This window comes from Gilliamella sp. CG35, assembly GCF_046635745.1.
In the GTDB taxonomy this organism is placed as follows: domain Bacteria; phylum Pseudomonadota; class Gammaproteobacteria; order Enterobacterales; family Orbaceae; genus Gilliamella; species Gilliamella apicola_I.
Genome location: NZ_JBIDFH010000008.1, coordinates 57,672 through 114,975 on the forward strand (window position 1 = coordinate 57,672; position 57,304 = coordinate 114,975).

A 57,304-nucleotide genomic window follows, 5' to 3' on the forward strand; every position below is an offset into this window, starting at 1 on the left:
TCATGCTGAACAGATCCAAGGCTTTTTTGATGTGCCAGTGGATAATGTATTTGGTAGCCCTGTGATTTTAGAAGATATGCTTCAACGTGATTTTGAACGCCCAATTGTTGTCTCTCCGGATATTGGTGGGGTGGTGCGAGCTCGTGCTATTGCAAAACTGTTAAATGACACCGATATGGCGATCATCGATAAACGTCGTCAACGAGCGAATGAAGCTGAAGTGATGAATATTATTGGTGATGTTGCTGATAGAGATTGTATTTTAGTCGATGATATGATTGATACAGCAGGAACGCTTTGCAAAGCCGCTGACGCATTAAAAGCACGTGGTGCTAAAAGAGTATTTGCCTACGCAACGCATCCGATTTTCTCGGGTAAAGCCGTCAGTAATATTAAAAACTCAGCCATTGATGAAATAGTCGTTTGTGATACTATTCCATTAACAGCGGAAGTTAAAGCATTGAAAAATGTACGTCAATTAACATTATCAGGAATGCTAGCAGAAGCAATTCGTCGCATAAGCAACGAAGAATCGATTTCTGCAATGTTCCATCAATAATTGATTTTTAATGATAAAGATGCCCCGTTTTTTGGGGCTTTTTAATTTAACATCTTCAAGTAACAACAGCTAACAATTAAAACATCATGACAACCATAAAACTTATTGTAGGACTGGCCAATCCTGGAAATGAATATGCCCAAACTCGACATAATGCAGGGGCATGGTATGTTGATTTGCTTGCACAACGTTATCAACAGCCGTTAAAAAATGATCCTAAATTTTTTGGTTATAGTTCACGTATCAATATCGCAGGACATGACATACGTTTATTAGTGCCTACCACGTTTATGAATTTAAGTGGTAAAGCTGTTCAAGCGATGGCTTCATTTTATCAGATAAAACCCGAAGAAATTTTAGTTGCTCATGATGAACTTGATTTAAATCCGGGTATTGCGAAATTTAAATTTGGCGGAAGTCATGGTGGTCACAATGGTTTGAAAGATATTGCTAGCAAATTAGGCAATAATCCAAATTTTTATCGATTAAGAATCGGTATCGGGCATCCGGGTGATAAAAATAAAGTGGTCGGTTTTGTGTTAAATAAACCTTCTAAGCCCGAGCAAGAACTAATAGATAAAGCGATTGATGAATCTGCACGTTGCACGGATATTTTATTATCACAAAGCTTTGAAGCCGCAATGAATCGATTACACTCGTTTAAAGCGTAATGCCGTTGATTGAGTCGAACGAATTACAATATGCTATATAAAAAATCCACCCGAAGACCAGGTGGATAACAAATCACGTAACAATCTTTGATTAAGAAAATAGATGGGTAATATTACCGCCTTTTTCGGCAATTCGTTTAAATACTTCTTTAATTAACCAAGTATTCATTGCAGCGGTATCATCTGTACTACCCGTGTAATTAAGTTCTTTTGCCAATCTTTTACGAGCATCTAGACTATTGTCTATTCCTAATAATTTTAAAAGATCAACAATCGATGTTTTCCAATTAAGTTTTTCAGGAAATTTGCTCGCTAAATTATTAAGAATTGACATAACATCCACGTCCGAAATGGGCGTTTGGTTGTCTGAATGTGGTTGAGTTTGATTTTGGTCTTGATTCTGATTATTTGACGCGGCATCTTTATCATGACCGGTAATGCTGTTGACTTGATTTTTAACGGCATCAGCGACATTACCGACAGCCGCTTGAGCACTTGGAAAGATTTTAGAAAAAATATTATTTAAGATACCCAAATTACACCCCCCTATGTTTAAACTGCTTTTGAAAAAAGTGCTTAACTATTCAGATGTACAAAATATCGTCTTTAGTATAACGTTTAACAAACAATAGTGTCAAAGAAGTTCTGGATTTATAGCATTTTTTGTTGTTAATTCAGAGAGTAAATAACTTAAAGCCACGAATAAAGTTTTTCAATAAAAAACTATCTTGGCGTTTTAAATTATGATAACCATGGATAAACTTAGATTGTTAACCATTCACTATTTGTAAAAATGACGCTATTAATTCTAGATTGTTCAGTTTGTTATCTGATATTGATTCCAAGTGTTGAACATGAAAAGATGATTGAGATGTTTTTATTTGTGTCCTATAAATTCCAGTTTATTTGAAGCTAAAGTGAATCACGTAAATGAGTAAATCGAAACGATAAAAGAGATGCCTGACAAATTCTAGTTTTAAAAAGTATTGCGATGACAACGTCGAACAAAAAAATTCGCAACATTCACGCAATAATTCGATATGCTAAAGGCAATACCTTATACGCAAAATGATAATATGTCAGAGCCAGTTTTATCAGAATAAAAAATTGTGTATGATAAAAGAAATAATGTCATTGTGGCTTTGTAACTGAAGCATGCTTTTTGCAAACAATATTGTGGATGTTTCAAAAAATTTAGCTTCATTTTTTACTGTACGCAATCTTTTTTGTTTCCCAAAAATTATGATGAAAACTACTGGGCTTGATTATTATCAAACGAGTAATAATGCGGGTCAATGGATCGAACACAATTATAAAGCCTACGCTAATTTGGGCGATCCGAATTCTGATAAGATTTAATTGAAAAGAGAGGTCAACTATGAAATTAATTGTCGATAATATGAGTTGTCAGCACTGTGTTAATACGATTACTAAAGCGATTAACGATATTGATCCAAAAGCGAAAGTAACCATTGATTTGGCTAAACATGAAGTTGATATCGAAGGCGGGACCATTTCACAAGAAGCCGCTATAGCGGCTATCAATGAAGCTGGGTATGAATTTGTAGGTATTTCATATTAATTAACCTATATTCAAGCAAACAAATTTGGACGTTAGTTTTTTTATTTATCTGTTTTCATTAACACGTTTAAAACGTCCAAAACCTACTTTACATCCTCTTTTAATCACTCATATTTTGAAAAATTTGAAGAGAGTGTTCGCAAATATGCGTCAATTGTGTTTTTGAATCACCACCAACGATAAAAGTGATGTGTTGGTCCAATCCCTTTACCAATATTTAAATCATCAGCATGGCGTATGGCGCCGTGAAGATATTCTTTCGCCTGTTTAACCGCGTGTTCTAAGCTGTTTTTAGGTAATAAAGCCGCAATAGCGGCTGATAAGGTACAACCTGTACCGTGCGTATTTTTTGTTTGAATTCTTTGCGATGTCATTCGGATTGTTTGGTCTGAGGTGATTAAATAATCGGGACTTTCTTGACTGGCTAAGTGCCCGCCCTTCATTAGTACCGCTTTACAACCTAGTTTAAGTAAATCTTGCCCTTGTTTTAGCATCTCATCTTCATTTTTCGCTTCATCACAATCTAAAAGCGCTGCGGCTTCGGGTAAGTTAGGTGTAATAATTGTTGCCAGTGGCAATAGTTGTTCTCGAATGGCGGTGATGGCATCAGGTTTTAAAAGAGCATGCCCCCCTTTAGCGATCATAACAGTATCAAGTACAATCGATGGTATAGGATGATTTTTTAATAACTGATAGACAGTTGTGACAATTTCTTTATTCATTAGCATACCAATTTTGACACTATCAATGTGGATATCTTGATATAAGGTGTTAAATTCTGCTTCGATAAATTCGGTGGGAATTGCCAATACCGCATCAACACCTTGGGTACTTTGTGCGGTTAACGCGGTAATGACAGACATGCCATACGCACCAAGTGCCGAAAACGTTTTGAGATCGGCTTGGATGCCAGCTCCCCCACTGGGATCTGAACCAGCAATAGTTAGGGCTGTAATTGTCATGATGTTGCTTCCTATCTAGCTTGATGTATTTTATTGATTAGTAAAGTGGTTGCTTGTTCAATATTGGATTGACCACAAATAGCCGATACGACTGCAACGCCTTCAATTCCTGTTTGCATCACTTCTGTTACTTTTGATATGTCGATACCGCCAATGGCAACAGCAGGGCAATGTTTGGTTTTGACTAATTGAGTTAACTGCTCAATACCAAGTGCCGAGGATGCATCTTTCTTGGTCGAGGTCGGATAGACAGGACCAATTCCAATATAATCGACGTTTTGCCAAGGCACGGTTTCAAGTTGTTGCTGATTCGAAACAGATAGCCCTAACCATTTATTATTACCGATCAATCGGCGAGCTACATCAACGGGCAAATCATTTTGACCAACATGCACACCATCTGCATCGACAGCTAAAGCAATATCAACATGATCATTAATCAATAGCGGTACCGATGTCTGACTGAGTGCTTCTTTCAAGGCTAAAGCAGCTTTATACCAATCTTTGCCTGTCAATTCTTGTTCTGATCGTAATTGTACGGCGGTTACACCGTTGGCAACGGCAATTTTGGTTGTGTCGACCATGCCACTGATTCCTCCACATAGTGTCGGATCGAGCACTAAATAGAGAGTAAGATCCAACTTTTTCTGCATGCTACGTCCCTATTAGTATGATGAATAAAATAGTGATAATTGATCTAATAACGATACGGCAAAACTGCCTAATCCAAGCTGTTTATTTGCCTTTTCTCCAGCTTTTTTCATCATAAAGCAAGCGGCTGCTGTGGCTAAAAGTGGATCGGTTGAATTTACAATAAACGCTGCAACCATAGCAGATAAGGAACAGCCTGTTCCGGTAATTTTGGTTAAAGCAATATCACCGCCTGCTATAGCGTAAGTCGTATGACCATCAGTAATATAATCAATGTCACCAGTCATGGCGATGATAGTCTGGTAGTCTTGTGCCAATTGTTTTGCATATTGTAAAGCGGATTTTGTCGAGTCTTGACTGTCCGGGCCTTTTGATGATGCAAATTGACCGCTTAGCGCTAAGATTTCCGAAGCATTGCCACGAATAACGGTGGGTTTAAATGATAATAATTGATACGCAATTTCGGTACGATAAACAAGTGCCGAACCAACGGCAACAGGATCAAGTACCCATGGAGTTTGGCTTTGTTGAGCTTGGCTTGCTGCAAGTAGCATACTTTTGGCGGTATTGTGATTAATTGTACCGATGTTGATCAGTAAACTATTAGCAATTTTAACAAATTCAGCCACTTCTTGTTCAGCAATAATCATTGCTGGTGAAGCTCCAATAGCAAGTAGGACATTAGCAGTAAAATTTTGTACAACATCATTTGTTATACAATGAACTAATGGGCGTTGCGTTTTGACAAGATTAATAAAAGGTGTAACTTGTGTGATTTGAAGCGATGTGGTTACTGACATGTTCATTCCTTATTTGATTTATCGGGAAGAATTTGCCTATTGTAAAGTTGAATGGCTAGACTTCCCTACGCTGGTGTTATCCAGATCAGGTTCAACGGGTAAACTCTCAGTTTTTTAATGAATAAAAAACACCCCGAGTCAAAATTATGCTTATATTATGAACTGCCTATTGGCTTTTAACAAGTTTGTATAATAGAAAATTTCGATTTAAATGTTATTGTAACAATTTTTCGATATCGGTAATAGCTCTTCTATCCGGCAAGAAAATAATTAGGTGATCATTCTCTTCAATCGTTAAATCCGTGTTGATAATAATAACATCTTCATCACGTACAACTGCGCCGATTGTTGCCCCAGACGGTAGCTTTAATCCATTGATGTTTTTTCCGACCAGTTTTGAATTTTCTTTATCACCATGCGCAACGATTTCCACAATTTCAGATTCGCCTTGTCGTAGTGATACAACTTTGACGATGCCTGTTTGTCTGACATGACTTAAAAGTTCAGAAATAGTGGCGTGTTGGGGTGAAATAGCAATATCAATCACACTGTCATTAATGAGTTCAAGATAAGCTTGTTTTTGAATTAAGACGATGACTTTTTTAGCGCCCATTCTTTTTGCTAGCATCGATGACATAATATTGGATTCATCATCGCCGGTTACCGCAATAAAAAGATCTGTCAGTTCAATCTGTTCTTGGGATAGCAATTCTTGGTCTGATGATTCGCCATGTAATACCGTGGTATTAAGTAACTGTTCAGCAATGAGTTCTGCTCGTTCAGCATTGCGTTCAATTAGTTTGACTTGATAATCATTTTCTAAGCGCTTAGCCAGTGCAAGTGCAATGCCGCCACCGCCACTAATGATAATTCGTTTATAAGGTTTTTCTAAACGTTGTAGCTCACTGGTCACGGCTTTGATATTGGTTGGCGGAGTAATAAAATACACCATATCGCCAGCTTCAATTAAGGTAGAACCTAGAGGACGAATAAAGCGATTTTTACGGTAGATAGCAACGACTCTGGCTTCAACATGCGGAAGATGTTCTTTAAGCTCTGATAGCTCACTGCCAACTAGCGCACCACCATAATACGCCATAACGGCGACTAAACACACACGGGTATCGTTGAATGAGGCAAATTGTAATGCGCCTGGATATTGAACAAGATGACTGATATGGTTAGTAATAAGGTTTTCTGGTGCAATGATATGGTCGATATTGATACACTCTTTATTAAAAAAAGGATATCTTTCATCATTGTATTCCGGTGCACGGATACGTGCCACTTTTTGCGGAATATTAAACATGACATGCCCAATTTGACACGCCATCATGTTGATTTCATCAGAGTTGGTAACGGCAACAAGCATATCAGCCGATTCCGCGCCAGCACTCTCTAATACTTGTGGATAAGATGATTTTCCACAAATAACTTGTAAATCAAAGCGTTCTTGCAAAGATTGCAATTTATCATGATCTTCATCGACAACAGTGACATCGTTTTGTTTTTCAGTAACAAGATATTCTGCAAGCGCACTGCCTGTCTGTCCTGCCCCAAGAATGATAATCTTCATAACTAACCTATTTTAATTAAATGGCTTTCATCGGATTGATTGTCATTAGGATAATCAATGCCTATATCAAAGCTAATTAATACTGTTTAGTGTTAATAATAATCATGTTTTTTTGATTTCAGACTATACAAAACCGATAGCGTCATAGACCTTTTTCAATGTGATATCCGCTTTAGCTCGAGCTTTTTCAGCGCCTTCTTTCATGATTGAATAGAGGTAATCTTCATCATCACGATATTGGTGATATTGTGCTTGTAAGTGACTTATCATATCAATCACTTGTGTCGCCACTTCCGTTTTAAGATGTCCATACATTTTACCCTCAAACTCTTTTTCAAGTTCGGTGACTGGTTTTCCTGTTACGCCAGTTAATATATCTAATAAATTTGATACACCAGCTTTATTTTTTAAATCATAACGTACAACAGGCGGTTCATCAGAATCGGTCATCGCTCGTTTGATTTTTTTCTCGATGTCTTTAGGATTTTCAAGTAAGCCAATCACATTGTTTCGATTTTCATCGGATTTAGACATTTTTTTCGTTGGGTCTTGTAAAGACATTACTCTTGCACCAACTTTAGGGATAAAGGGTTCAGGAACAGTAAAAATGTCACCATACAGGGCATTAAAGCGCATTGCAATATCACGTGATAGTTCGAGATGTTGTTTTTGATCGTCACCCACCGGTACTAAATTAGCTTGATATAATAAAATGTCAGCTGCCATTAATACAGGATAATCAAAAAGCCCTGCGTTAATATTTTCAGCGTGTCGTGATGATTTATCCTTGAATTGGGTCATGCGACTGAGTTCACCAAAATAAGTGTAACAGTTTAATGCCCACCCTAATTCAGCATGAGCAGGTACATGAGATTGTACAAATATAGTGCTTTTTTGAGGATCAATGCCACATGCTAAATAAAGCGCCATGGTATCGAGCGTTGCTTTGCGTAGCTTCTGTGGATCTTGGCGTACTGTGATGGCATGTTGATTTACAATACAATAAACGCAATCGTATTCTTGTTGTAAAGCGACCCAATTTTTTAAGGCTCCCAAATAGTTGCCAAGTGTTAATTCCCCTGATGGCTGAGCGCCACTAAATACAATCGGTTTACTCATATTTTATTCCTAATCTATTCATTCTTATTTTTTTGCCTCAGCTTTAGGCAGTGGTAACAAGGTTAATATATCTTTGAAATCGTCAAACAAAAAATCGGGGTCACTGGTCGCTATGGATACACCATAGTTGTAACCGTAACTTAACGCAACAGTAGGGCAGTTAGCATTCTTTGCTGCGGTGATATCATTTTTCGAGTCACCAACAAATAGTAATTGATCGCAAAAGAGCCCAAACGTTGCCATAACCTGATAAAGTGGGGCAGGATGAGGTTTTAGCTTGATAACATCACCGCCACCTAGCACCAGTTTGAAATATTCTTTAATGCCTAATGATTCTAATAAAGCAGGTAAAAATTGTGCAGGTTTATTGGTAACAAGTGCTAATGGATAATGATTATCATAAAGCACTTTTAAGGTCTCTTTAACATGTGGAAAGAGTTTTGTTTCTGCATCGATAACTTTATCATAATGCTGATTAAAGCAATTTTTAGCTTGACTAAACAATTCTGCTGTTGGGGTAATATCGATTGCTTTAAAGGTACGTTCTAACATAACATCGATGCCATTACCTACCCAATTTTTAACTTGATCTTTGCTAACAGTAGGTAATTGTAAGTCGGCAAGCATTTGCTGAATTGCTAATGCAAGTCCGGGTACACTATCAACGAGTGTGCCATCCAGATCAAATGCTATTGCTTGAATGTCATCCAGTTTAGGCATATTTTACTCCTGCTAATGCTTTTCGCATGGCATCAATAACTGATTTATAATCAGGCTGACCAAATATGGCAGACCCTGCAACAAACATATCAGCGCCTGCTTGGGCTATTTCTGCAATATTGTCGACTTTGACGCCCCCATCTATTTCAAGTCGTATATTTTGACCTGATTCAATAATACGTTGTTTAACTTGTCGTAATTTTTTTAATGTTGACGGGATAAAAGATTGCCCACCAAAACCAGGATTAACTCCCATTAATAACACAATATCAATTTTATCCATTACATAATCTAAATGATCTAACGGAGTAGCCGGATTAAAAACTAAACCAGCGGTACAACCATGATCTTTGATAAGTTGCAACGTTCGGTCAAGATGAATCGTTGCTTCGGGATGAATAGAGATATTGCTAGCTCCAGCTTTTGCAAAAGAGACAATAAGTTCTTCGACAGGGGATGCCATTAAATGGACATCGATTGGGACTTTTATTCCGTAGTCACGTAGTGCTTGGCAAAACATTGACCCCATTGTCAAATTAGGCACAAAGTGATTGTCCATGACATCAAAATGAATTACATCAGCCCCTGCTTCAATCACTTTTTGGGTTTCTTCACCTAAACAAGCAAAATTTGCTGAAAGTATTGACGGTGCAATAATAAACTCTTTCATAACATACCTCTAATCATACAAGCCAATACTCAAATGTTTTTAGGATTATTTGTATAGCGCTAATATTTCATCAATTTTTTTTCGACCTTCACCATCACAGCTTATTGAGCGTCGCATTTCAGCTCGATAAAGGTGGCGAGCTTTACTATATAACGTTCTTGTATAATCAGTATCATGATTGGATACAAGCACTGGAATATTGTTTTTATAAGCCATTTTTTCGGCTAATTTAGAGAGTTTTTTATGTTCTTCATAGCCAAAATTATTTGAATAATATGCCGTAAATCCAGCCGAATCATTTGGCGATAAATAGGGCGGATCACAGTATATCACAGAATTTTTCTTTGCTTTTTTCATGACCTCTTGGTATGGGGCACAGATAAATTCCGCATTTTGTGCTTTTTTTGCAAAAAAGTTTAGCTCTTTCTCAGGAAAATAGATTGTTTTATAGCGACCAAATGGCACATTAAAAAGTCCACTGTTGTTATAACGACATAGACCGTTATAGCAATGACGATTTAAGTAAATAAATAATAACGATCGTAAATACTGATCTTTACTATAATTAAATACGTCTCGTAGTTGATAAAATGCCTCAGGCTTATTGTTCTGAGGTTGGAAAAATATTTTTAGATCATTAATAAACTCATTTGGTTTTGATTTCAATAAATTGAATAATTCAATTAAATCATGGTTAATATCAGCTAAAAGGTAGCTTTTATAATTGGTATTTAAGAAGACCGAACCTGCACCAACAAAAGGTTCAATCAGTTGATCTCCTTCTGGTAGATACTGCCTAATGGTGTCCACAAGCTCATATTTTCCTCCAGCCCATTTTAAAAAGGCTCGTTGTTTTTTCAAAGGATACTCCTATTTTGTCTTTGGTAGGATAAATGAACCATATCCTTTATTTTTCAGCTTTTTCTTTATTCACAGATGCACCAGATTTGACCCATGGATTATCCTTTTGTAAAGCACTAGGTAAAGATTTTATAGCCTTTTTGGCTTCATCTGATGATTTATATATACCTTTAATCAAAATAAACCATTTACTGTTATTACGTTTAGTTTCGTAAATTTGGTAATGAGTAATATTATTTTTTTCAACAAATTTTTTTAAGTTTTCAATAGATGATGAAGCACTAAGTTGAATAGTGTATTCATCATCTTTAATATAAATAGTATTGTTATTATTCCTGTTTCCGTTATGACTTGAAATAGTATTATGACTATTCGCTCCATTTTTCTCAGAAAGGGACGATGTTGTTGGTTTTTTTATAGTCGAATCATTTGATTGATTACGAGCTTTCCTTGATTCATCCACAATATTACTATTACTGGTTAGTGGCTCTTGACTGTCTAATGATTGATTCGATCTTGAAGCAGTTGTAGAGTTGGGCAATAAACTTGAATCGGTAGTTTGTGTGTTACTTGATGCGTTTAACTCATCAGTTAAAGATTGAGCGTTGTTGCTGTTTTCAATATGTGTTGATGAATAACCATTGACGTCAGGCGACGTCAATGATGTAGGTTCATTTTCTGTTGAAGAACTTAATATCACAAAACTTAGCGTTAAGAAAAAGATTACCATAGCAGAACCAAGAATAATTAATTTTTTCTTGGAAAAATAATTAAGAAAACTTGGTAATTTGAATGAAGTTGTAGAGTCTTTATTCGCTTTTTCTGATATATAACGGTCATCTTTATCTACACGCATATTTACTCCTTAACTTGACATCTACACTATTACTATTTCAGTATCAGTCATTATCTTGATAATAAGTAGCTTAAATTTGCTCTATTTTATCGATGATATAACCAGCTACACCTTTAGCACTTTGTTCATCTGTCTTAATAGTGATATCAGCAATTTCTTGATAAAGTGGTTCACGTTCATCAGCAAGCTCTTCATAGAGTTCTCGAGGGGTATTTCCTCCTTGTAATAATGGACGCCGTTTGTCTTTTTGAGTTCTTGCCATCTGTTTTTCAATGGTTGTTTCAAGATAGACCACTATCCCACGAGCAGATAAACGATTACGTGTCTCTTTTGATAGAACCGATCCACCGCCTGTCGCGAGTACTACACCTTGTTTTTCAGTCAATTCATTAATGACTTTTTCTTCTCTGGCGCGGAATCCGTCTTCACCCTCTAAGTCAAAAATCCAAGCAATATCGGCACCCGTTCGTTTTTCGATCTCTTGATCAGAGTCAAAAAACTCCATGCCTAACTGTTGTGCAATTTGTCGACCTATTGTGCTTTTTCCTGCCCCCATTGGGCCAATTAGAAAAATATTTCGCTTTTCTGCCATTGTAGTTTCATCATCTATTAATTTTGGTTAAAATTTACAACACAATATTAACTGACCGTGATCTTTCGTTTCACAAGCAGTTAATTGTGTAACTTTTCTTGTATCTCCGTCTAACGACAAAAATTTAGGTTGGTAATTATCTCAATAGAAAGCCCCTTTTTGCAATAGGTATTTATTAATAGTTTTAGCTAATTCCTGCTTGATGCAAATCGTGAATATTTAATGCACCGACTAATTCACCTTCGTTATTCACAACTGGTGCAGCAGTAATATTGTGATAATTAAATGATTTTAAAGCTTCTGTTGCTTTCCAACTTGCGGGTATTCTATAACCAGGACTTGTCATCACAGCTTCAATACTGTCTTGTAATGTGCCATTTTTTAATAATAATCGACGCAAATCCCCGTCAGTAAATACGCCAATAATTTTATTATTATCCTGACATATTGCAACTAATCCCACACCTGTACGGCTGAGTTCAAGCATAGCTTCAAGTACTGTTGCAGTATGGGGAACTTTTGGAATTAAATCTCCCGTTCTCATGACATCTTTTACTTGATTAAGTAATTTCGCACCCAAACTGCCTGCCGGATGTGAACGAGCAAAATCTTCTTCATTAAAACCTCGGGCTCGCATGACGGCTATGACCAGCGCATCACCCATTAATAATGTATTTGTCGAACTCGAAGTAGGTGCTAGCCCCATAGGACAAGCTTCTTTTTCGATCGATATATCAATTACGGCTTGAGCCGCTTTAGCTAAGGGTGAGTCTAAACCGCCAGTTATGGCAATCACCGGTACTTTCATCGAAGCAAGTATAGGGAGTATAAAATTAAACTCTTTTGCTCGTCCCGAATAAGAAATTAGTATTGCTACATCATTTTCGCTTACCATTCCTAAATCGCCATGTAGCGCTTCGGAGGGATGCATAAAAAAAGAAGGGCTACCAGTACTAGCTAAAGAAGCAGAAATTTTTTTTCCGATATGTCCCGATTTTCCAATACCCGATACGACAATTTTTCCTTTTGCAGTTAAAATAAGCTGGCAAGCTGTAATAAAGTCTTCACCTAGCCGATTAGGTAACTTTTGAGCTTCATGAATTTCCAATTCAAGAAGTTCACGACCATATTTTAATAATTTATCCATTTCAATTAACCTATGGAGTTTTTAGAAGGTATTTGTGCTATTTATGATCTTCAATAAGTAAAATTGAAAATAATAATATATATTAGATAGCTAACAGTGTAGCAAGTAACAGAGAAATATTCAAAAAGAAAGCGAGTTAATTTTTACGTCAATCATGTTTCTTATAAATTTATGATCGATTAAGTATTAGAATTTGGAAAATAACGAGGCATTAACCACCTAAAGCTACTTTTATTCCCAGTGCGATTATAATGAAACCCAGAATTTTATCAATGATGAACTGAATTTTACCGTAACATCGTTGTACCGATCGGGTTTGAAAAATAAAGACAACAAATGGCCACCAAAAAATCGCTTCTACCCAAATTATCAGTGCCACTAATAATTTGTCAATGAGCGTTGAATTAGCACTAAGTACCTGAGTAAATATAGCGAGAAAAAACAAAGTAGCTTTAGGATTAAGTAAATTACATAAAAAGCCTTGAATAAACGCTGTGCCAGATGAGATCATCCTACCATGTGATTCACAATTTAGATAACGAGTACCACTATTTTTGGCAAGTAGTGCTTTTATGCCTATCCAGATTAGGTATACAGCACCAACATAACGTAATGCATTATAAAGTAAGGGTGTTGCGGTAATCAGCACTGCGATTCCCGCAACACAATAACTCATATGAATTAATATGGCGATAATGACACCCAAACACGTGAGTAGTGCTATTTTTCGGTTATAACTTAAGCTATTTTTTAACACTAGAAAAAAATCAGGTCCGGGCGAAATCATTCCCAAAAAACTGACGGTAGTGACTATGATCATGGTATCAAGTGTCATGTTTGACCTATTTAACGTATTCAGCTGAGTGATTTAACGTTGCGATTTTAGATTTATTTTGTTCAATAAACTGTTTTTTATCCATGTCGGTTTGGGTTAAATAATCAGTTAAAAATTTAGCATTACTTTTAATTTGAGCACCATTTAAAATCAATCTTGGTAAATCAATTTGATAGATTGTTTGATCGGGTGATTTATGTAAATTTTCAGGTTTAGCATTGGTTAATAAATAAAGTTGACGCTCTTTTTCAGATAGGCGATGAATAGTAGGGGTACCCGAACCCATCATTAAGTGATCCGGAAAAATATAAAAGACCGTATCTTCGAGCAATCCATTATGCTCTAAATATTGGATAAATTGTCCAACGTTATAATCCAGTGAGGCAGCAACAAATGACATATTGTCATCTTTAGGTGTAATAACCGATGCCATTCGTTCATCGTAAAATCCATTAGGGGCATGGGTTGAAACAGTTGAAATAAATAAAGCAAAAGGTTGATTTGCCTCATTCATATCATTAATTTGTTTTTTGGCGATATCAAAAATATCTTTGTCATATAATCCAAAAGGTGCATTGGGATACTGACCTATATAGTTTTTTTCAGAAATCACTTTCAAACCAAGTAATTCAGCGGTATGTCCAATACCTGCAAAATTAGGGCCAGCCATAACATAGCGTGTTTGATAGCCTGCCTGTTTCAATACATCCCCTAAACTGATTAATTGGGTTTGATTGCTTTTCATCAATGGCGAAGTTGAGTACCCACCAATTAAAAAAGGCACGCCTGTCATGTAAGTATACATTGATGCAGTTGTCCAGCTACTACCAACACTCATTGGCATATTCGGGAAGAAAGTATATGTTTGACGTAATTGTCTTAAATGCGGTGTGATATCCGCAAAATCTAAAAAACCTTGCTCAAACGATTCTAACGAAATGACGATAATATTTTTTCCTTTATGACTAATTAACTGATTTTTATTAGTGTAATCTGTCATATTGAGCGTTTGTAGTGCTTGTTCGAATGATTCACGAGGTGCGTTTGTCACTTGATAAATTTCGTATAAACGGCTTAACGGTCCATTGTGATAACTGATGCTAATAATGGCAATCATAGCCAATACCAAACGAAGTAATGGATGACATTTTCGCTTAAATAAACTCGCTAACTTAAACAGTAAAAATACAAAACCCAAAAAAACAACAATCACCAAGAGTGCTTGTAATTTAAAAATGAATAACCCTTGTATAATGTCATTGATATTTAAATTGACGTAAAACTGGTAGTCTATAAAGCCGCCACTAAAATAGATTGAGGTTAACTCCATGACTACAAAAACTGTCAACAGGCTGATCACCAGCAGTTGCCACTTTTTGCGTTTAAAAAAAGAGGCAACCACGACGGTAATAATTAAAAGAGGTAAAACAATTAATGTCGAAAGTGGCATAGAAAAAAATACTCAATGATTAACTTTTGCATAAGTATATACTTAATATTATGAAAAATAAAAAGCAGCGAGTATTTTTATCTCAATAGCTAGATAGAATGCTGTTAACTGACAATTTTGAGTGTAATTAATCTGTTATTTATCAACAAATAAATTAAAAAATCACATTTTTTTGTTAAGGTTAAATTATAACCGTTTGGTGAATTAATCGGATATTTAGCCTATCAAGATTTTTATAATCTTATTTCTATAAATATTATTTATAACTCATAAAAAAGATTGAAATAAAATGTTGGATAGGTAAGGATAATTCATCGTGATTTTTAAGCGTAAAGTTAACCAACAGCCTAAAAGCCAATGTAATTGAAAATAAGGAGTCAAAATGTTTAGTAAAGAAATGACTATTGCCGATTATGACAAGGAGTTGTGGGATGCCATTAAGGGTGAAGAACAACGTCAAGAAGATCATCTTGAATTAATTGCATCCGAAAATTATGCCAGCCCAAGAGTAATGCAAGCACAAGGTTCCCAGTTAACCAATAAATATGCAGAAGGGTATCCAGGTAAACGTTACTACGGTGGTTGTGAATATGTCGATATTGTTGAAAAATTGGCTATTGAACGAGCAAAAACGTTATTTGGTGCTGATTATGCTAATGTACAACCCCATTCAGGTTCGCAAGCTAACTTTGCTGTTTATACCGCGTTATTAAATCTTGGCGATACAGTACTGGGTATGAATTTATCTGAAGGTGGTCATTTAACCCATGGTGCACCGGTTAGTTTTTCAGGCAAGCTTTATCATGTGGTTGCCTATGGTGTTGATGAGGCAGGTCGTATTGATTATGAACAGTTAGCGACCATTGCTAATGAGTCAAAACCTAAAATGATTATTGGCGGTTTTTCTGCTTATTCTGGTATTGTTGACTGGAAGCGTATGCGTGAAATTGCTGATAGTGTGGGTGCTTATTTATTTGTGGATATGGCGCATGTTGCAGGTTTAGTGGCAGCAGGTGTTTATCCAAATCCTGTTCCTTATGCGCATGTGGTTACCACAACAACCCATAAAACCCTTGGTGGACCAAGAGGCGGATTAATTTTGGCAAAAGGTGGTAGTGAAGATCTTTATAAAAAATTAAATTCATCGGTATTTCCTGGTGCGCAAGGTGGGCCTTTAATGCATGTCATTGCAGCAAAAGCGGTGGCATTGAAAGAAGCAATGGAACCAGCTTATCAACAATACCAACAACAAGTCGTTAAAAATGCACAAGCAATGGTTGATGTGATTTTAAAACGGGGCTATAAAGTCGTTTCTGGTGAAACACACAATCATCTATTTTTGATTGATTTAGTCGATAAAAAAATTACAGGTAAAGAAGCTGACGCAGCATTAGGAAGTGCAAATATCACCGTGAATAAAAATAGTGTGCCAAAAGATCCGCAAAGTCCTTTTGTCACATCTGGTATTCGTATTGGTTCACCTGCGATTACAAGGCGAGGATTTAAAGAGCCCGAGTCTCGTGAATTGGCTAATTGGATTTGCGATGTATTAGATAATATTGATGATGAACAAACGATCCAAGCCGTAAAAGAAAAAGTATTAGCGATATGTCGGCAATTCCCTGTTTATCAACATTAAGATACCATCATTATTGCCGACACTATCGGCGATAATGATAGATTTGTTTTTATTGTTTTTCTGTGTCTATGGTTTTTTGTATAAGTTCTTGCTTTTGTTGCTCTATAAAGTGTGTTATATGACCTTTATGCCATAACCACCCACCTGTTATACCAATACCTAATACTAAAGCTATCCAAAATACAATAGCAAATTTATTACGACGTTTTCTCATTGGGTCACGTAAATTACGTTTTGCATTCTTCGGTAATTCTGCTTTACTAGTGAGTAATCCACCTAATAATAAGTTTATTTTCACTTGCCCATTAATTGCCCAACCGGATGCTTCAAGAAGTGGACCAAGTGTACGGTGTCTTAATTTTAACCAAGCTAAAATCACAGAAGGGCCCGATATAATGACAAATAATCCAATAATAACCAAAGGAAGTTGCCACCAGCTTAATGAAAATAGTGCTTGGAAAATGGTTGCTAAAGCAGTACCAATTGCACCAAGTGCTAAGCCAATTGCGGCAAATATACCCACGCTTTTACCAATATCAAATTTGGTATCTGGATTTTGTAAGACTTGCGTACCGGTTTTTTCGATATCGGCATCTTTGCTGGTTGCCCATTTATTAATTTGTTCAGTAATTAGGCGACCAATACGTTGATAAGGAGCCCAAACAGCTTGTTGGATACTGATTGGTTTTGTAATAATTTTAACTACATTAGCATCCCAATCATTACCTTCATTGTCAATAAATACACCGTTACGACCTTCGATAAGTAAATCACCTTGCCCTGCAGTAATAGCCGCTGCAATCACCTTTTTTTCACCTTGTCTGGTACATTCACAGTAAAGTAAACACAGTTCCGAGTAGTTAGACATTGTAATGTGTTTGGCAATATTATCTACCGAAACACATAACGTTGCACAGCGACCATCAATATAGAGTTTTCCAAGTTGAAATGCGGCTCTTTTTTCAAGTGAAAAGAAATCAGAAAAAGAGGTAAAATTGACGAGTAGTCGATACAAATGTTTGTGAAATAGAACAAGTTTTTCTAAAATTAAAACATCTGAGGCTGAAATCGGCGTTTTATTGTCTTGATCAACCATTTCTTGAAATTGAGCCAATAAATCACTATTTGCCATGTTTTTAATCGTTTTGTTTGATAAATCTTCAATGCTATCGGTTGGTTGAACTGAAACTTTGGTTTGAACCATACTAGGTTTTGAATTAATCAGCGAGGCGTAAGGATCCAGACTGGTTTGAATATTTTGCCATTCTTCTTCTGTTAGTACATTAGAATTAGCTAATAACGGCGAAACGAGTGTTTTAAATTGTGTAATTTTTGCTTTCCATAATGGATTGAGCCCATTGACCAAATCGAGAGAGTTATGGGTATCGATTTTTGATAACGGTAATTCGGCTAGCGCTTCGTCTGATAATAACCCATTTTCTGTTGGGACAATATACTTCTCATCAACGTTCAATGCTGTTTGTGCTTGTGGTGCATATTGTGCAAGTTCCACACGTAAAAAATAGTCATCTATTTTGGGTTTTAGCGTTTGAACAAGGTTCCATATTTCAGCACTATTTTCGCCAAATGGTGTTTGTGTATTACTTATATCCTTTTGCCATTGTTGCCATATTTGTAAGTTTTGAACAAATGTTTTGGCAATATTTATGTTAATTCCATTTTCTCCACTCATATCTTTTTCAGCCCCAACAATTTTTATTGCTGATTTGATAAAAGTTTGCATTTCTGGTGATAGCTCGGCGGATGCAGGAAAAATTAAATCACCATTGTAAAGTTTGCCTGCATTAATCTTAATAGATTGTTGTACATCATCTTGAGTTAAATAATCACAATCACTTTTGTTTAAATTTACAAGAATGCTGCGAGCGGTGATGAATAATTTTTTACCTTGTTCTGTTTCTGTATTAATTTGTGACAAAGGTAAAATATCTGATGAATGTAAGATCGTTTCAAAAGAGTGAATTTTACCTCTTGTCCAAGCGATAGCATCTAATATATCGGGAATGCGAATGCGACCGTCTTGATCTTCATCCAAAAGTGCCAATGTTCGTTTGTCAAAATCTAGCCCTGTCGTCGGGCAACTGAGTGCGACCCATAATTTAGGGTCAAGATTGGGTAGATTAATAATATCGTCGGCGTTTTTAAAAACAACTTGATCTAATCCACCTACACGCTGAAATGTCCACATATGACTCATGATAACCTCCATACTGAAATTTATTTTATTTCCTTTATGTAAATAAATATAACAGTATTAGTCGTTTAATGAAAGAGAACAGTGATTTTAAGCTTGTGAAATTTTAAAAAATTTTGAAGAATTGAGTTTAGTTGCTGACCACAACTTTATGATAGAATAACGCCATATTACTTAATATCCAAATAAAAAATAACTATGTCATTAATCAATCTTACAAATGCTTATCTTTCCTTTAGTGATGCGCCACTACTCGACCATATTGATATGTCGATTGAAGCTAATGAGCGTGTCTGTCTTGTTGGGCGTAATGGTGCAGGTAAATCAACGTTACTTAAAGTATTAAATAAAGAAGTACCGTTAGATGAAGGTCAAATTATTTATGAGAATAATGTTGTTGTGTCACGTTTACAACAAGATCCCCCAAGAGATATTCAAGGAAATGTGTTCGATTTCGTTGCAGAAGGTTTAAAAGAACAAGCTCAATTATTGAGGGATTATTATGATTTATCTCATCGTATTGAACAAGATCCCAGTGAAAGTAATCTGTCTAAATTAGCTAAATTACAAGAGCAATTAGATCAGCAAAATGGTTGGCAACTTGATGATCGTATTCGTAATGTTATCTCTTCACTTTCCTTGGATGGTGATGCGCTACTGTCATCCTTATCAGGAGGTTGGTTGCGTAAAGCCGCATTGGCTAAAGCATTAGTGTGTCAGCCAACAGTATTGTTACTGGATGAGCCAACTAACCATTTAGATATCGAAACGATAAAATGGTTAGAGGAATTTTTAAAAAGTTTTAATGGTAGCATTGTGTTTATTTCACATGATCGTTCTTTTATTCGGCAAATGGCAACGCGTATTATTGATCTCGATAGAGGTAAAGTGGCTTCATGGGGTGGTGATTATGATAGTTATCTTGTTGGAAAAGAGGAAGCACTACGTGTCGAAGAGTTGCAAAATGCAGAATTTGATAAAAAATTAGCTCAAGAAGAAGTGTGGATACGTCAAGGTATCAAAGCTCGCCGAACCCGTAACGAAGGTAGAGTACGCGCTTTAAAGGCGATGAGACAAGAACATTCACAGCGTCGCCAAGTCATGGGCAGTGCAAAAATGCAAATTGAAGAAGCGTTGCGTTCGGGCAAAATTGTTTTTGAATTGGATAATGTGAGCTATCAAGTCGCAGATAAATTACTGGTTAATGATTTTACGGTACAAGTATTACGTGGCGATAAAATTGCGCTGATTGGTCCTAATGGTATAGGTAAAACAACACTTTTAAAGCTGATGTTAGGTAACTTACAGCCGACGTCGGGTAGCGTACATTGTGGTACCAAATTGGAAGTCGCTTATTTTGATCAGTATCGACTTGAGTTGGATCCTGAAAAGACTGTGATGGATAATTTGGCTGAAGGTAAGCAAGAGGTGATGGTTAATGGTCGATCTCGTCACGTGCTTGGCTATTTGCAGGACTTTTTGTTTCCACCAAAACGCGCCAGAACTCCTGTTCGTGCATTATCTGGCGGTGAGCGAAATCGTTTATTGTTAGCTAAACTATTTTTAAAACCAAGTAATTTATTAGTTCTCGATGAACCCACCAATGATCTGGATATTGAAACTTTAGAGTTGTTAGAAGAACTAGTTAATGATTATCAAGGCACTGTTTTATTGGTTAGCCATGACCGACAATTTGTTGATAATGTGGTTACCCAATGTTGGTTTTTTGAAGAACAAGGTCATATCGGTATTTATGCGGGCGGTTATACTGATGCTTTACAGCAACAGCAGCAAGCAAAACCCGTGTCGGTGAATAAAAATACTGCACCGGTTAAATCCGATGAAAAAGCGGTAACAGCAGAAACCAAAATGCCTGAAGCGAAAAAGAAAGTAAAGTTAAGTTATCATGAACAACGTGAATTAGCACAATTACCAAGCCAAATAGAGCAATTGGAATTAGCAATAGCTGATTTACAAGCGCAAATAGGGCACAGTGACTTTTTTAATCAACCCCACGAGGTGACAAGCCCGATTTTAACTGATTTGGCCAATAAAGAAGCTGAACTAGAAGCAGTTTTTGCACGTTGGGAAGCGCTTGAGTCGTTAAGTCAACAATAATAGCGTTAAGAGCTTGCTTGGCAAGCTCTTGTTAGCAATTTACCATGTTCTTTTTGTTAATATTAAAAAGAGTGCTAATGCAAGAATAACAAATATTGCACCAATAAATCCGATATACTCGGTTGATAGTCGAACTAAGACTTGGCTACCCACAAATGCACCTGCTCCAATGCCGATATTATAAATACCTGAATAAACGGAGGTTGCAATATCGGCTGCATCTGGAGCAACATCGATGACTTTACTTTGCATAACCATGCCGATAATGGTGATCGCAAGTCCCCATAACATGCCTTGTATGATTGCAGTGATTAAATTGAATGAGCAAACATAAAGCGAAAGTAAACAAATCATTAATAATAACAACGGAATGATTAGAATTGCTGTTGGATGTCTATCAGAATATTTAGCAAAGACAACACTGCCGATCATACCTGAAAAACCAATAGCTAATAGAATGCTAACCACCACTTTTTCGTTAAAACCACCGACATTTATCATAAAAGGGGTGATATAGGTATAAGCACAAAAATGACCAGTAATAATAATTGCTGTTAACAGATAGATATTAAGTAATACTGGTCGTTTAAGCACTTTCGGAATATCACGGATAGATAAGGTGTCTGTGCTTGGCACAGGCGGTAATAAATAGAGTAATGAAACCATGACACAAAAAGCAATAAAACCGATGCATAAAAAAGTAATCCGCCAACCAACAACTTGACCAATTATCGTGCCAATTGGAATACCTAAAATTGTTGCCATTGAAACGCCGACAACAATAAAACCCATTGCTTTAGCTTTTTTGCCATTGGGTGCAAGTCGAACTGCTAAAGGCGTAGTAATAGCCCAAAATACAGCGTGTGCACAAGCGATTCCAATTCTGGCTACCATTAAACTATAAAAGTCCCAAGCAAAACCCGCTAAGATATGGCTACCAATGAATAAACAGAATAAGAAAACAAGAAGTTTTCGGCGATCCATTTTTGAAGTTAATACCGTTAAGGGTAACGATAATAATGAAACAGACCAAGCATAGATAGTTAATAATAATCCTGCATGCGCTTCATCCATTGAAAAACTTTTAGCGATGTTGGGTAGCAACCCTACCGGAACAAATTCGGTGGTATTAAAAATAAATGCTGCAAATGCCAAACATAAAATTGACGACCAAATTCGAGACCGTTTATTAGCATTGTTTATCATGTTGTTTTTTAAAGAAGGGATAAATAGATTGAGTGTCATTATAACATGAATAATGTTCGTTATTAAACAGTCAGTAAAGATAATGGTGTCATCTTCGATGACAACTAATCGGCATTCTTTATCGATTTTGTACCTTCATTCGTAACAGGTATATAATACTCATACCTTTCCACTAGCAGTGATGATAATCATGAATCAACTTTTTATTACGATATGTCTATTAATTTTTAGTAATATGTTTATGACGTTTGCTTGGTATGGCCATTTACGTTTTTTGCATAATCAAGTCTGGATTGTTGCCGTTTTTATTAGTTGGGGGATTGCGCTGTTTGAGTATTTATTGCAAGTTCCTGCTAATCGTATAGGCTTTCAAGCTGCCACCGCTGGTCAATTAAAAATTATTCAAGAAGTCATTAGTTTGTCTGTCTTTATACCCTTCTCAATTTATATCTTAAAAGAACCTTTTAAAACTGATTATATTTGGGCTGGTTGCTGTTTGCTTGGTGCAGTATTTTTTATGTTTCGAGATAAAATTTTTGCATCATAAACAGTTATGATACCTCTATTTTAAATATCATTACGGCTTGAAGAGTGATTCGATCTTTTATATCACTATTGATAAAAAGTGACAGTATGAAAATGTGATAGTTGTCACATAATGTAAATGATGTCATTTATTAATCCAATAATTCAATTTAATATTGATTAATATCAAATAAATCAATGTGATTAGACAATAAGATTTAGAAAACTTTATTGTATGGACATTGTAACAAGGCAATTTAATCGTTTTAAATACCAACGATATAGGAATATCAATATCGAGAAAGAAAAGGGGCCGTCTATGCAAAAAATGTTAGTTAAAAGTATTATGCTGTATTCTTTATTATGTGCTCAAGCATTCGCCGTAGAAATAAAAGATGTGACAACACATCCCAATGACTATTTTCTTACTGAAAATCAAGCTCCTGATAGTTTACAATTGTTATCACCTCCTTCATTTACCAGTGTTGAATTTTTAAGAGATAAAGCTATGTATGATTGGGGTAAATCGATGCGTCATACCGAACGAGGAAGACAAGCTTATATTGATGCTGACTCTAGCAAGGAAAATGTCACTCAGCAATTTTCAACGTCGTTTGGTTTTGATATATCTGCTATCAAAACACCCGAAATTTATAAATTGATTACGACAATGAAAGAAGATGCTGGTGATCTGGCTACTCGTTCGGCGAAAAATTATTACAATCGTATCCGACCATTTTCGTTTTTCAATGAGCCCACTTGCCGACCAGAAGACGAAAAAACGCTCTCTACTAATGGATCTTATCCCTCAGGACATACAACAATTGGTTTTGCTATATCGCTGGTGTTAGCTGAAATCAACCCACAACGTCAAAATGAAATTTTAAAACGTGGTCTTGAAGTGGGTGAAAGTCGTGTTATTTGTGGATACCATTGGCAAAGTGATATTGATGCGGCTAGAGTGATGGCGGCGAGTGTGGTTGCACAACTGCATGCTAATGCCCAGTTTAATCAACAACTGGCAAAAGCCAAAATGGAGTTTAACCGCTTAAAAACCAACCAACAAAATAAAAAATAATAAGAATTATCGAAAAATATGATTCGATTGTAAATCCAATGTTTATCAATTTAAGGCTGATATTGGCTGTTTCGTTAAACAACCAATATCCAGCTTAACAATCATAACGCTTTAAATGAGATATCCGGTAAAATCGCTTCACCTTGCCAATATAATTCACTGGCAAGTTGCCCGGCAATTCGACAATAATTTTCAGTAAATTCACTGTCTGGATGACTAATAACTGTTGGCGTTCCGGTATCAAGGTCTTGTCGCAACATTTTATGCAGCGGTATTTGACCAAGTAATTGAGTTTGATATTTTTCGGCAAGTTGTGCCGCACCACCTTCACCAAAAATTGCCTCGTGGTGCCCACAATTTTCACAGATATGGTAGCTCATGTTTTCGATAATACCTAGCGTCGGGATATTAACCTTATTAAACATTGTGATCCCTTTTTTAGCGTCAATTAAGGCAATGTCTTGAGGCGTGGTAACAATCACCGCGGCAGTAACAGGAATACTTTGCGCGAGTGTTAATTGAATATCTCCTGTCCCTGGTGGCATATCAATCACTAAATAATCAAGTTCAGGCCAAAGTGTGTCTTGCAAAATTTGCAATAATGCTTTACTTGCCATTGGTCCTCGCCATACCATTGCTCCATCCGAATCGACTAAATAGCCAATCGAGTTACTGGCTAATTCATAGGCCATAATTGGTGTCATATGTTTATTGTCGGGAGTAAGTGGTTGTTGTTTTTCGGTTCCTAACATGGTAGGTATAGACGGGCCATAAATATCGGCGTCTAAAATACCAACTTTGGCGCCTTGTTTTTGCAGTGCAAGCGCAAGGTTAATCGCGGTTGATGATTTACCGACTCCTCCTTTACCAGAGCTAATGGCGATGATGTTTTTAATGTTTTTTATCGCTTGTTGATGATTTGCTCGTTTTAGGGTGGCAATATTGAAATCAATTTGCCAATTCACTTGTTTTATACCGTCAAGTTCGAGTAATTGAGGTGTAATGGTTTTTTTTAGCTCTTCAAAAGTGATTTGCCATGCAAAGGGCATCGTTAAATGAATATGCAAAGTTTGATTTTTCATTTCACACTTTTTAACTGCACCTAATTTGATTAAATTTTTTCGCAAAGTAGGATGAGCAAAATTTTCAAGAATCTTTTTGGGTTCCATGGTGATTAGCCTTCATTTTTTATCTACGGTTTTATCTGCTTTTATGCTGATTTGTATAATTATCATGCTTATTTAAGTAAAATATTGAGAACAGCCAAATCATTTTATGCTTTCCAAAATATCGGGAGTCATTAGTTTGCTGATTTTTCTGAATCTGGAAAGAATTTTTATTAAATTATGGCATAAATCTAGCGATAATCCCATGTTTGATGTACTATTCCCGACATTATGTAATAAAAGGTATTAAATTGACATGACAACAAAACGCAAAATATTAGTGACTTGTGCACTTCCTTATGCAAATGGTTCAATTCACTTAGGACATATGCTAGAACATATTCAGGCTGATGTATGGGTACGCTATCAACGAATGCGTGGCAATGAGATTTACTTTATTTGTGCAGATGATGCGCATGGTACGCCAATCATGCTTAAAGCCCAACAATTAGGGATGACGCCTGAACAGATGATTGCAGAAGTTAAAACTGAACATCAACGTGATTTTGCTGGATTTAACATCAGTTATGACAATTACCATTCAACGCATAGTCCAGAAAATCGTGAGATATCTGAACAGATTTATAAAAAGCTAAAAGCCAATGGTTATATCAAAACAAAAGTAATATCACAATTATTTGACCCAGAAAAACAGATGTTTTTACCTGATCGGTTTGTGAAAGGCACGTGTCCACGTTGTAAAGCCCCAGATCAATATGGTGATAACTGTGAAGTTTGTGGTGCAACTTATAATCCAATTGATCTCATTAATCCTCAATCGGTTATTTCTGGCGCAACCCCAATAATGAAAGACTCAGAGCATTTCTTTTTTGATTTGCCCGCTTTTTCAGAAATGTTACAGGCATGGATCCGATCGGGCACATTGCAAGATCAAGTTGCGAATAAAATGCAAGAGTGGTTTGAAGCAGGATTACAACCTTGGGATATTAGTCGTGATGCTCCTTATTTTGGTTTTGAAATTCCGGATGCACCCGGTAAATATTTTTATGTTTGGTTAGATGCGCCAATAGGTTATATGGGATCTTTCCTTAACTACTGTAATAAAAATAATAAAGCGATATTTGATGAGTTTTGGAATAAAAACTCAACGACTGAACTTTATCATTTTATCGGTAAAGATATTGTCTACTTCCATAGTCTATTTTGGCCAGCAATGTTAGACGGTAGTGAACATCGTAAACCTTCCAATATTTTTGTTCATGGCTATGTCACGGTTGATGGTGCAAAAATGTCAAAATCACGTGGAACTTTCATTCAGGCAAGTACTTACTTAAAACATTTAGATCCAGACTGCTTGCGTTACTATTATGCAGCGAAATTGTCGCCACATATTGATGATATCGATTTAAATTTGGAAGATTTTGTCCAACGTGTTAATAGTGATTTAGTCAATAAAGTTGTTAATATTGCTTCCCGTTCGGCAGGCTTTATCAGCAAACGTTTTGACGGTAAATTGTCTGATAATCTTTCTGAGCCAGAACTTTATGCTTTGTTCATTGAAAAATCAAAAGTAATTGCTGATTATTTTGAACAACGTGAATCCGGTAAAGCAATACGTGAAATTATGGCACTGGCTGACGAAGCAAATCGTTATATAGATGAAAAAGCGCCGTGGGTTGTAGCAAAACAAGAAGGGCAAGATCAAGCATTACAAGATATTTGTTCAATGGGGATTCATCTATTCCGTATTTTAATGACCTATTTAAAACCTATTGTGCCAGCATTAGCAGAACGCACTGAAGCATTTTTAAATAGCCAATTAACGTGGGATTCGATTAATCAACCTTTGACCGGACACAATATTAACAAATTTAAAGCCCTATTTAACCGTATAGATATGGATAAAATTACTGCTATGATTGATGAAACAAAACAACAAGCTGCATTAGCGACGCCAGCTAAAGAAAAAGTTGCTGAACCGATTGCTGACACGATCAATTTTGATGATTTTGCAAAAGTGGATATGCGTGTTGCATTAATTAAAAATGCAAGTGTTGTTGAAGGATCAGACAAATTATTGCAACTTACACTTGATATAGGAGACGAAACTCGTAATGTCTTTTCAGGCATTAAAGAGTTTTATCCTGATCCTCAAGTTTTAGTGGGCAGATTAACGATTATGATCGCTAACTTAGCGCCTCGTAAAATGCGTTTTGGTATCTCTGAAGGCATGGTACTTTGTGCAAGTGGTAAAGATGATAGTGAAGGCGTTTACTTATTGTCACCTGATAGTGGAGCAAAACCGGGTATGCGAATTTCGTAATTAATTGTTTTCTTTTTTTACATCTTAACAAGTTAAAACGCTTGTTAAGATGTTTAATTTTTTTAACGTGTTTTGTTGTAAAAGTTTTAAGACTTTTGATTTTCAGCCGCATTGCCAGAATAAGGTAAAATACTATCTTTTAATGTAAATGAAAAATCTTTTGTGCTGATTTCTCCGATGATGTTGTCGCTATCATATAGCGCCATTAAAAAACCAGCCATTTGCTCTGCTGTGTGATATTGGCTGAAACTTTTATTATAGTCATATTCATTGACATTATTCGCTTTTTGACCGAATTCAGTTTGGGTTGCCGCAGGGGCTAAGACTTTAGCCGTTAATTTCGCTTTTGCTTGTCTTAATTCTTGCGCTAAACCTTCAGTAAAAGCATTAACATAGAATTTAGTCGCACAATAAGTGACAGCATTGGGTACAATTGTGTATCCACCTCGTGAAGAGATATTAATTATTTGTGTGCCAGATTGATGGTGATATTTATGCACATACAGCGTTGATAGAATTGTTAAGGCTTCGATATTTAAATGTAGCATAGATTGTATTTTATCTAAATCTTGATCTTTAACACTTCCGTAATGCCCAAAACCTGCATTATTTATCCATGTTTCAATATAATAGCTATCTAATTGTTTAAAGAGTGAAAAAACATTATTGGCTTGCGACAAATCACAAATTTTAATGATGACTTCCAAATTTGGATTTAATTCGGCAATTTTTTGTTTCAATGTTTCTAGTTGTGATTCTCTTCTTGCTATCAATATAAGGTTTTTATTTCGTTTAGCAAATTCAATTGCAGTGGCATAACCAATGCCTGAACTTGCGCCGGTAATTGCAGTGTATTTTTTAACATGATTGTTCATTTTTTTTCCTTTTAATTTCTTAATAAAGTAATTGTTATGTCGGTTTTCCAAAGACTATGGAGTAATTTTCTGTTTATTGGATTTCTATGCTTTAACTAATTGATTTTGAATAAAACACAGTTTATGTTGGTTAAGTTCACGCCAATCACCAACTTCAGGATATAAAGCTAGTTTTGATAGAACCAAATACCCTTTGCGCAAATTATTAAAATATAAAGGTGTTTACTTTTTACGTCATTATTTAGGATAACAAGCGATCTTCAATTTGTTGTATTATTCAGTTTTGAATCTATAACGTTATCTTCAATAGAAGTTTAATTGACAATACCTGTTTATCTCGTAGTAAATTTTATGTTTTCACACCCAAGATGATTTTGTTTTATTATCTTTATAAAATAAGGGATAATAAATATTATAAAAATTGATTTATTAACAACTGGGAGTTGATAATTTGGATCTATTAAAGTGTATGGAAGCATTTGTATTGACGGTGAAAACAGGATCGTTTGTGTCTACGTCAGTATCATTGAATACTTCACCTCAGATGGTGACTAAATACATTGCTTTTTTAGAAAAACACTTAGGATTAAAATTACTTAATCGAACAACACGCTCGCAACATCTTACCGTGTTTGGCAAACAGTATTATCAACGGTGTTTGTTAATTCTTGCAGAAATAAAAGAGACGAAGATATTAGCCCAACAATTTATTGAAGAGCCAAAAGGTCGATTAAGGATTAGTGCACCTGTCAGTTATGGACACTATAATTTAATTCCGGTCATTAGCCGTTTTATGAAACGCTATCCTAAATTAAACATTGATATTCAATTAAGTGATCGCTATGTTGATATAGTAAAAGAGGATTATGATATTGTGTTTCGTATCGGTCAATTAAATGATTCTGGTCTGATCGGACGCAAACTTAAACCTTTTCAGCTTATATTTGCTGCTTCGCCCAGTTATTTGATGCAAAATGGTGTACCAGCTGTTCCTGACGATTTAAAAAATCATCAGTGTCTAATTTATCAATATGTGAATCGAAATAAAAATGATTATGTTTGGCCATTTACGATGAATGGCAAAGCCGTCAATCTTTCTATTTCTGGTTCATTACAATCAAATGATACTTCAGCATTAGCGATTGCCGCTATTGAAGGTTTGGGGATAACGATGTTACCCGAACCGATGCTTAATGAGGCGATAAAACAAGATAAATTATTACCGATATTACAAAATTATTTACCTCCCGCTCGGGAAGTCCATATGCTTTATACTGCTGACAGGCAACCGCTAGCTATAATGAAAATGTTTATTGAATTCGTGGTTGATACGATGTCATGAAAATGATCAAATGATGTTATGATCAGACTTGATTTAAGATAACTGCTATAAGGCAATAAAAAAAGGCGATAAAATCGCCTAAAGTCAAACAGTTATACTTAAAGATTATTGTATTGTTGCTAAGGTACTGACTTCATTACCAAGCATATTATTTAGATAGACTAAATCGTCTGCGGTTAATGTACCAACAGCATATTTAAGTTGTAGTAAATTTATTAGATAGTTATATTTAGCATCTGATAAATTTCGTTTAGAGCTATAAAGTTGAGTAGTTGCATTCAATACATCAACAATAGTTCGAGTTCCTACTTGATAACCTGAATTCGTCGCTTCTAATGAGCTTTCAGCTGAAACAACCGCTTGTTGATAAGCTTTAATCGCACTAATTGACGAAGAAATATTGTTATAAGAAGAACGGACTTGATTGATTACACTGCGATTAGTACTTTCAAGCTTTTCACTCGAACTAACGTAGTTGTGTTGAGCTTGCTCAACTTTAGATTGCGTAGCGCCACCTGAGAAGATAGGTAAATTTAAACTTAATCCAACATAATTATTACCTGAATAAGATTTTCCTCTATGGCCCCCATTAGTTGCAAAATTATCCCCATATCTATCGGTTTTATTTAGATTTGTTGATGCATCTAAACTTGCTGTCGGTAGGTGTCCTGCTTGTGATAATTTGATTTGATCACGAGCTATTTCTTGGTTTAATTTCATTGTTAATAAATTAAGATTAGACACTTCAGATTGTTTTAACAACGAATTAATTGAAATTGGCGCTTCGGTTTTAAACATTTTGGTATTAATGGTTGCTAAATTTGAATAGAATCGACCACTGACCTGACGTAAGTTTTCGATAGCGTTATTCAAATCGTTCAATGCATTAACTTGTTGAGCAAGCGTAAGGTCATAATTTGCTTGCGCATTTTGCACATCGGTAATTGCTACCAAACCAACTTGATGTTGTTGTTTGGTTTGTTGTAATTGACGACCAATTGCTTTTTTCTGTGCATCGATAAAGTTTAATGCCTCAAGTGCTTTAAGTACATTAAAATACGCAACTGAGGTATTTAATATAAGCGTTTGTCCTTGATATTGATAAGCTATATCAGCAATACTAGCTTGCTTTTTAGTGATATCTAAAGCTTTCCAATTAGAATAATTAAAAATACTTTGTGATAAGCTTACTTGATAAAGGTTCCCACTTTTCGATTTTACACCACTGGTATCACGACGCCCATGAGTTACACCATAAGAAGCACTTAAACCAATTTGTGGTAATAAGCTTGCTCGTGATCCAGAAATTGCTGAATATGCCTTTTCTTTTTCAGCTAATGAACTGCTTAAATCAGGATTCGTTTCCTTAGCTTGTTCATAAACCTGAACCAAATTTTCGGCAAATACAGAGTGGCTTAGCGCTAAGCCGATTAGAAAGGTTAAAGTTTTTTTCATCAATTTTCTCTTTAAAACATTCAAATATAATAGTATTTTTAATTTGCATAATTTTAACAGATAAATAGGATATAGTAAGCATAGTTTGTTAACTATTCGCACTTTTTATTCAAATTAAGACTAAAATTGAGAGTTTCTATGAAAATTAATAATGATCCTGTTGTGTTTAACAAGAAAGATGTGTTTAATTTGACTAAACGCGTTTTGTATAAAGGTTTTTTTTCTTTAATTGAATACCGTTTTCAATACCGTAAATTTGACGGCACCAAAAGCGATGTCGTAACGCGAGAAATTCTGGAGCGGGGACATGCTGTCGTGTTATTAGCTTACGATGTTAAACTTGATAACGTAGTCATGATAGAACAGATTCGTATTGCTGCTATCGAAACTCAGGATAGTCCGTGGTTATTAGAACTTATTGCTGGCATGATGGATCATGAAAATGAATCTTATGAAGAGGTTGCAAGGCGAGAAGCGATGGAAGAGGCTGGTATAACAGTTGGACGTTGTAAGCCGATTGTAAGTTATTTGGCATCACCGGGCGGATTAACGGAAAAACTTCATATATTAGTTGGTGAAGTAGATTCTTCAACTGCTATGGGAATTCATGGATTGGCAGAAGAAAACGAAGATATCAAAGTGCATGTAATTAGCCGCAAGCAAGCTTATCAGTGGGTTCAAGAAGGCGTGATTAATAATGCGGCATCAATTATTGCGCTTCAATGGTTACAGCTCAACTATAAATCATTAAAAGATGAATGGATATAATCAATGGCAATGATCACATTTAAGTTTTTCTTTCATAAAAATGTGATCCATTTTACACTTTATAAATCTACTTGAATTTATAATAAAAAATATTTAGTCTAGCCAGCTTTGCTATCCTTATTTTGGGGATTTGATTATCTCTAATCGTGTATTTTGATAAAATGTTGAGGTCAATTTTGGGGTCATTTTTAACGCTTCCAATCATAAATAGAAATTACAGTAATATTTTACATATTACCGATACACATCTTTTTGCTAATGACCAGAGTAAATTATTAGGTATTGATTCAAATGCTAGTTTTCGAACAGTGATAAGAGAAATAGAAAATAGAAAAAGCCCGTTTGACTTAATAGTGGCAACAGGTGATTTTGTTCAAGATGGATCAAAACAAGCTTATCGTCTTTTTGCCGAGCAAATACAAAAATTTAATTTACCTTGTGTTTGGTTAGCAGGCAACCATGACAATTATCATGATATGCATGAAATTTTTGCTGACTATCAACTGGCTGAAAATAAAATTGTTCTTCTAGGGGATAAATGGCTTTTAGTGTTGCTTAATAGTCAGGTTGTGGATCAAGCCTATGGTTTTTTACCCCAGTCAGAACTTGAATTTTTGCAATGCACATTAACAAGTCATGATGATCGTTATGCTTTTGTGTTTTTGCATCATCATGCTATTGAGTCAGGTTGTCACTGGTTAGATCAACACATATTAAAAAACAAACATGAACTAGAAGAAATTATTAAGCATCAACCCAATATAAAAGGCGTAGCTTGGGGACATATTCATCAAAGTCTGGAATATATTTGGCACGGCTGCAAAGCGTTTTCTACACCTTCCACTTGCGTACAATTTATGCCAAAATCTTATGATTTTAAATTATCCTATGAAGCACCAGGATGGCGAGAAATCAAGCTTTCAATAGATGGAACAATTCAATCCAAGGTTCATCGTATTGCTGACAATTGTTTTCAACCAGATATGTCACAAAATGGCTATTGAATTAGATCCGATTATAACATTAGTTTTAAAAAATTAATTTTTTATAGCAACGGTGCAAAAAAATAAAAAAGTCGTTCAATAACACGTTGCCAAATTGGGCGTTTTTTCCATTCATCGATATTTACGATATCTGAGTTAGATAAGTATTTATGTAAAAGCTGAGATAATGATTTAGCAAATTCAGCATCATCAATAACTGTAGTGATTTCAAAATTGAGCCATAAACTACGCATGTCTAAATTTACGGTACCCACTAAACTAAGTTGATTATCAATTAACACACTTTTGGTATGTAATAAATTATCATTAAATTGATAAAGTTTGACACCACCTTCTAGTAATTCAGAGAAAAATGCTCGACTAGCCCATTTGACCATAAGTGAATCATTTTTTTTCGGAACGATAATAATCACTTCAACACCTCGCTGAGCAGCTGTCACAACAGCGTGTAATATATCATCGCTAGGCACTAAATAAGGGGTAGTAAAAATAATTTGTTCTTGCGCTGAGTATATTGCGGTTAACAGCACTTGATGAATCATATTTTCAGTATAACCCGGCCCTGAAGCAATTAATTGCATTATGTGTTTTTTCTCTTCGGGCGGTTCGGCAAACTCAGTAATTTGCGGTAATGCTAAGTATTTCCCCGTTTCAAGCTCCCAATCACTTGCATAAATTGCACCCATTAACGTTGTCACTGGCCCATTCATTCTTACCATGATATCTACCCATTCGCCAATGTGTTTATTTTGTTTAAAATAGCGAGGATCCACGATATTCATACTGCCAGTATAAGAAATATAATTATCAATAATAGCAACTTTGCGATGTTGACGTAGGTCAAGACGTCGGAACATAAAACGTAACAGATTTACTTTTAACGCTTCGATAATTGTAATGCCTGCGTCACGCATTCTTTTACTTGCTTTGGTTCTGATAAAATGGCGACTACCTGCGGAATCAACCATTAAACGACAGGTTACGCCTCGTTTGGTTGCGACAATCAATGCATTCTCAACATCATCCGCTCTACCGCCTTCGTTCCAGATATAAAAAACCATTTCAATATTGGATGTTGCATGATTGATATCATCGATTAAACGATCGAATATCTCATCTGTTTCGCTAAGTAACTCTATATGGTTACCATTAATACCATCTAGGCCGGTTTGGTGCTTACAAAGTTGAAAAATCGGTTTACTGACTTGACTAACATTACGGGTAAAAATATCAGGAAAATCTTCAAGTCGATTAATAAATTTAGCAATTGTAGGACGCATTTGTTGCGCACGTTTTACACGTTGTTGACCTAAATGGGCTTCCCCTATGGCAAAGTAGAGTATGATTCCAACAATTGGTAAAATATAGATTATTAACATCCATGCAATAACGTAGGTTGTCGGTCTGCGTTTGAAAACAATACGCAATGAGGTTGCTACAATAAGCAACCAATAAGTTAGAAAGATCAACGAACTAATTAGAGTATGGAATGAGTATAATTGCATATTGCTCAACTATTGTTAAGATTTAATTTGCTAATCGGGTCTTTGTCGCAATCGAAGTTTTGAAATATTTCTGGTAAAGGTTTTGGATTATTATGCTTATCGACAGACACATAGGTAAATACCGCATCAGTAATACAAAAACGCTGTGTTGTATCATCAGTATCAATTAATTTTTTGATCCAAACTTCAATAGCAATTGTCATTGAGGTTCTTCCTGTTTTTATACAACGAGCATAGCAGCAAACTACATCACCAACCATAGCGGGTTTATGAAAAGTAATGCTACTGGCATTAACAGTCACGACTCTGTTTTTAGCAATCTCTTTTGATAAAATACCACCTGCAAGATCCATTTGAGACATGATCCAACCACCAAATATGTGTCCATGTGGGTTGGTGTCTGAAGGCATAGCAAGCGTTCTGAGTACTAGTTGTCCCTTGGGATTGTCAGTTGTTTGTTTCATCACTAAAATTACTCCTACCTATGCTATTTATTTACTTTCTAAATCTTTATTAAGATTTTTATAGATATAAATACCAGAAATTAAGGATAATAACAATGATGCAATGGGTAAAATAAAAACCTTAAATTTCCAAAAAAAGTTATCAGACATATAATAAGTTGCAATCAAACTGAACGTTCCACAAAGTATAAAAAAGACTATCCATATTAAATTCAGTTTATTCCAAATAATGTCATCTAATTGTAACTCTTTGCCTAACATTTTTTGAATTAAGTTTTTCTTAAATATAGATTGACTGATTAATAGAACAGATGCAAATAAAAAATTAATAATTGTTACTTTCCATTTTATGAATATCGCTTCTTTTGTGGCGAGCGTAATACCACCAAAAATCATCACCATCAAAAAGGAAATTAATTCTACTTTATCAATTTTTTTGTATAAAATCATTCCAATAACAAGTGATACACATGATGCAATCATTAATGCTTGAACACCAACAAAAATATCATACATTGTCAAAAAGACAAAAAAGACAACAAGTGGGACAAAGTTTAAAAGCTGTTTCATTTTAATTATTAACCTAACAGAAGAATTACGATAATTTGAAAAGTAAAAAAAGCCTATAAAATAGGCTTATTTTTTGGTATGAAGTTCTGGGTGTTTTTTGCAATTACCGGAATCACAATGACCATAAAGATACAAACTATGGAAAGTTAATTTTACGCCATATTGTTCTGCAATTTCTTTTTGTCGGGTATTAATAATTTCATCACGAAATTCAAATACTTCACCACAATCTAAACAAATTAGATGATCATGATGTTGTTGTGTTGCAAGTTCAAATACGGCTTTACCACCCTCAAAATTGTGTCGGGTTACGATACCTGCGTCATCAAATTGGTTTAAAACTCGATAAACTGTTGCAAGTCCAATTTCTTCTCCCATATCAAGAAGTTTTTTATAGAGATCTTCTACAGTAATATGTTGGCATGAAGGATCACGTAGTAACTCTAAAATTTTTAAACGAGGTAATGTAACTTTTAAACCAGCACTTTTCAGCGCTGCATTATTATCTCTATCATGATTTGTCATATTACATCCCAATATAGTTGATATAAATTAATGATTATAAAATATGATGAACGAAAAATACATTAAATCATTAAAATAGATTAAATATTCATTTCTGTTTTTACTTGTTCAACCCAAGTAGAAATGCGTTCTTCTGTTAATTCTGGTTGACGATCTTCGTCAATTGCCAAACCAACAAAATGTGTATCATCAACTAAACCTTTAGATGCTTCAAAGTTATAACCTTCAGTTGGCCAATGCCCAACAATTTTGGCGCCTTTCGGTTCGATAATATCGCGTATTGTTCCCATTGCACTGCAGAAGAATTCTGAATAGTCTTCTTGATCTCCGCAGCCAAAAATAGCAACAGTTTTTCCGTTAAAATCGATTTGCTCTAAATTAGGAAAGAAGTCTTCCCAATCTGCTTGTGGATCACCATAATACCAAGTTGGAATACCGAAAATAAGGTAAGCATATTGTTCGATATGCTCTTTGGTGGCTTCTCGAATATCTAAAAGATCGGCTTTATCGTTACCCAAAATGAGTTGGATTTGTTTGGCAACATTTTCTGTATTGCCTGTATCACTTCCAAAAAAAATACCAACTTGTTTCATTTTTTTACCTTTACAATTATTACGATATTAATTTAGCTAATGAGTATATCATTGTCACTTATTATCAGCAATAATTCTCAATTACAATACCTATAAGATATTATTTACTACACAATTGATTAATCTTGGATTAGAATTGAGGCTATTTTTAATATTAACTTAAGTTGTGGAATTTGTTTATGAACTTGCATGAATATCAATCCAAATATCTTTTCAAGCAATACAACTTACCCGTACCAGAAGGGTTTGTATGTAACTCAATGGATGAAGTACAAGATACTTTAGCTGAATTAGCATCTAAGTCTGATTCAGGTGCTTGGGTTGCTAAATGTCAAGTTCATGCAGGGGGCAGAGGAAAGGCTGGTGGTGTAATTTGTACTAATGATCTTAATCAAATTAAACTTTTTGCTGAAAAATGGCTAGGTCAGCATCTTGTCACTTATCAAACCACATCAGAAGGTCAACTTGTTAATCAAATCTTAATTGAAAAAGCTTCCAATATACAGAAAGAACTTTATTTAGGGGCAGTAATAGATCGTAGTATTCAACGTGTGGTCATCATGGCTTCAACTGAAGGCGGCGTTGATATTGAAAGTGTCGCTGAAAAATCACCACATTTAATACATAAAATTGCACTTGATCCTTTAACCGGTCCTTGTGCTTTTCAAGGTAGAGAACTTGCCTTTAAATTAGGGTTAACGGGTAAACTTATTAACCAATTTGCCAAACTATTTGTTAATTTTGCGCAGTTTTTCTTAAAAAATGATGTGTCATTAGCAGAAGTCAATCCTTTGGTTATTACCGATGCCGATGAATTCGTTTGCTTAGATGCTAAAGCCGTTTTAGATGATAACGCAATGTTTAGACACCCTGACTTAACTATTTTAAGAGATACCACACAAGAAGATAAACGTGAATCTATTGCCGCCAAACAAGGGATTAGTTATGTTTCGTTAGATGGCAATATCGGTTGTATGGTTAATGGGGCAGGTTTGGCAATGGCAACCATGGATATGATCAAACTTTATGGTGGAAAACCGGCCAATTTTCTCGATGTAGGCGGCGGTACAACCAAAGAGCGAGTCGCTGAAGCGTTCAAATTGATTTTATCAGATAAAAATGTCAAAGCGATATTGGTCAATATTTTTGGTGGTATTGTTCGATGTGATCTAATTGCCGATGGTATTATCAGCGCCATTAAAGAAATTGGGCTAACTGTTCCTGTTGTTGTTCGTCTTGAAGGTAATAATGCTCTGCTTGCCAGAGAAATTTTAATTGAAAGCCAATTAAATGTTATTACAGCCGAAAGTTTGACTGATGCTGCACAAAAAATTGTTGCGGTCGCATAATAATAGGAAGAGTGGGGAACAATAATTATGTCAATTTTAATCAATAACGCAACGAAAGTCATTTGTCAGGGATTTACGGGTAGCCAAGGTACCTTTCATTCACAACAAGCGATTGAATATGGAACTCAATTGGTTGGTGGGGTTACACCCGGTAAAGGGGGAACAACTCATCTCGGATTGCCGGTTTTTAATACTGTCAAAGAAGCTGTTGAAGCGACGGGGGCAACGGCAAGTGTGATTTATGTTCCTGCGGCATTTGGCAAAGATTCGATACTCGAAGCAATTGAAGCAGGTATTAAATTAATTGTTTGTATCACTGAAGGTATTCCTACTTTGGATATGCTTATTGTCAAAGAAAAGCTAAAACAGAGTCATACAATTATGATTGGTCCTAATTGTCCGGGTATTATTGTGCCTGATGAATGTAAAATTGGCATTATGCCTGCGCATATTCATCTAGCTGGTGATATCGGTATTGTGTCTCGATCAGGGACTTTGACTTATGAAGCAGTCAAACAAACTACTGATATTGGACTAGGTCAATCTGTTTGTATTGGTATTGGTGGTGATCCCATTCCAGGCAGTGATTTTATTTCTATTTTAGCATTACTTGAGCAAGATCCGAAGACTAAAGCAATTGTGATGATTGGCGAAATTGGTGGTAGTGCGGAAGAAGAAGCTGCTGAATACATTAAAAAACATGTTAGCAAACCAGTTATAGCCTATATTGCCGGTATGTCGGCACCAGCCGGCAAACGCATGGGGCATGCAGGAGCAATTATCTCGGGTAATAAAGGCACTGCTGAAGAAAAGGTAAAAGCATTAACTGCTGCTGGTGTAGTTGTAGTTAGTAGTCTTGCTGAAATTGGTAATGCGGTAAAAAAAGCAGTTTAAACAGTGTTTTTTTTGACATTAATCAATTTTTATTCTTTAAATATTGATGTACAATATTGCGATATATCTTTATACACTTTGTGGGCATATTAAAGGAACAGGGAGCAATTATGTTAGATATAGTAGAACTATCGCGTCTCCAGTTTGCACTCACGGCAATGTATCATTTTATTTTTGTACCATTAACGCTAGGTTTAGCGTTTATGCTAGCAATTATGGAAACGGTATATGTTGTTAGTGGTAAGCAAGTCTGGAAAGATATGACTAAATTCTGGGGAAAACTGTTTGCTATTAACTTCGCTGTTGGTGTAGCAACAGGTTTAACAATGGAATTTCAGTTTGGTACTAACTGGTCTTATTATTCGCATTACGTCGGCGATATTTTTGGGGCACCATTGGCAATAGAAGGGTTAATGGCCTTTTTTCTAGAATCAACAATGGTAGGGTTATTCTTTTTTGGTTGGGATAGATTAAGTCGCGGTAAACATCTTCTTGTGACATGGTGCGTTGCATTCGGGTCGAATTTTTCTGCGCTATGGATTCTCGTTGCTAACGGTTGGATGCAGTTCCCAATCGGTTCAGATTTCAATCCAATCAACTCTCGCATGGAAATGGCAAGTTTTTATGATCTGATCACCAACTCTGTTGCACAATACAAATTTGTGCACACTGTCGCAGCGGGTTATCTAACAGGTGCGATTTTTGTCTTAAGTATCAGTTCTTATTACTTACTTAAAAAACGTGATAGCGAATTTGCTAAACGCTCTTTTGCCGTAGCAGCTATGTTTGGTTTCATTGTATCTATTGTTGTCGCGATTATGGGGGATGAAGCCGGTCACGAAATGACAACCGTTCAGCCAGCTAAACTTGCTGCTATCGAAGCCGAATGGGAAACTCAATCCGCCCCTGCATCATTTAATGTTATTGCTTTTCCTTCTCAAAAAGATAAAGAAAATTTATTTGCGATTGAAATACCTTATGCAATGGGCATTATGACAACACGTTCATTGGATAAGCAAGTAACAGGGTTAAAAGACATTTTAGCCACTAACGAAATGCGAATTCGTAACGGTATTTTAGCTTATACAAATCTTGAAAAAATCCAACAAGGAAATCAAGATCCCGAGGTGCTTAAATTGTTTGAAAATAACAAAGCTGATTTAGGTTATGGTTATTTAGTCAAACGTTTTACTGATCGAGATAATTTAACGATTCCGGAAGCGACAGAAGCGCACATTAAAGCTGCCACAGAAGATTCTATTCCTACTGTTTGGCCACTATTCTGGTCATTTAGAATCATGGTTGGTCTTGGTGTATTAATGATCTTAGGAACTGGTCTTGCATTATGGACTACTTATAAAAATAAAATTGGTGAAAAACGTTGGCTTCACCGTTTATTATTAGTGTTCTTACCTTTTCCATGGATAGCATGTGAATGTGGTTGGTTTGTTGCTGAATACGGTCGACAACCATGGGCAATTCAAGATATTTTACCAACAGGTGTGGCTAATTCGTCGTTAACTCCAGGTGAAGTATTATTTACTATGATACTAATTTGTGGACTTTATACTCTGTTCTTAGTTGCTGAAATGTTCTTAATGTTTAAATTTGCACGTCTTGGACCAAGTTCTTTGGGGACAGGCAAATATCATTACGAAAAAACGCAACCAACTACAGAATAGGACAAAGGGAGTAAACACAATGATTGATTACGAAATTCTACGAGCTATTTGGTGGTTGCTAATTAGTGTTATCTTGATTGGTTTTGTTATCACTGATGGTTTTGATATGGGGGTTGGTATTTTACTCCCTTTCATAGGTAAAACAGATACTGAACGCCGAATTATGATAAATGCTATTGCGCCTCATTGGGATGGTAATCAGGTTTGGCTAATTACGGCTGGAGCTGGGATTTTTGCTGCATGGCCATTTGCTTATGCTGTGTCGTTTTCGGGCTTTTACATCGCAATGATTTTGGTTCTATGTGCATTATTTTTTAGACCAATAGGCTTTGATTATCGCAGTAAACTTGAAAATTCAAAATGGCGTGGTTTATGGGATATTGCAATCTTTATTGGTAGCTTTGTTCCTGCTCTTGTTTTTGGGGTGGCTTTTGGTAATTTATTAGAAGGCGTTCCATTTAGATTTGATAATTCTTATCGTGTCTTCTATGATGGAAACTTCTTTGGTTTGCTTAATCCGTTTGCTTTATTAACCGGTGTGGTGAGTTTGATGTTGTTTGTTGCTCATGGCGGCACTTGGTTGCAAATGAAGACCTCTGGTGAATTATATTTAAGAGCCCGAAAAGCAACTCAAATATCTTGCTTAATTTTAGTCATTACATTTATTTTAGCGGGTATTTGGGTCATGTTTGGTATGCATGGTTATGAAGTGGTCAGCACGATAGATCATAGTGTCACGTCACAGCCATTAAATAAAGTGGTATCCACCGAATCAACATGGCTTAGAAATTATATGAATTATCCAATTTTATGGATTGTTCCTGTACTCGGTGTTGTTTTACCTTTACTCAACATTGTTTGTTCTGGGTTAAATAAAAATGCTTTATCATTTATTTTATCAACGTTAACTATTGCGTGTGTGTTATTAACTTATGGCATAGCAACGTTCCCATTCATTATACCATCAAGCATTATGCCTAATGCGAGTTTAACAATGTGGGATTCAACATCAAGCCAATTAACACTTAATATTATGTTCTTTGTAGTAGTGATATTTTTACCCATTATCCTTTTCTATACTACTTGGTCATATATTAAAATGTTCGGACGACTTGATAAAAATCATATCGAAAATAACAAACATTCACTTTATTAAGGTATAATTATGTATTACTTTTTATGGTTTATCGGTCTTATTGCAGCTTGTATGCTTGCCGTTGTTACAGGACTTTGGGTTGAACAAACAAACAGCGAAAAAGAACCCAAAAATAACAATTAATAAGCATCTCTATATTTTTAAAGGTGACAATCGTCACCTTTTTCATTCATCGTTAATTTAAATCATTAATATGTTACAAATGATAATTGTTTTCATTTGAGTAATTCTATATCATAGTGCAGCATATTTAAGATTTAGATATAATAAAACATATTGCTTTTAAAATATGTAAATACAAATATGAAAGAATTTAATTTGAGTGCCAGAGTTTATTATGAAGATACTGATGCTGGTGGTGTCGTATATCATGCCAGGTATCTTGCTTTTTATGAGCGAGCGAGAACAGAATTGCTAAGACAACTTGGAATCAGTCAACATAAGCTATTACAAGAAAGTATTGCTTTTGTTGTTAAAAAGATGGATATTAGCTATCACTTCCCCGCTCGTTTGGATGACCTGTTAACTATTAATAGTAAAGTTGATCAAATTCGCAAGGCATCTATAATTTTTAAGCAAACTATTATTAATGAGAACAATCAAGTGATTAGCAGTGCTGATGTTATTATTGCTTGTGTTGATATCACTAAAATGAAGCCATGTGGGCTTCCAAAGTCACTAGTTTTGGAGTTTATATAAGTGGAAAATCTGAATATTGTTAATCTGTTCTTACAAGCAGGTCTTTTAGTGCAATGTGTTATGTTGTTATTATTGATGTTTTCAATTATGTCATGGGCGATTATTTTTCAGAGAACTAAGGTTTTAAGGCAAGCCAAAAAGCAAATTGAACAATTTGATAATCGTTTTTGGGCAGCTGACGAGTTGAATGTTTTATTTGAGAAAGCAAAATCCAACAAAGATGAAATTACAGGTACAGAACATATTTTTTATTCAGGTTTTAAAGAATTTACCCGTTTATATCAAATCAATCCAAATATGCCAGAGGCAGCTTTAGACGGTGCATCTCGTTCTATGCGCCTTGCTATGAATCGAGAACTTGATAATCTTGAACAGCATATTCCTTTCTTAGGTACGGTAGGTTCTATTAGTCCTTATATTGGGTTATTTGGGACCGTTTGGGGAATCATGCATGCTTTCATTTCTCTTGGCGCAGCTAAACAAGCGACATTAAAACTTGTTGCGCCAGGTATAGCTGAAGCTTTAATTGCAACAGCAATTGGTTTATTTGCTGCAATTCCAGCGGTTATGGCATTTAATCGTTTATCGTTGAAAGTCAGCCGTATTGAGCAAAGTTATCTCAACTTTATTGATGAATTTTCAGCTATTTTACAGCGTCAAGCTGTGGCTGTCAGGAAATAAACTATGCGTAGAAGTTCACGTTTTTCAACTAAATCAGAGATTAACATTGTACCATTGCTTGATGTACTGTTAGTATTGGTACTTATTTTTATGGCAACAGCCCCCATTATTAGCCAAAGCGTTGAAGTCGATCTGCCTGAATCAACCGAATCTAAGACGGTTTCAGCTTCTGAAAATAAAACCATAATATTAGAAGTGGCAGATGTCGGGGTTTATACACTCAGAATCGATGGTGTGCCACAAGAAAGCTTACAGCAAGAACAGATCATTGCTGAAGTTAAGCAGTTATTAGCATTGAATGAAAAGGCTGTATTTTTAGTCGGTGGAGCTAAAAATGTACCTTATGAAGAAATTATAAAAGCTTTAAACTTATTACAATCTGCAGGTGTTAAATCTGTTGGTTTAATGACACAACCAATGTAAACTAGTATAAAACACATTAAAATGTCAGCAATGTCTAAAAAATCAAATTCAAAATTCAGTTTAGCCATAATTTTATCAATCCTGTTTCATGTGTTATTGATAATTTTTTTATGTTATAAAGCTATACAAGATGATAGTGATAATTACGGTACGGTCAATGGTCAATCGATTGATGCAATTATGGTTGATCCATCTATTATATCTGAACAATATAAAAGGCAATCACAAAGTCAAAAAAATCAACAGCAATTAAGGCAACAGGTTGATGAGCAAATTACAAAACAGAATCAGTTGTTGCAGCAAAAGCAACTGGAACAGCAACAGTATTTAAAGGATTTAGAAAAAGAGCGTTTAAAACTTGCTGAAAAACTTAAACAAGAACAGCTTGAAGCTGAGAAAAAAGCAGCACAAGAAAAGCTAGAGGCTGAAAAGCGAGCCGCTGAGGAAAAAGCAGCACGAGAAAAGCAAGAAGCTGAAAAGCGAGCAGCTGAAGAAAAAGCAGCACGAGAAAAGTTAGAAGCAGAAAAAAGAGCTGCTGCAGAAAAAGCAGCACGAGAAAAGCAAGAAGCAGAAAAAAAAGCTGCTGAAGAAAAAGCGGCACGCGAAAAAAAAGAAGCTGCTAAACGAGCTGCGCAACAAAAGGCAGCAAATGATAAAGCTGTTAATGATCTATTAGGTGAACTTACGACAGGTGGATCAAGCGCACCAGCAACAAGAAAGGGTGTTTCTAACGGCGAATTAGATAAATATAAATTTTTAGTTAAAACCGCTATAAGTAATAAATTTATTAATCCAAATCGACTTTATGTAGGACAGCGTTGCCAATTACAAATTCAAATCGCACCGGATGGTCTATTGTTGGACCATAAAGTGTTGAGCGGCGATGATGCATTATGCCGTGAGGCCGTTGCTGCTACATTGTTAGCCGTAATTCCGGAACCTTCTCAAATACTTTATCCTGAAGTTAAAAAGATGATAATCAACTTTGAACCATAGTAAATATGGATTTTCAATTGATTTTACAATGTGATGTGAATCTCGATTATCCATTCATTCAATAAATTGACAACATCTTTGTATAAAAGATGTTGAAAACCAATTTATCATCCCAATATATAACCTATTCATTCCAAATTAAGATATTTATGTAAGAGAAGGAGCAGAATATGACAACAATTGTCAGTGTGCGTCGAGAAGGGCAAGTTGTAATCGGTGGAGACGGTCAAGTCACACTAGGCGAACGTATTATTATGAAAGGAAATGCACGTAAAGTTCGTCGTCTTTATAATAACAAAGTGATTGCAGGTTTTGCTGGTGGTACTGCTGATGCTTTTACACTTTTTGAATTATTTGAGCGTAAATTAGAAATGCATCAAGGTCATTTGACGAAGGCCGCTGTTGAACTAGCTAAAGATTGGCGAACAGACAGAATGTTACGCAAATTAGAAGCTTTACTTGCTGTTGCTGATGAAAGTGCTTCACTAATTATTACTGGTACAGGGGATGTAATTCAACCAGAAGATGATTTAATTGCAATTGGTTCTGGTGGACCTTATGCTCAAGCTGCGGCAAGAGCTTTGCTGGATAATACTTCTTTATCTGCACATGATATTGTACAAAAATCATTATCGATTGCCGGTGATATTTGTGTGTATACCAATAATTTCCAAACGATTGAAGAACTTAATTATTAATTTAACTGATTTAAGAGAATTATATTATGTCTGAAATGACTCCTCGCGAAATTGTAAGCGAACTAAACCAACATATTATTGGACAAGATAAAGCTAAACGTTCCGTTGCAATAGCGTTACGTAATCGTTGGCGTCGTATGCAACTAGATGAAGCACTCCGTCACGAAGTCACCCCAAAAAATATATTAATGATTGGTCCAACTGGTGTTGGTAAAACAGAAATTGCAAGGCGCTTAGCGAAATTAGCTCATGCACCTTTTATCAAAGTTGAAGCGACGAAATTTACTGAAGTAGGTTACGTTGGTAAGGAAGTCGATTCCATTATTCGTGATTTGACGGATTCAGCGGTAAAAATGATTCGACAAGAAGCGATGGAAAGAAATCGTAATCGTGCTGAAGAACTAGCTGAAGAACGGATTTTAGATGTACTTGTCCCACCGGCTAAAGATGGCTGGGGACAAGTTGAAAACAATAATGATTCTACAGCAAGACAAGCATTTCGAAAAAAATTACGTGAAGGTACGCTTGACGAGAAAGAGATAGAGATTGAAGTTGCTGGCGTTAATATTGGTGTCGAAATTATGGCTCCTCCGGGTATGGAAGAGATGACTAATCAATTACAATCAATGTTTCAAAATCTAGGTGGACAAAAAACCAAACCACGTAAGATGAAAATTAAAGATGCATTTAAACAGTTGATTGAAGAAGAAGCTGCTAAATTGGTTAACCCTGACGATCTTAAACATGAAGCTATCGAAGCGGTGGAACAAAATGGGATCGTATTTATTGATGAAATTGATAAAGTCTGTAAACGAGGTAATTCGTCAGGTCCTGATGTTTCACGTGAAGGTGTACAGCGTGATCTATTACCACTTGTTGAAGGATGTACTGTTTCTACTAAACATGGTGCAGTAAAAACCGACCATATTTTATTTATTGCTTCGGGGGCTTTCCAAACAGCTAATCCATCTGATTTAATCCCTGAACTTCAAGGGCGTTTACCTATAAGGGTTGAATTACAGGCGTTAACAACTGAAGATTTTGAGCGAATTTTAACTGAGCCAAATGCCTCGCTTACAGTACAATACAAAGCATTAATGGCAACAGAAGGTGTCAATATCGAATTTACGCCTGATGGTATCCGTAAAATAGCTGAATCTGCTTGGCAGGTGAATGAACAAAATGAAAATATAGGCGCTCGTCGTTTGCATACTGTGTTAGAACGATTAATGGAAGAAGTTTCGTTTGATGCAAGTGAGTTAGGTGGTCAAACTATTACTATTGATGCTAAATATGTAGGCGATCACTTAGATAAACTGGTTGCTGATGAAGATTTAAGTAAATTTATTCTATAAATAAATGTTCTTTATCGAATAAAAAAAGGTGAGTTAATCTCACCTTTTTTATTAACATCATTGATCGTCACAACAATCAATTTAACGTGCAGATCAAGCACTATTTTTTAAATAACTGACCTAAGATATCGGCCGCTTTTTGCTTCGATTTTGATTTAGAATCATCTTTTGAATTTCGATTTTCGAGTTTTTCTCGAAGTTTATCTAATCCTTGTTGTAGTTTATCATTAAGAACATCTTTAAAGACTTGGCTAATATCAATTTGATAATGAAGTTTTGTAAATTCACCATAAATTCGTAGTGGAATCGTTAATTGTTGTAATTTGGCAATGGTTTCACTTTTTCCATTCCAACCACCTAGCATTTTGACATTTAAATTGATATCGAGGTCTTTTTGAACTAGTCCTACTCTTCCCGAACCATTTATAATATCTAATGTTTCTGAATTAGCGGTTAATGTCGTGACATCCAAATTACCATTATTTATATTACCATTAGCAGAAATTTGATGAAACTCGGTGAATTTTTGTTGATTTTCGGTTGTCAGCACATCTTTACTATACTTCGCTGCCGCATTTTGAATGATATTTTGAATATTAATATTATCCAATCTAGCATTAGCTATGTTGATAGCAACGTTTCCTCGTAAACTGGATAACAAGTTAGCCGTGGAAATGGTGCTTACTTCTAATTCTCCGTTTGCATTAAATACGCCTACTAAATCATTTGGTGTATTGATTTGATTAAAGAATTCATTTAAATCGATATTACTGATTTTACTGCTCAGTTTAATTAATGCATTCTTTTGTTTGCCGCTGGCAAAACCATTTGCCGTAATATGCCCTTTGGCAAAATCAAAATTCAGGTTATTAAACGTTGCAATACCATCATTATTACTGATATCAGCATGAACATTATCAAGTGTTATTTGATTAGCAACGATTTGCCTAATATTTAACTTAGCTTTCGCATTGAAACTATTTAGGAAATCAAGTTCATTATTAGTTTTTTGAACTGTCGATACAACAGGTGTCGTTTGCTGTGATGGGCTACTTTCATTATCGCTAGGCTTCTCTTTGGCCGTAATAAACGGATCTAAATTTAATTTATCAGCATTGAGATCTAACGCTAAATAAGGCTTGTTAGCTAAATTGAGACTAACGTTGCCTGTAAATGTATTACCATTAACTGATAATAGAAGATCTTGCGTGTTCACGCTTTGCGGATTTTTTTGATAATGTAAAATAGTTTTCAAATTACCTTTTATTTCGCCACTAGGGATGCCGATACCTGTTAACGTATAATCAAATTTTTTCAGATCGATTGTCGCCTGTTCAGGGTATTGACTTAAATCAATATTGGCATTTGCAACATAAAATAAATCCTGTTGATTTTTATCAACATTTCCTTTGAAATCAACATTGAGATTTTTATCCGCTTTTTGTTCAACCGTTAAGTTAATGTTCCTAAAATTGATTAGCGTATCTTTTTGTTGTAGTACTAAAGTGCTATCTGCAACTTCAAATTTGTTCAATGTGAATTGCCAACTTGATTTGCTTTGCTCTTCATTCTTTTGCTTATCTTCATCAGGTTTATGAGGTATATTGTTGGCGTTTTTTTTATGTGCCATTTCACCTTTGCTATCATCGGTAATATTGATGACAGCCGACTTAACAAAAACATTTTTTACTACCAACTTTTTCGAAAAAAGTGGTAGCAGTTCAACATCTAGTCGCATATTGTCTGCGGTCAAAATAGGTTTTTGCGCACCGGTATCATTCAGTTTTACCGAATCGGTTAATATACTGACTTGTGGCCAAATATGCCAACGTAAATCACCCTCAATAGTTAATTCATAACCTGTTTTATCTCTTACTTTATCAGAAATAAATCCTCGGAAATTATTAGGATCGACAAAAACAATCAGTGAAATGATCCCAATAGCTATAATCAGAATTAAAATAAAAAGAGTAACCAATATTTTTTTTATCATATTAGTGTTCCTATAGTAAGGTTATATGCTGATTTAGTCTTTATCAATACGACTGGCTACAGCGCCATGTTGGTCTTTATATTTTGCATCTTGTCGACGATTGTAAGGTCTCGCCGCTCGCCCTGTTAAAGTCTCAAAACTTAGGGCTCCGATAGTCATCCCAGGTCTAAGTGCTAATGGGATTTTTCCAGAATTAAAAAACTCTAAGACAATTTGTCCTTGCCAACCTGGATCAATACGGTGTGCAGTTACATGCACCATAAGACCAAGTCTGGCTAATGAAGAACGTCCATCAAGCCAGCCAACTAAATCATCAGGAATCGTCACAGATTCAAGTGTAACGGCTAATGCAAGTTCTCCTGGATGAAGGTAAAAAACATGACCTTCAGATAATACTATTTCATCACTCATTACACGTTCTAATACTGCGGAAACTTCTTCTTTGGGTCCACTTAAATCGATATAGGGAGTTGTATGTTCTCGGAAAGTCCGAAATTGATTACCTAACCTGACATCAACTGTTGCGCCATTTATTGAACTTGGTGCTGGTTGAGGGGTTATTTTTAATTTACCGTTTTGTAAATATGCTTCAATATCTCGATCGCATAATCTCATGAGTTATCCTTAATTGAGCCTCTATCCTGCTATTTTAACAGTTTCTTGTTATGCCGTCGATGTTCGTAAATTAAGGTTTAATTACCCATGCCCGACCATAATGATTGTAGTATCCAGCAAGTTTACCTGCGTCATTTCCAACGCCAAGATAAAGGTCAAAATGATGGCCTTTTATGGCGCCTCCAACATCGAGCGCAACCATTAGACGAGTTTCTCGTCTACCACTATATTGACCATCTTCATCGAGTAATGGTAAATCCATTAACACCACCGAACCAAGAGGGACAAGTAATTTATCTGATGCTACCGATGCATTAGCAACCAAAGGTACAGTTGCTGCTCCTTTGACATCAGCATTGTATTGGGGCTTAAAAAAAACAAAGGAACGGTTTTCGGTTAGCAAGGCTTTGAGCTGTTTTTCAGTTTTAGTTGTTGCCCAATCTCTAATTGCTTGTAACGATATCTTTTCTTTTTCAATTTCACCTTGTTCAATTAAAATTCTTCCAATGCTCGAATAGCCATGTCCATTTTTACCGCCATAGCTGAAAAAGACCAAAGGTTCACCGTCTTCAAAATCGATATAGGCACTACCTTGAACTTCCATAATGAAGTTTTCAATTAATGAATTACTATAAGCAATTTCAAGTCCTTTGCCAGCTAATGCACCTTTATAAATCTGTTGTCGACTTGGTAATTGACCTTTATAGTTAACTGGCATTTTATAAATAGGATATTTAAATTCTTTAGTAGGTTTATGTCTGGCTTTAATAATTGGGGTATAATAACCAGTTAAGTGCACGTTTCCAAATCCATCTTGCCCTGCCATTTCATAACTATTTAATCCTACTTTGTGAAATTCATTAGAAGCAAGCAAGCCATTAATCCAATCATCAACAGCTTTATAAATATGTTCATTTTGTTTGTATAATGCGGGCGATGCGGTTTTTATTTGTTCCACCTGCATAATGTAGTCTGTTATGTTTACAGGGGTATCTAAATTTGGATAGCTGATATTAAGTGATAAGGGTAATCGCCCGTCCGAGTATTGTTGACCCTGTTTAATGGGTTTATCTTGACAGCTGGTTAACAGCGAAAGTGTAAAAAAGGCAATAAAAACAATGAAAAGATAATGATTGAGTTTTTTTTTCATCTAATTAGTTATTATCAATAATAAACAGTATTGAATATGCTACACAATTATATTATAAGAAACTACTCATAATTATTAACGGACAATAAAAAGTTTTCATAAAAAATCAGCTTGCGATTTAGCAATATTGAATTTATAGTCCTATATTCCTTAAAAAATCGAAAATTACGGAATAAAAGGTAATAATAGTGATGAGCAATACATCCTCAAACAATGACCTAAAACGAAACCTTTCTAATCGGCATATTCAGTTAATTGCAATCAGTGGTGCAATTGGTACAGGCTTATTTATGGGATCAGGAAAAACAATTAGCCTTGCTGGACCGTCGATCATCTTTGTTTACATGATTATTGGTTTTATCTTATTTTTTGTTATGCGAGCAATGGGTGAAATCTTGCTTTCCAACTTGAAATATAAATCGTTTAGTGATTTTGCCAATGATCTACTCGGCCCTTGGGCAGGGTTTTTTACTGGTTGGACTTATTGGTTTTGTTGGGTGGTAACAGGTATTGCTGATGTGGTTGCTATTGCCGGTTATGCACAGCATTGGTTTCCTGATTTGCAATCTTGGATCCCGATGTTATTAACCGTCGTTTTACTGTTAACACTTAATTTATTAACAGTAAAAATGTTTGGCGAAACCGAATTTTGGTTTTCAATGATTAAAATTATTGCGATTTTAGCTTTGATTGGTATTGGATTAGGATTAATTTTCACAGCATACCACTCAGATCAAACGAATACCACAGCTGCATTTTCGAATCTTTGGGATTATGGCGGATTTTTTCCTCATGGTTTTATGGGATTCTTTGCCGGTTTTCAGATAGCTATTTTTGCTTTTGTGGGAATTGAACTGGTTGGTACTACCGCCGCTGAAACAGTCGATCCGAATAAAAATTTACCTCGAGCCATTAATTCTGTGCCTGCACGTATTATCTTCTTTTACGTGTTTGCATTAATTATCATTATGAGTGTGACACCATGGTCATTTATTTCACCAAATAAGAGTCCATTTGTTGAGTTATTCACCCTAATTGGTTTACCAGCGGCAGCAAGCATTATTAATTTTGTGGTATTAACATCGGCTGCTTCGTCGGCTAATAGTGGTATCTATTCTACCAGCCGAATGTTATTTGGTTTGGCTAAAAAACAAGATGCGCCAGAACCTTTTGGTAAATTATCACGTCGTTCAGTTCCTGCCAATGGTTTGCTCTTTTCATGTACTTGTTTATTCGGTGGTGTAGTTCTGATTTATTTAGTTCCTAATGTGATGGAAGCTTTCACTATAGTAACGACGATTTCCGCCATATTATTTATGTTTATTTGGTCGATGATTTTGATATCGTATATGGCTTATCGACGTAAAAAAGTGAATTTGCACGAACAATCTCAATTTAAGATGCCAGGTGGTAATTTGATGTGCTTGGTTAGCTTGATGTTTTTTATATTTGTTATTGTCTTACTTACTTTTGAAAAAGATACTCGTCAAGCATTGATTGCAACACCAATTTGGTTTGTAATTTTAGGGATAAGCTATTTTATACGTTCGCTAAAACGTCAATAATTATTACTATAATGAGTAGGATGAATTCCTACTCATTGTCTGAAGATTAATCGGCTTTGTAGTGATCTTTTTCAGGCCAAATGATACTGGCAATAATACCGATAGCTAAAATGCCTAATACGATATAAAGGTTTGTTATAGGACTAATATCAATACCATGCCCAAATAAATGGTTACTTGCATTTAATGCTAATTTGATTGCTATAAAAAACAGTAAACAAATAACCGCTTTTCCTAAGTGAACTAAGTATTGTTTCATGGCTTCTAAAACAAAATACATGGTTCTGAGACCTAAAATTGCAAAAATCATGGCACTATAAACGATGAGTGGTTCTTGGCTAACCGCGATGACAGCAGGAACAGAATCAAAGGCAAACATCACATCGCTAAGTTCAATTACAGTAATACATAAAAAAAGCGGGGTTGCGTATAAAGCTCTTTTAGGTAATTTGCCAATTAAGTTACTGTTTTCTGGTTTTGCAAGTTCTTGATCTAACTGTTTAGAGGTTAATAAAAAATGATGCCCGACAATTTTAGGATAAGCGGGAAAAATACGTTTTGCTATTCGATAAGCGAAATGGTTTGAATAATCTTTTATTTCTTCATTTTCACCTTGATTTTTTAACATCATCAAACCGGTAAAAGCAACAATAACGGAAAAAACGAGCTCCATCCAAGGTCCTAAAGCTAATAAACCTGTCCCAATGATAACAAAAATAGCACGGAATATGATGGCGCCTATTACTCCCCAATAAAGCAAGCGATGACGATAATTTTCAGGTACAGAAAACCATGAAAAGATAGCCATAATCACAAATAAATTATCAACAGAGAGAGCCTTTTCAAGTACATAACCAGTGATAAATAAGCTCGCTATTGCACTACCATGATGAAGATATAGATAAAGAGTAAATCCTAAAGCTACAGCAATCCAAAATAGTGACCATAATACAGCATTTTTTAAATTTATGGGTTTATCGTTATGATGTGCATATAAATCAATAACAATAGCTGTTGATGCTAATACAATAAAAACGATGACCGTTTCAATTGGAAAGCCTAATGAGTTGTGAATCATAATTTATCGCCTAATATGTAGTTATGTCATGATCTTTTAATAACAAAATTTAACTATTTTTACAGAACATATATATAAAAGTAGTTGAGTATATATTGATAGCAATAACAAAAAAAGATATATTTGTTTTCAATATCCCTTCCCATTAATTAAAATAATTTTGAGCTGATTTTGATGAAAAATTTCAAAGTAGTAAGTTTTTTTATTATTTCTTTTTTTTCCGCTATATTGCAAGCTCAGTCAGTTGAGTCTTATGTATCTTCGTTACCCAAAGGTAGTGATATATCAATTTTAGTTCAATCTGTTGATGACAAACCAAGAACATTAGCTAAATATAAAAGCGATCAATTTAAACAGCCAGCCAGTACCCAAAAAGTGATCACTGCACTTGCAGCAGAACTTGAATTAGGAGCGGATTTTAGATTTGAAACTAAAATGTTAACTAATGGTTCAATTGCCAATAAACAATTAAATGGTGATTTGATTATTCAACTGAGTGGTGATCCAACTTTTACGCGTGGACAGTTAAAAAATATGCTGGCAAGTTTACGTGGGAAAGGGGTTGAAAAAATAACAGGAAAAGTCATTTTAGATACTTCTATATTTACCAGTCACGATAAAGCAGAAGGTTGGTCTTGGAATAATTTAACCGCTTGTTACAATGCACCGCCGTCAGCTGCAATTATCGATGATAATTGTTTTTATGTGACAATCAAACCGGGTAAGGTCGGTGCTAAAGCCTCTATTTCTGTTTCCTCAAATATTCCTGTCACGGTGACAGGTAATGTTAAAACTATAGCTAAAAACAGTAAAGATTTGAATGATAAATACTGTGAGCTTGATGCCAGTTATACTGACAAAAATCGCTATCAATTATCCGGATGTATTGCGTCAGGTTCAGATAAAATAGCATTAAAATTTGCTGTACTTAATGGTGTGGATTATTTTTCAAGTGTTTTGAAAAATGAGTTAAAACAACAGAAAATTTCGTTTAATGGTGCGATTTCAGCACGTAATGAGCCAATAAATAGCAAACTTTCATTATTAGTTTCAAGCCAGTCTGCACCGCTATCAGAATTGTTAACCTTAATGTTGAAAAAATCGAACAATCTGTACGCTGATGCTATCTTTAGAACAATTGGGGGTCATTACTTTAAAATTCCAGGTACATGGCGAAATAGTGGGGATGCGGTTAAACAAATTTTACTTAAAAAAGCTGGTATTGATCTCGAAAATTTGGTGATTGTTGACGGTTCAGGTTTGTCTAGATTGAATCTTGTCAGTGCAGACAAAATGATGGAAATTCTGCAATATATTTCAGCTCATGATCGCGATCTCAAAATTATTGAAAAACTTCCTGTTGCAGGGAAGGATGGAACATTACAATATCGTAAAAGCTTTAATCAACCGCCTTTTATAGAAACCATACGAGCAAAAACGGGATATATACAAGGCAGCTATAATTTAGCTGGATTTATTGAGAAGTCAGATGGAAAAATTATCGCTTTTGTTCAGTTACTTTCGGGGTATCATCCTGAAAGAAGGGATGAGCCTAAAAATAGTGCAATAATGCGTTTCGAATCTGAATTTTATAAAAAATTTGTGATTGGTGAATAAAAAATGATATTGGCACCTAGAACAAAGGTGCCAAACCGTTAAACGCACTTATAGACTATCCGGTAAAAAACCACCGCTTTGATGTTTCCAAAGTTGAGCGTATAAACCATTTTTATCCAGTAATTCTTGATGTGTACCTTGTTCGATAATTTTTCCTTCATCCAAAACAACCAGTTTATCCATTGCGGCAATAGTTGATAAACGATGCGCTATAGCGATAACAGTTTTGCCTTCCATTAGTGCATATAAACTTTCTTGAATAGCTTGTTCAATTTCTGAATCTAATGCACTGGTTGCTTCATCAAGTAATAATATTGGTGCATTTTTTAAGATCACCCTAGCAATGGCAATGCGTTGCCTTTGACCACCCGATAGTTTTATACCTCGTTCACCAACATGAGCATCATAACCGGTTCTACCATTAGCATCGATTAATGTTTGAATAAATTTATCTGCATGGGCTTTTTTAGCCGCATCTATCATCTCTTGTTCAGTAGCTTGATTATTACCATAAAGTAAATTTTCCCGAACAGTTCGATGTAACAAGGACGTGTCTTGTGTAACCATACCAATTTGCGCCCGTAAGCTTTCTTGATTAATCTCGGTAATGTCTTGTCCGTCAATAAGAATTTTACCTTGTTGTAAGTCATAAAAACGTAATAACAGATTAATTAATGTTGATTTTCCGGCGCCAGAGCGTCCAACTAACCCTATTTTTTGACCGGGCTTAATAGTTAAATTGAGATCGTTAATTACCGAATTTCGAATCTTTTCATCGTAAGTGAAATAAATATTTTTAAACTCGATTTTTCCATCAGTCACATTTAGATTTTTGGCATTGGGTTTATCAACAATGGTTGTTGCAGTTGAAAATGTATTCATACCATCTTTCACAACCCCAATATTTTCAAATAAAGCTGCAAGCTCCCACATAATCCAATGTGATAAACCGTTTAAACGAAGCGCTAATGCTGTGGTTGTTGCAATAGCACCGATTCCAACTAATTGATTTGTCCATAACAGCAAGGCAACACCAGTCGTTGATAAAATAAGTAGAATAGATAGTAAATGATTCACGATTTCAAAACTGCTGACTAGCCGCATTTGTTTATTGACAGTAATCAAAAACTCATCCATAGACTCTTGGGCATACTTTGCTTCATTACCGGCATGAGAAAACAGTTTAACCGTCATAATGTTTGTATAAGCATCCGTTACACGTCCAGTCATGGTAGAACGAGCATCTGCTTGCATACTTGCAACTTTACTTAAGCGAGGAATAAAATAGTACATGGCTAAGCCATAAAGGACACACCACCCAAAGAATGGCAGCAATAGCCAAGGGGCTAATTGACCGATTACCGCAGCCATAGTTATAAACGAAATCAACACAAATATTAAGATATCAGCAACAAGAAAGCAGGTATCTCTAACGGCTAATGCAGTTTGCATAACTTTTGCCGATATTCTTCCGGCAAACTCATCTTGAAAAAAACGCATACTTTGATTAAGCACTAGTCGATGTAAATTCCAACGCATTCGCATTGGAAAATTTCCCGCTAAACATTGATGCTTGATGATTGTTTGTAATCCAATAATCAAAGTGCTGGATAAAGTGATTAAGGTTAAGATTAATAGCGAAGTTTTTTCTTTTTGCCAAAGCTCATTAGGTTCGACAATCGCAAGCCAATCCACCACTTTGCCAAGGGCAGCGAATAGAAAAGCTTCAAATGCGCCACTGAGTGCACTAAATATAATTAAAAGCAGCATGAAGATTCGAGTGCCTTGGGTTGATTGCCATATAAAACCTAGAAAATTTTTAGCTGCTGGTTGCGGTTCACTTTTAGGATAAGGTGACACCAATTTTTCAAAAAATCGATACATAATTGACCTAATTATTTGCTATTTTTCATTAAATTGAATCGTTGATATTAACATTGCGAGTAGAATGAATAGAGTTAGATATCCTAAAACTGATGGATAGTTATGAAATTTAACAACATTTTACTACCTATTATTGCAGATTCTAAAAATATTAAAAACTAAAGCAAGAAAGAGTTCATTTTATATTCTTTCTTGCTTTTCAATTATATCTTGAATAACGATATTTGCCTATTTTTTGACTAAAAAATATCCTTAATAATTTGTACAACTCGACCCACAAAATGGTACTTATCAAAATTTTCTTTAGAGACTTCAATGGTAGGGAATTGGTTATTGTTACAAATTAAAACCCACCCATTTTGCGTTAATCGAACTTTACGTAAAAAGGTAATATCTTCATATTCAACTAAATAGATTGCTCCATCAATAATTTCAACGATTTCCGTATTAATAATTAAACCATTATTATTGTTGATTTCAGGCGACATGAGATCCCCTTTAGCCCAATAAATGATTAATTTTTTGATATCTAATCCTCGATGAGAAGCCCAACCTTCAACAACGGGATAGTTCATGACAGGAGGTGTTTCTCGAATATATCGTTGTGATTGCGCTTCTTCTTTGGTTGGTAACTGTTTTTTATAGACGGGAATACGGTATATATTCTCGTTGTAGACATCTGCTTCATCTTCTTTAGGATCTAAAACTTCTAATTTATAGCCTGTTGCCAGCCAGTTATATGAAACATTGCATTTTTCAGCAATCACTTCCAGTCGTGTCAAAGATGGATAAGTTTTTCCTGATAAATAATCTCTGATCACTGTTTCAGACATATCACATTTTTTAGCGAAGGCAGAGACAGATAAACCTTGCATTGAGCTATGTAATCTTTCTTTAAATGTTTTTACATTTTTATTTTTAATCATATTCATTTCTGATTTGTTTCTCCTATCACATCCGTTTTTCAAATTATAGTAGATATTTTATAAGTTTTACATACAACATTAAATGAAAAGCTAATATAAAAAAGTAATTTTTTGTAATTTTGTCTGAATTGTTCGTTTTATAGCAAGTTAATTATATCAA

The 57,304-nt window shown here is 35.4% G+C and carries 54 protein-coding genes and 1 riboswitch (1 of these 55 running past the window's edge); of the genes, 24 read left to right on the forward strand and 30 right to left on the reverse strand.

All coding sequences use genetic code 11. The annotated features are described in order from the left end of the window. Positions 1–559 carry the 3' portion of a ribose-phosphate pyrophosphokinase gene (locus tag ACGH4F_RS05245; protein ID WP_065558808.1) on the forward strand. It extends 389 nt beyond the left edge of the window, so the window shows 559 of its 948 coding nt (coding positions 390–948); the start codon falls outside the window, past its left edge; it ends in the stop codon at positions 557–559. An 86-nt stretch (positions 560–645) separates the two neighbouring features. Next, entirely contained in the window at positions 646–1,230 is a 585-nt protein-coding gene (pth, locus tag ACGH4F_RS05250) for an aminoacyl-tRNA hydrolase (RefSeq protein WP_324100926.1), read from the forward strand. A gap of 91 nt (positions 1,231–1,321) precedes the next feature. Here pth and ACGH4F_RS05255 read toward each other — a convergent pair whose 3' ends face one another. Continuing rightward, a complete protein-coding gene (locus tag ACGH4F_RS05255) occupies positions 1,322–1,765 on the reverse strand; it encodes a DUF3597 domain-containing protein (protein WP_411590297.1) in 444 nt (147 codons plus the stop codon). An 843-nt stretch (positions 1,766–2,608) separates the two neighbouring features. On the opposite strand from ACGH4F_RS05255, the gene ACGH4F_RS05260 reads away from it, so the two are divergent. After that, positions 2,609–2,812 (forward strand): heavy-metal-associated domain-containing protein, encoded by a 204-nt coding sequence (locus tag ACGH4F_RS05260; protein ID WP_267349770.1) that lies wholly within the window; start codon positions 2,609–2,611, stop codon positions 2,810–2,812. Positions 2,813–2,979: 167 nt separating this feature from the next. Here ACGH4F_RS05260 and thiD read toward each other — a convergent pair whose 3' ends face one another. The 13 genes from thiD to ACGH4F_RS05325 form a co-directional block, all read right to left on the reverse strand. Then, entirely contained in the window at positions 2,980–3,777 is a 798-nt protein-coding gene (gene thiD, locus ACGH4F_RS05265) for a bifunctional hydroxymethylpyrimidine kinase/phosphomethylpyrimidine kinase (protein WP_411590336.1), read from the reverse strand. 8 nt (positions 3,778–3,785) lie between these two features. Further along, entirely contained in the window at positions 3,786–4,427 is a 642-nt protein-coding gene (gene thiE / locus ACGH4F_RS05270) for a thiamine phosphate synthase (RefSeq protein WP_411590298.1), read from the reverse strand. A 12-nt stretch (positions 4,428–4,439) separates the two neighbouring features. Continuing rightward, entirely contained in the window at positions 4,440–5,225 is a 786-nt protein-coding gene (thiM, locus tag ACGH4F_RS05275) for a hydroxyethylthiazole kinase (protein WP_267349767.1), read from the reverse strand. Positions 5,226–5,270: 45 nt separating this feature from the next. Next, a riboswitch (TPP riboswitch) is annotated at positions 5,271–5,371 on the reverse strand. Positions 5,372–5,439: 68 nt separating this feature from the next. Beyond that, positions 5,440–6,801 (reverse strand): Trk system potassium transporter TrkA, encoded by a 1,362-nt coding sequence (gene trkA / locus ACGH4F_RS05280; RefSeq protein ID WP_220215588.1) that lies wholly within the window; start codon positions 6,799–6,801, stop codon positions 5,440–5,442. 123 nt (positions 6,802–6,924) lie between these two features. After that, a complete protein-coding gene (trpS, locus tag ACGH4F_RS05285; RefSeq protein ID WP_267349765.1) occupies positions 6,925–7,920 on the reverse strand; it encodes a tryptophan--tRNA ligase in 996 nt (331 codons plus the stop codon). A gap of 24 nt (positions 7,921–7,944) precedes the next feature. Beyond that, positions 7,945–8,640: a phosphoglycolate phosphatase gene (locus ACGH4F_RS05290; protein WP_267349763.1), complete on the reverse strand. Its 696-nt coding sequence runs from the start codon at positions 8,638–8,640 to the stop codon at positions 7,945–7,947. Beyond that, entirely contained in the window at positions 8,633–9,310 is a 678-nt protein-coding gene (gene rpe, locus ACGH4F_RS05295) for a ribulose-phosphate 3-epimerase (RefSeq protein WP_411590302.1), read from the reverse strand. The genes ACGH4F_RS05290 and rpe overlap by 8 nt, the downstream gene beginning before the upstream one ends. 45 nt (positions 9,311–9,355) lie before the next feature. After that, the gene (locus tag ACGH4F_RS05300; protein WP_267349761.1) at positions 9,356–10,171 is read right to left on the reverse strand and encodes a Dam family site-specific DNA-(adenine-N6)-methyltransferase; all 816 of its coding nucleotides are present in this window, start codon (positions 10,169–10,171) and stop codon (positions 9,356–9,358) included. 46 nt (positions 10,172–10,217) lie between these two features. Beyond that, positions 10,218–11,027, reverse strand: coding sequence for an SPOR domain-containing protein (locus ACGH4F_RS05305; RefSeq protein WP_411590304.1), 810 nt, complete (start codon positions 11,025–11,027; stop codon positions 10,218–10,220). 70 nt (positions 11,028–11,097) lie between these two features. After that, positions 11,098–11,619: a shikimate kinase AroK gene (gene aroK / locus ACGH4F_RS05310; protein WP_065558794.1), complete on the reverse strand. Its 522-nt coding sequence runs from the start codon at positions 11,617–11,619 to the stop codon at positions 11,098–11,100. Positions 11,620–11,803: 184 nt separating this feature from the next. Beyond that, complete coding sequence (gene gutQ / locus ACGH4F_RS05315) at positions 11,804–12,766, reverse strand: arabinose-5-phosphate isomerase GutQ (protein ID WP_267349756.1); 963 nt, start codon at positions 12,764–12,766, stop codon at positions 11,804–11,806. A gap of 211 nt (positions 12,767–12,977) precedes the next feature. After that, on the reverse strand, positions 12,978–13,601 hold the full coding sequence (locus ACGH4F_RS05320) for a LysE family translocator (RefSeq protein ID WP_411590305.1): 624 nt from the start codon (positions 13,599–13,601) through the stop codon (positions 12,978–12,980). 7 nt (positions 13,602–13,608) lie between these two features. Next, entirely contained in the window at positions 13,609–15,051 is a 1,443-nt protein-coding gene (locus ACGH4F_RS05325; RefSeq protein ID WP_411590306.1) for an LTA synthase family protein, read from the reverse strand. A gap of 382 nt (positions 15,052–15,433) precedes the next feature. On the opposite strand from ACGH4F_RS05325, the gene glyA reads away from it, so the two are divergent. Next, complete coding sequence (gene glyA, locus ACGH4F_RS05330; protein ID WP_411590307.1) at positions 15,434–16,690, forward strand: serine hydroxymethyltransferase; 1,257 nt, start codon at positions 15,434–15,436, stop codon at positions 16,688–16,690. A 49-nt stretch (positions 16,691–16,739) separates the two neighbouring features. Here glyA and ACGH4F_RS05335 read toward each other — a convergent pair whose 3' ends face one another. Beyond that, complete coding sequence (locus tag ACGH4F_RS05335; protein ID WP_411590309.1) at positions 16,740–18,908, reverse strand: hypothetical protein; 2,169 nt, start codon at positions 18,906–18,908, stop codon at positions 16,740–16,742. Positions 18,909–19,103: 195 nt separating this feature from the next. On the opposite strand from ACGH4F_RS05335, the gene ACGH4F_RS05340 reads away from it, so the two are divergent. Then, positions 19,104–21,023 carry an ABC transporter ATP-binding protein gene (locus ACGH4F_RS05340; RefSeq protein ID WP_411590310.1) on the forward strand — a complete coding sequence of 640 codons (1,920 nt, stop codon included), beginning with the start codon at positions 19,104–19,106 and terminating at the stop codon, positions 21,021–21,023. Between the two features lie 39 nt (positions 21,024–21,062). Here ACGH4F_RS05340 and ACGH4F_RS05345 read toward each other — a convergent pair whose 3' ends face one another. Beyond that, a complete protein-coding gene (locus ACGH4F_RS05345; protein WP_267349746.1) occupies positions 21,063–22,229 on the reverse strand; it encodes a sugar transporter in 1,167 nt (388 codons plus the stop codon). Between the two features lie 190 nt (positions 22,230–22,419). Here ACGH4F_RS05345 and ACGH4F_RS05350 point away from each other — a divergent pair, with 190 nt between their 5' ends. Next, the gene (locus ACGH4F_RS05350; RefSeq protein WP_411590312.1) at positions 22,420–22,776 is read left to right on the forward strand and encodes a DMT family protein; all 357 of its coding nucleotides are present in this window, start codon (positions 22,420–22,422) and stop codon (positions 22,774–22,776) included. A gap of 297 nt (positions 22,777–23,073) precedes the next feature. Then, entirely contained in the window at positions 23,074–23,832 is a 759-nt protein-coding gene (locus tag ACGH4F_RS05355) for an acid phosphatase (RefSeq protein WP_411590314.1), read from the forward strand. 101 nt (positions 23,833–23,933) lie between these two features. Here ACGH4F_RS05355 and apbC read toward each other — a convergent pair whose 3' ends face one another. Next, positions 23,934–25,001, reverse strand: a complete 1,068-nt coding sequence (gene apbC / locus ACGH4F_RS05360) for an iron-sulfur cluster carrier protein ApbC (protein WP_411590316.1) — start codon at positions 24,999–25,001, stop codon at positions 23,934–23,936. 253 nt (positions 25,002–25,254) lie between these two features. Between apbC and metG the strand changes: the two genes are divergently transcribed. Continuing rightward, the gene (gene metG, locus ACGH4F_RS05365; protein ID WP_220215571.1) at positions 25,255–27,282 is read left to right on the forward strand and encodes a methionine--tRNA ligase; all 2,028 of its coding nucleotides are present in this window, start codon (positions 25,255–25,257) and stop codon (positions 27,280–27,282) included. 86 nt (positions 27,283–27,368) lie between these two features. Here metG and ACGH4F_RS05370 read toward each other — a convergent pair whose 3' ends face one another. Next, entirely contained in the window at positions 27,369–28,157 is a 789-nt protein-coding gene (locus tag ACGH4F_RS05370) for an SDR family NAD(P)-dependent oxidoreductase (protein WP_267349737.1), read from the reverse strand. A 469-nt stretch (positions 28,158–28,626) separates the two neighbouring features. Here ACGH4F_RS05370 and ACGH4F_RS05375 point away from each other — a divergent pair, with 469 nt between their 5' ends. After that, positions 28,627–29,499: a LysR family transcriptional regulator gene (locus ACGH4F_RS05375; RefSeq protein WP_267349735.1), complete on the forward strand. Its 873-nt coding sequence runs from the start codon at positions 28,627–28,629 to the stop codon at positions 29,497–29,499. Between the two features lie 105 nt (positions 29,500–29,604). Here ACGH4F_RS05375 and tolC read toward each other — a convergent pair whose 3' ends face one another. Continuing rightward, complete coding sequence (tolC, locus tag ACGH4F_RS05380; protein ID WP_267349733.1) at positions 29,605–30,954, reverse strand: outer membrane channel protein TolC; 1,350 nt, start codon at positions 30,952–30,954, stop codon at positions 29,605–29,607. A 138-nt stretch (positions 30,955–31,092) separates the two neighbouring features. Between tolC and nudF the strand changes: the two genes are divergently transcribed. After that, on the forward strand, positions 31,093–31,722 hold the full coding sequence (nudF, locus tag ACGH4F_RS05385) for an ADP-ribose diphosphatase (protein WP_411590319.1): 630 nt from the start codon (positions 31,093–31,095) through the stop codon (positions 31,720–31,722). A gap of 176 nt (positions 31,723–31,898) precedes the next feature. Beyond that, entirely contained in the window at positions 31,899–32,726 is an 828-nt protein-coding gene (gene cpdA / locus ACGH4F_RS05390) for a 3',5'-cyclic-AMP phosphodiesterase (protein WP_267359427.1), read from the forward strand. A gap of 41 nt (positions 32,727–32,767) precedes the next feature. Here cpdA and cls read toward each other — a convergent pair whose 3' ends face one another. The 5 genes from cls to fldA form a co-directional block, all read right to left on the reverse strand. Next, positions 32,768–34,231: a cardiolipin synthase gene (gene cls / locus ACGH4F_RS05395; protein WP_411590321.1), complete on the reverse strand. Its 1,464-nt coding sequence runs from the start codon at positions 34,229–34,231 to the stop codon at positions 32,768–32,770. Positions 34,232–34,236: 5 nt separating this feature from the next. Then, positions 34,237–34,695, reverse strand: coding sequence for an acyl-CoA thioester hydrolase YciA (gene yciA / locus ACGH4F_RS05400; RefSeq protein ID WP_267359429.1), 459 nt, complete (start codon positions 34,693–34,695; stop codon positions 34,237–34,239). Positions 34,696–34,722: 27 nt separating this feature from the next. Beyond that, complete coding sequence (locus ACGH4F_RS05405) at positions 34,723–35,265, reverse strand: septation protein A (protein ID WP_267380804.1); 543 nt, start codon at positions 35,263–35,265, stop codon at positions 34,723–34,725. Positions 35,266–35,331: 66 nt separating this feature from the next. Next, entirely contained in the window at positions 35,332–35,790 is a 459-nt protein-coding gene (gene fur / locus ACGH4F_RS05410) for a ferric iron uptake transcriptional regulator (RefSeq protein ID WP_065558774.1), read from the reverse strand. A gap of 80 nt (positions 35,791–35,870) precedes the next feature. Then, complete coding sequence (gene fldA, locus ACGH4F_RS05415; protein WP_267349728.1) at positions 35,871–36,383, reverse strand: flavodoxin FldA; 513 nt, start codon at positions 36,381–36,383, stop codon at positions 35,871–35,873. A gap of 179 nt (positions 36,384–36,562) precedes the next feature. On the opposite strand from fldA, the gene sucC reads away from it, so the two are divergent. From sucC to hslU, 11 genes are all read left to right on the forward strand, one after another. Next, positions 36,563–37,732, forward strand: a complete 1,170-nt coding sequence (gene sucC, locus ACGH4F_RS05420) for an ADP-forming succinate--CoA ligase subunit beta (protein WP_267349727.1) — start codon at positions 36,563–36,565, stop codon at positions 37,730–37,732. Between the two features lie 27 nt (positions 37,733–37,759). Continuing rightward, positions 37,760–38,626, forward strand: a complete 867-nt coding sequence (sucD, locus tag ACGH4F_RS05425; RefSeq protein ID WP_411590322.1) for a succinate--CoA ligase subunit alpha — start codon at positions 37,760–37,762, stop codon at positions 38,624–38,626. A gap of 110 nt (positions 38,627–38,736) precedes the next feature. Beyond that, positions 38,737–40,308: a cytochrome ubiquinol oxidase subunit I gene (locus ACGH4F_RS05430; protein WP_267349725.1), complete on the forward strand. Its 1,572-nt coding sequence runs from the start codon at positions 38,737–38,739 to the stop codon at positions 40,306–40,308. 19 nt (positions 40,309–40,327) lie between these two features. Continuing rightward, entirely contained in the window at positions 40,328–41,464 is a 1,137-nt protein-coding gene (gene cydB / locus ACGH4F_RS05435; RefSeq protein ID WP_267349724.1) for a cytochrome d ubiquinol oxidase subunit II, read from the forward strand. A 9-nt stretch (positions 41,465–41,473) separates the two neighbouring features. Continuing rightward, the gene (gene cydX / locus ACGH4F_RS05440; RefSeq protein ID WP_065558768.1) at positions 41,474–41,587 is read left to right on the forward strand and encodes a cytochrome bd-I oxidase subunit CydX; all 114 of its coding nucleotides are present in this window, start codon (positions 41,474–41,476) and stop codon (positions 41,585–41,587) included. Between the two features lie 180 nt (positions 41,588–41,767). Beyond that, complete coding sequence (ybgC, locus tag ACGH4F_RS05445; RefSeq protein ID WP_411590323.1) at positions 41,768–42,163, forward strand: tol-pal system-associated acyl-CoA thioesterase; 396 nt, start codon at positions 41,768–41,770, stop codon at positions 42,161–42,163. A 9-nt stretch (positions 42,164–42,172) separates the two neighbouring features. Next, positions 42,173–42,844: a protein TolQ gene (gene tolQ, locus ACGH4F_RS05450; RefSeq protein WP_218837365.1), complete on the forward strand. Its 672-nt coding sequence runs from the start codon at positions 42,173–42,175 to the stop codon at positions 42,842–42,844. 3 nt (positions 42,845–42,847) lie between these two features. Continuing rightward, the gene (gene tolR / locus ACGH4F_RS05455) at positions 42,848–43,267 is read left to right on the forward strand and encodes a colicin uptake protein TolR (RefSeq protein ID WP_267349722.1); all 420 of its coding nucleotides are present in this window, start codon (positions 42,848–42,850) and stop codon (positions 43,265–43,267) included. A 30-nt stretch (positions 43,268–43,297) separates the two neighbouring features. Continuing rightward, positions 43,298–44,263: a cell envelope integrity protein TolA gene (gene tolA / locus ACGH4F_RS05460; RefSeq protein ID WP_411590325.1), complete on the forward strand. Its 966-nt coding sequence runs from the start codon at positions 43,298–43,300 to the stop codon at positions 44,261–44,263. A 170-nt stretch (positions 44,264–44,433) separates the two neighbouring features. Continuing rightward, positions 44,434–44,961 (forward strand): ATP-dependent protease subunit HslV, encoded by a 528-nt coding sequence (gene hslV / locus ACGH4F_RS05465; RefSeq protein ID WP_025316169.1) that lies wholly within the window; start codon positions 44,434–44,436, stop codon positions 44,959–44,961. Between the two features lie 26 nt (positions 44,962–44,987). Beyond that, on the forward strand, positions 44,988–46,316 hold the full coding sequence (gene hslU / locus ACGH4F_RS05470) for an HslU--HslV peptidase ATPase subunit (RefSeq protein ID WP_267349720.1): 1,329 nt from the start codon (positions 44,988–44,990) through the stop codon (positions 46,314–46,316). Positions 46,317–46,416: 100 nt separating this feature from the next. Here hslU and asmA read toward each other — a convergent pair whose 3' ends face one another. The 3 genes from asmA to mltA all read right to left on the reverse strand — a co-directional run bounded on the left by asmA (position 46,417) and on the right by mltA (position 50,074). Next, the gene (gene asmA / locus ACGH4F_RS05475) at positions 46,417–48,309 is read right to left on the reverse strand and encodes an outer membrane assembly protein AsmA (protein WP_411590326.1); all 1,893 of its coding nucleotides are present in this window, start codon (positions 48,307–48,309) and stop codon (positions 46,417–46,419) included. Positions 48,310–48,342: 33 nt separating this feature from the next. Continuing rightward, complete coding sequence (gene dcd / locus ACGH4F_RS05480) at positions 48,343–48,924, reverse strand: dCTP deaminase (protein WP_065558762.1); 582 nt, start codon at positions 48,922–48,924, stop codon at positions 48,343–48,345. 70 nt (positions 48,925–48,994) lie between these two features. Beyond that, a complete protein-coding gene (gene mltA, locus ACGH4F_RS05485; RefSeq protein WP_267380797.1) occupies positions 48,995–50,074 on the reverse strand; it encodes a murein transglycosylase A in 1,080 nt (359 codons plus the stop codon). A 191-nt stretch (positions 50,075–50,265) separates the two neighbouring features. Here mltA and cycA point away from each other — a divergent pair, with 191 nt between their 5' ends. Continuing rightward, positions 50,266–51,639: a D-serine/D-alanine/glycine transporter gene (cycA, locus tag ACGH4F_RS05490; protein ID WP_267349717.1), complete on the forward strand. Its 1,374-nt coding sequence runs from the start codon at positions 50,266–50,268 to the stop codon at positions 51,637–51,639. 46 nt (positions 51,640–51,685) lie between these two features. On the opposite strand, the gene ACGH4F_RS05495 is transcribed toward cycA, so the two are convergent. After that, positions 51,686–52,717, reverse strand: coding sequence for a TerC/Alx family metal homeostasis membrane protein (locus tag ACGH4F_RS05495; RefSeq protein WP_411590329.1), 1,032 nt, complete (start codon positions 52,715–52,717; stop codon positions 51,686–51,688). Positions 52,718–52,891: 174 nt separating this feature from the next. Here ACGH4F_RS05495 and dacB point away from each other — a divergent pair, with 174 nt between their 5' ends. After that, positions 52,892–54,334, forward strand: coding sequence for a serine-type D-Ala-D-Ala carboxypeptidase (gene dacB, locus ACGH4F_RS05500; protein ID WP_411590331.1), 1,443 nt, complete (start codon positions 52,892–52,894; stop codon positions 54,332–54,334). A 48-nt stretch (positions 54,335–54,382) separates the two neighbouring features. Here the strand turns inward: dacB and ACGH4F_RS05505 are convergent, their stop codons facing one another. After that, positions 54,383–56,218, reverse strand: coding sequence for an ABC transporter ATP-binding protein (locus ACGH4F_RS05505; RefSeq protein WP_411590332.1), 1,836 nt, complete (start codon positions 56,216–56,218; stop codon positions 54,383–54,385). Positions 56,219–56,457: 239 nt separating this feature from the next. After that, positions 56,458–57,150 (reverse strand): helix-turn-helix transcriptional regulator, encoded by a 693-nt coding sequence (locus ACGH4F_RS05510; protein WP_267349713.1) that lies wholly within the window; start codon positions 57,148–57,150, stop codon positions 56,458–56,460. Positions 57,151–57,304 lie beyond the last annotated feature (154 nt).

Excerpts from the sequence above, each read along its gene's own strand:
- pth (WP_324100926.1), top strand. The coding sequence starts at position 646 with ATGACAACCATAAAACTTATTGTAGGACTGGCCAATCCTGGAAATGAA.
- ACGH4F_RS05260 (WP_267349770.1), top strand. The coding sequence starts at position 2,609 with ATGAAATTAATTGTCGATAATATGAGTTGTCAGCACTGTGTTAATACG.
- thiE (WP_411590298.1), bottom strand. The coding sequence starts at position 4,427 with ATGCAGAAAAAGTTGGATCTTACTCTCTATTTAGTGCTCGATCCGACA.
- thiM (WP_267349767.1), bottom strand. The coding sequence starts at position 5,225 with ATGTCAGTAACCACATCGCTTCAAATCACACAAGTTACACCTTTTATT.
- trkA (WP_220215588.1), bottom strand. The coding sequence starts at position 6,801 with ATGAAGATTATCATTCTTGGGGCAGGACAGACAGGCAGTGCGCTTGCA.
- trpS (WP_267349765.1), bottom strand. The coding sequence starts at position 7,920 with ATGAGTAAACCGATTGTATTTAGTGGCGCTCAGCCATCAGGGGAATTA.
- ACGH4F_RS05290 (WP_267349763.1), bottom strand. The coding sequence starts at position 8,640 with ATGCCTAAACTGGATGACATTCAAGCAATAGCATTTGATCTGGATGGC.
- rpe (WP_411590302.1), bottom strand. The coding sequence starts at position 9,310 with ATGAAAGAGTTTATTATTGCACCGTCAATACTTTCAGCAAATTTTGCT.
- ACGH4F_RS05305 (WP_411590304.1), bottom strand. The coding sequence starts at position 11,027 with ATGCGTGTAGATAAAGATGACCGTTATATATCAGAAAAAGCGAATAAA.
- aroK (WP_065558794.1), bottom strand. The coding sequence starts at position 11,619 with ATGGCAGAAAAGCGAAATATTTTTCTAATTGGCCCAATGGGGGCAGGA.
- gutQ (WP_267349756.1), bottom strand. The coding sequence starts at position 12,766 with ATGGATAAATTATTAAAATATGGTCGTGAACTTCTTGAATTGGAAATT.
- ACGH4F_RS05320 (WP_411590305.1), bottom strand. The coding sequence starts at position 13,601 with ATGACACTTGATACCATGATCATAGTCACTACCGTCAGTTTTTTGGGA.
- ACGH4F_RS05325 (WP_411590306.1), bottom strand. The coding sequence starts at position 15,051 with ATGCCACTTTCGACATTAATTGTTTTACCTCTTTTAATTATTACCGTC.
- glyA (WP_411590307.1), top strand. The coding sequence starts at position 15,434 with ATGTTTAGTAAAGAAATGACTATTGCCGATTATGACAAGGAGTTGTGG.
- ACGH4F_RS05335 (WP_411590309.1), bottom strand. The coding sequence starts at position 18,908 with ATGAGTCATATGTGGACATTTCAGCGTGTAGGTGGATTAGATCAAGTT.
- ACGH4F_RS05340 (WP_411590310.1), top strand. The coding sequence starts at position 19,104 with ATGTCATTAATCAATCTTACAAATGCTTATCTTTCCTTTAGTGATGCG.
- ACGH4F_RS05345 (WP_267349746.1), bottom strand. The coding sequence starts at position 22,229 with ATGATAAACAATGCTAATAAACGGTCTCGAATTTGGTCGTCAATTTTA.
- ACGH4F_RS05350 (WP_411590312.1), top strand. The coding sequence starts at position 22,420 with ATGAATCAACTTTTTATTACGATATGTCTATTAATTTTTAGTAATATG.
- ACGH4F_RS05355 (WP_411590314.1), top strand. The coding sequence starts at position 23,074 with ATGCAAAAAATGTTAGTTAAAAGTATTATGCTGTATTCTTTATTATGT.
- apbC (WP_411590316.1), bottom strand. The coding sequence starts at position 25,001 with ATGGAACCCAAAAAGATTCTTGAAAATTTTGCTCATCCTACTTTGCGA.
- metG (WP_220215571.1), top strand. The coding sequence starts at position 25,255 with ATGACAACAAAACGCAAAATATTAGTGACTTGTGCACTTCCTTATGCA.
- ACGH4F_RS05370 (WP_267349737.1), bottom strand. The coding sequence starts at position 28,157 with ATGAACAATCATGTTAAAAAATACACTGCAATTACCGGCGCAAGTTCA.
- ACGH4F_RS05375 (WP_267349735.1), top strand. The coding sequence starts at position 28,627 with ATGGAAGCATTTGTATTGACGGTGAAAACAGGATCGTTTGTGTCTACG.
- tolC (WP_267349733.1), bottom strand. The coding sequence starts at position 30,954 with ATGAAAAAAACTTTAACCTTTCTAATCGGCTTAGCGCTAAGCCACTCT.
- nudF (WP_411590319.1), top strand. The coding sequence starts at position 31,093 with ATGAAAATTAATAATGATCCTGTTGTGTTTAACAAGAAAGATGTGTTT.
- cls (WP_411590321.1), bottom strand. The coding sequence starts at position 34,231 with ATGCAATTATACTCATTCCATACTCTAATTAGTTCGTTGATCTTTCTA.
- yciA (WP_267359429.1), bottom strand. The coding sequence starts at position 34,695 with ATGAAACAAACAACTGACAATCCCAAGGGACAACTAGTACTCAGAACG.
- ACGH4F_RS05405 (WP_267380804.1), bottom strand. The coding sequence starts at position 35,265 with ATGAAACAGCTTTTAAACTTTGTCCCACTTGTTGTCTTTTTTGTCTTT.
- fur (WP_065558774.1), bottom strand. The coding sequence starts at position 35,790 with ATGACAAATCATGATAGAGATAATAATGCAGCGCTGAAAAGTGCTGGT.
- fldA (WP_267349728.1), bottom strand. The coding sequence starts at position 36,383 with ATGAAACAAGTTGGTATTTTTTTTGGAAGTGATACAGGCAATACAGAA.
- sucC (WP_267349727.1), top strand. The coding sequence starts at position 36,563 with ATGAACTTGCATGAATATCAATCCAAATATCTTTTCAAGCAATACAAC.
- sucD (WP_411590322.1), top strand. The coding sequence starts at position 37,760 with ATGTCAATTTTAATCAATAACGCAACGAAAGTCATTTGTCAGGGATTT.
- ACGH4F_RS05430 (WP_267349725.1), top strand. The coding sequence starts at position 38,737 with ATGTTAGATATAGTAGAACTATCGCGTCTCCAGTTTGCACTCACGGCA.
- cydB (WP_267349724.1), top strand. The coding sequence starts at position 40,328 with ATGATTGATTACGAAATTCTACGAGCTATTTGGTGGTTGCTAATTAGT.
- cydX (WP_065558768.1), top strand. The coding sequence starts at position 41,474 with ATGTATTACTTTTTATGGTTTATCGGTCTTATTGCAGCTTGTATGCTT.
- ybgC (WP_411590323.1), top strand. The coding sequence starts at position 41,768 with ATGAAAGAATTTAATTTGAGTGCCAGAGTTTATTATGAAGATACTGAT.
- tolR (WP_267349722.1), top strand. The coding sequence starts at position 42,848 with ATGCGTAGAAGTTCACGTTTTTCAACTAAATCAGAGATTAACATTGTA.
- tolA (WP_411590325.1), top strand. The coding sequence starts at position 43,298 with ATGTCTAAAAAATCAAATTCAAAATTCAGTTTAGCCATAATTTTATCA.
- hslV (WP_025316169.1), top strand. The coding sequence starts at position 44,434 with ATGACAACAATTGTCAGTGTGCGTCGAGAAGGGCAAGTTGTAATCGGT.
- hslU (WP_267349720.1), top strand. The coding sequence starts at position 44,988 with ATGTCTGAAATGACTCCTCGCGAAATTGTAAGCGAACTAAACCAACAT.
- asmA (WP_411590326.1), bottom strand. The coding sequence starts at position 48,309 with ATGATAAAAAAAATATTGGTTACTCTTTTTATTTTAATTCTGATTATA.
- dcd (WP_065558762.1), bottom strand. The coding sequence starts at position 48,924 with ATGAGATTATGCGATCGAGATATTGAAGCATATTTACAAAACGGTAAA.
- mltA (WP_267380797.1), bottom strand. The coding sequence starts at position 50,074 with ATGAAAAAAAAACTCAATCATTATCTTTTCATTGTTTTTATTGCCTTT.
- cycA (WP_267349717.1), top strand. The coding sequence starts at position 50,266 with ATGAGCAATACATCCTCAAACAATGACCTAAAACGAAACCTTTCTAAT.
- ACGH4F_RS05495 (WP_411590329.1), bottom strand. The coding sequence starts at position 52,717 with ATGATTCACAACTCATTAGGCTTTCCAATTGAAACGGTCATCGTTTTT.
- dacB (WP_411590331.1), top strand. The coding sequence starts at position 52,892 with ATGAAAAATTTCAAAGTAGTAAGTTTTTTTATTATTTCTTTTTTTTCC.
- ACGH4F_RS05505 (WP_411590332.1), bottom strand. The coding sequence starts at position 56,218 with ATGTATCGATTTTTTGAAAAATTGGTGTCACCTTATCCTAAAAGTGAA.
- ACGH4F_RS05510 (WP_267349713.1), bottom strand. The coding sequence starts at position 57,150 with ATGAATATGATTAAAAATAAAAATGTAAAAACATTTAAAGAAAGATTA.